The sequence below is a fragment of the Staphylococcus capitis subsp. capitis genome (assembly GCF_040739495.1).
Lineage (GTDB): Bacteria > Bacillota > Bacilli > Staphylococcales > Staphylococcaceae > Staphylococcus > Staphylococcus capitis.
Map to the genome: position 1 here is coordinate 1211099 of NZ_CP145263.1, position 57671 is coordinate 1268769.

Sequence of the window (57671 nt, forward strand, 5' to 3'; positions counted from 1 at the left end):
GCAAAAATATCGGTGCTGATTTACAAACTGAGCAAGCTCTTGCAGATAAGAATATTGCTCAAGCGAAAGCTGAAGAGCGCCGTGCTATGGCAGTAGCTTCTGAACAGGAAATGAAAGCTCGAGTACAAGAAATGAGAGCGAAAGTAGTTGAAGCTGAATCAGAAGTACCATTAGCAATGGCTGAAGCTCTTAGATCAGGTAATATTGGAGTTAAAGATTATTATAATCTTAAAAATATTGAAGCAGATACTGGCATGAGAAATGCTATTAACAAACGTACTGATCAGAATGATGACGAATCACCAGAACAATAAATAATGAGGTGATTAAATGAATATCGGTATTATCATATTTATAATATCTGTTATTGTAACCGGTATTAGCGCGCTACGTGATAAAAGTCATGAAAGCAGACAAAATCAAAAGCCACCTCAAAATACGCAAGGTGATAATCAACCCAAAAAAGGTGGTTTCTTTGAAGAATTAGAAAAAACATTTAAAGAAATTAACGATGAATTAAATGATGAACCCGAGAAAAAGCAACGAAGAGAATTTGAAGAGACGCTTCCACCTTTAAGTAAAAACCTTGAAGATGAAGATGCTAACTCTCAAACAGAAAATAAATCGTCTAAAGAAACGCATAAACAATCGGAAGTCAAAAATCATCCTAAACCTGATCCAACACCATATAACCAGGATAATCCTAGACCTCAACCTGTTACTTCAACTTCACGAGATGAAAGTGCAGAAAAATTAAGAAAAGAACTCGAGTCCAATTTGACTCAGGATTTAAAAAATGTTCGCAACGAAATTGATAGAGAAAAAGAAAAACAACTCGAATTGATTGAGAAAAAAGCAAGAGACATTATTGAGGATAAGTATTTATCAGAGAGAACTAAACGTTATCGCTTAAAACAATTACTTAATTCTCAAAACATTGAACATAATATGTCTCATTCTGCTTTTCAATTTGATAAAGATGAAGTAATAAATGGTCTGATTTGGTCAGAAGTTTTAAGTAAGCCAAAGCAACTTTAAATTTCTTAATTAAAAATTAAAGAATTAGCTATTGTATTAACATTAGAGGGTAAAACTATGTATTCATGCTTAAATATTGAATACTGTTTTACTCTCTTTTTAGTTTGTCTAATTAGTATGAGTTTAGTAAAATTTTAGTAAGAAATAATATATATTCAGTAGTATTTGTTCAATAATTTTGAAGCAAAGCATAATCACATCATTAAGATGAATAAGAATGATATAATGTGTTTGGATATTGTTTTTATTAAAAATAACAAATTAGTCTAAAATTTTTAGCTAATAAAACTTATTATTGTAACTTGTAAAGGAGCGCGTTTATGCCAGGAATAATTCAAATTGACGACATTAATCAATCACAAGCTTTAATGGGAAATAATGATGAGCATTTAAAAACTATTGAAGATAATTTTGATGTCGTGATACATGCTAGAGGTCAAGAAATAGCAGTTAAAGGCGAAAAATTAGAGCATGTTGAAAAAGCAGAATTAGTTCTCACCAATTTACTTAAAGTTATAGAATTAGGTAATACAATTACACTTAAAGACGTAGAGGCTGCTATTAAAATGGCAGACAATAATACAATTCAACATTTACTTGATTTGTATGATGAAGAGATTACTAAAGATGCATTTGGTAAAACGATTCGTGCTAAAACAATGGGACAACGTATGTATATCAATGCTATGAAGAGAAATGACTTAGTATTTGGAATAGGTCCTGCTGGTACAGGTAAAACATTTTTAGCAGTTGTATATGCAGCTAAACAATTACGTAAAGGTTCAGTTAAACGTATCGTATTGACTAGGCCAGCTGTTGAAGCAGGAGAATCTTTAGGTTTCTTACCAGGTGACCTAAAAGAAAAAGTAGATCCATATTTACGTCCTCTATATGATGGATTAAATACAGTATTAGGTAGAGAACAAACTGAGAGATTCATCGAGAGAGGTATTATTGAGATTGCGCCACTTGCTTATATGAGAGGTAGAACATTAGATGATGCGTTTGTTATTTTAGATGAAGCTCAAAACACAACGCACGCACAAATGAAAATGTTCCTAACTCGTTTAGGTTTTGGTTCAAAAATGGTAGTTACAGGTGACCAAACTCAAATCGACCTACCAAAAGGTGTAAAAAGTGGCTTAAAAGAAGCAATTAAGAAATTATATGGGGTCAATGAAATTAGTATTATGAAATTAGATCAAAGTGACGTTGTAAGACATCCACTTGTAAGTAAAATTATAGATCGTTATGAAGGAGTTGAGTAAATGTTTACAATTGACTTTAGTGACCATACCGATTTAGTAAAGAATGAATGGTATGAACAAATAGATTCATTACTTACCTTTGCTAAAAAACAAGAACATATTGATAGTGAGGCTGAACTTTCAGTAACATTTGTAGATAAAGATGAAATTCAAAATATCAATAAAATGTATAGAGATAAAGATAAAGTCACTGACGTCATCTCATTCGCTTTAGAAGAAGACGAGCCAGAAATCGATATGAATGAACTTGATATACCTCGAGTTTTAGGCGATATTATTATATGTACAGATGTAGCACATGAACAAGCTGAAAATTACGGACATTCTTTTGAACGTGAATTAGGTTTCTTAGCTTTACATGGTTTTTTACATTTATTGGGATATGATCATATGACAGATGAAGATGAAAAAGAAATGTTTGGTCGACAAGATGCAATTCTTAATGCATATGGTTTAACAAGAGAATCATAATAATGAGACGTTTTAAATACGCTTATGATGGCTTTACAGCCATTTTGAAAAAAGACCAAAATTTCTTACTTCACATATTAGCAGGAATTATCGCTATTATTATGGGGTTTATTTTTCATATCAATCGATCTGAGTGGATGTTTATATTATTCTCAATAGCTTTAGTATTGAGTCTAGAAGCTATCAATACATCAATTGAATTTGTGGTTGATTTGGTAACAACCGATTATCATGAATATGCTAAACACGCTAAAGATATCGCTGCTTTTAGTGTTGTAATTGTGTCTGTTTTAGCATTATGTATTGGATTAATAGTTTTTGTACCACATATTTTAAGTTTATTTTTGGGAGGAAAATAAATGAGTTATCAATCGCATTACTTTAAGGAAGTTAGAGAGGCACAAAGTAAAGCTTATGCTCCATATAGTCGCTTCAAAGTTGGTGCCTATTTAAGAACTAAGGACGGACGTAGTTTTCATGGAGCAAATGTAGAAAATGCTGCATATTCCATGGCAATTTGTGCTGAACGTTCAAGTCTTGTTGCAGCAATCTCAGAAGGATACAAACCAGGGGATTTTGAATCGATAACCGTTACTGTTGATTCGGATAAACCCTCCTCACCATGCGGGGCTTGTAGACAAGTACTTAAAGAACTTTGCGATGATGATATGCCTGTGTATATGACTAATCATAAAGGAGAAATGATTAAGTCTACTGTAAACGAATTATTACCATTAGGATTTTCAGGAAAGGATTTAAATTAATGACAGAAGAACATAAATCAGGATTTGTATCCATCATTGGTCGACCTAATGTTGGTAAATCTACATTTGTAAATAGAGTAATAGGGCATAAAATTGCGATTATGTCAGATAAAGCTCAGACAACACGTAATAAAATTCAAGGCGTCATGACAAGAGACGATGCACAAATCATCTTCATTGATACGCCAGGTATTCACAAACCTAAACATAAACTTGGTGATTATATGATGAGAGTTGCCAAGAATACACTATCAGAAATAGATGCAATTATGTTTATGGTTAACGTAAACGAAGATATTGGTCGTGGCGATGAATATATCATGGAAATGCTTAAAAATGTTAAAACGCCTATCTTTTTAGTATTAAATAAGATTGACCTTGTGCATCCGGATGCTTTGATGCCTAGAATTGAAAAATATAAAGAATATATGGACTTCACAGAAATTATACCAATTTCAGCACTTGAGGGATTGAATGTAGATCACTTTATAGATGTGTTGAAATCTTATTTACCTGTAGGTCCGAAATACTATCCTGACGACCAAATTTCTGACCACCCAGAACAATTTGTTGTTAGCGAAATTATCCGTGAAAAGATATTACATTTAACAAGTGAAGAGATACCTCATGCAATAGGCGTTAATGTTGATAGAATGATTAAAGAAGATGAAGACAGAGTTAGAGTTGAAGCAACGATTTACGTTGAGCGTGATTCTCAAAAGGGTATAGTCATCGGTAAAGGTGGTAAAAAACTTAAAGAGGTAGGTAAACGTGCACGTCATGATATAGAGATGCTATTAGGATCTAAAGTTTACTTAGAACTCTGGGTAAAGGTACAACGTGATTGGAGAAATAAAGTAAACTTTATACGACAAATTGGTTATGTAGAAGACCAAGATTGATTGATAGAGAGTCGGTGAATGAGTCATGTTAATGAAACAAAAAGGCATCATAATCAAATCAGTAGATTATGGCGAATCTGATAAAATCATCACAATTTTAAATGAATATGGCGCTAAAATACCTTTGATGGCTCGACGTGCGAAAAAAGTTAAATCTGGATTACAAGCTCATACACAAATGTTTGTGTATGGCTTATTTATTTATAATAAATGGCGTGGCATGGGAACACTCAATTCTGTAGATGTGATTAATCAACATTATGAATTACAGCTTGATTTATTTGAAAGTAGTTATGCATCGTTATGCACAGAGACTATTGAAAGATCTATGGAAGAAAATGAAGTTTCGAAGTACAATTATGACTTACTCTATTTTGTACTTACTAAGATAGCAGAGGGCACATCAGCACAACTCATGTCTATCGTAGTATTATTGAAGTGTATGTCTAAATTTGGATTTACAGCTTCATTTAATCAGTGTGTGATTACTGGAAATGAAGATCAATCTAAATTAGTAGGTTATAGTTTCAAATTCGATGGCGCAATCTCTGAAGAAGTATTATATCAGGATCCACACGCTTTCAAATTAACAAATCGCTCGCTTTATCTATTAGATATACTACAAAAACTACCTATCAATAAAATGAATTCATTGAGTATTCATAAAGAAATCTTAGATGAGATGTCAGAACTTATTATCATGCTCTATAGAGAATATGCTGGTATGCTTTTTAAGAGTCAAAAATTAATTAATCAACTTAAAAGATTAGAAAGTGATCCACACTAAACCGTTTTATTTCGATAAACGGAATAGTGTGGATTTTTTATGCAATAAAAATACTCTTACCTAAACATTTATTGTGTCAAAGTAAGAGTATTATTGGGTAATAAGTTATTAAAATTTAACTTTCTCTGCAAAGAATGTTTCTAATTCTGAAATTGGCATACGTACTTGTTCCATTGAATCTCTGTCACGTACAGTTACTTGATTATCTTCTAATGAATCAAAGTCGAATGTAATACAATATGGTGTACCGATTTCGTCTTGTCTACGGTAACGTTTACCAATTGATTGTGATTCGTCGAAATCAATAGAGAAGCTTTGACTTAATTGTTCAAAGATTTTAATCGCTTCGCTTGATAATTTTTTACTTAAAGGTAATACCGCAGCTTTATATGGTGCTAAGGCAGGGTGGAAATGCATTACAGTACGTGCATCTTTACTTCCTTCAACACCTTCTTCTTCATATGCGTCACATAAGAATGCTAACGTTACACGATCAGCACCTAATGAAGGTTCGATACAATACGGAACATATTTTTCATTTGTTTCTGGATCGTGATATTTAAAGTCTTCACCAGAGTGTTCGCTATGCTTTTGTAAATCGAAGTCTGTACGGCTTGCGATACCCCATAATTCGCCCCAACCAAATGGGAATTTGTATTCAATATCAGTTGTAGCGTTAGAGTAGTGAGATAACTCATCTGCATCATGGTCTCTTAAACGCATATTTTCTTCATTAATATTTAAATCTTTTAACCATTGACTTGCAAAAGTTTTCCAGAAGTTTTGCCATTCAATTTCTTCACCAGGTTTGCAGAAGAATTCTAACTCCATTTGTTCAAATTCTCTTGTTCTGAAAATGAAGTTACCAGGTGTAATCTCGTTACGGAAAGATTTACCGATTTGACCAATACCGAACGGTAATTTTTTACGCATTGAACGTTGTACATTTTTATAGTTAACGAAAATACCTTGAGCTGTTTCAGGACGTAAGAACAATTCGTTAGTGGAATCTTCAGTTACACCTTGGAAAGTTTTAAACATTAAATTAAATTGACGAATATCAGTCCAATTTGCAGTGCCACTTACAGGACATACAATACCTTCATCATCAATAATTTGTTTCATTTCATCAAAGCTTAATCCATCAGCGATGAAGTTTTCATCACCTTTTTCTTTTTGCATGTAATCTTCAATTAATTTATCCGCACGATAACGAATTTTACTATCTTTATTATCGATCATAGGGTCATTAAAGTTGCCTAAGTGACCTGAAGCTTCCCAAGTCTTTGGATTCATTAAAATAGCTGCATCAATACCCACATTATATGGAGATTGTGTGATGAACTTTTGCCACCAAGCTTTTTTAATATTATTTTTAAGTTCAACGCCTAACGGGCCGTAATCCCATGTATTTGATAAACCACCGTAAATGTCACTACCGGGGAATACGAACCCTCTATGTTTTGCTAATTGAACAATTGTTTCCATATCTTTTGCCATAAATTAACTCTCCTTAGACATAAAAAACGCCCCAAGACAATATATACATATTAGTAATGTATTATTATCTTGGGACGAGTTTTAAAAAGTATTTTTACTCATATGTATTGTTATAATACAATATGGTTACTTACAATTTTTAACCCGCGGTTCCACCCAAATTAGTGCAGACACTCGCTTTTATTTCATTAATAAGTCATTCGCCAATATAAGTTGTTAAGCTCGCACCATCCTTAACTCGCTTTAACTTTATTCTAATTGAAAGAATTTTTAATAGCAAGTATTTATATGTATTTGTAGCAATTTATAATAAAAGTTATAATAGAAAGTATTCAAGAGGGGTGAAGACCTATAGAACTTAGTAAAAGACAGGAACTAATAATTGAGATTGTCAAATCTAAAGGACCGATCACAGGTGAGCATATCGCTGAAAAATTAAATTTAACAAGAGCTACGTTAAGACCGGACTTAGCTATACTTACTATGTCTGGTTTTATAGAAGCGAGACCTAGAGTAGGTTATTACTATTCAGGTAAATCGAAAAATAAAATTATTAATGAACAATTGAGACAATATGTGGTTAAAGATTATATGTCTCAACCAGTTGTCATTAAGGAAGAAATGTCAGTTTATGATGCAATATGTACTATATTTTTAGAAGATGCAGGGACATTATTTATAACTAATAATGACAATGACTTCGTAGGCGTATGTTCTAGAAAAGATTTATTAAGAGCATCTATGATTGGTGAGGATATACATACAATGCCTATCAGTGTAAATATGACTAGAATGCCACATGTGACATATTTAGAAGAGGAAGAACTTGTAATATACGCTGCCAATCAAATGATAGATAACGAGATTGACTCACTACCAATTGTAAGGAAAAAAGACAATAAAAAATACGAGGTAATTGGTCGAATCTCTAAAACAACTATAACTAAATTATTCGTATCATTATTCAAAGAATAGGTGGTAAATACATGGACATTATAAAGATAATTGTAGCCTCAGATTCAATTGGTGAAACTGCAGAGTTAGTTGCAAGAGCAGGAGTATCTCAATTTAACCCTAAACAATGTAAACATGAATTTCTTCGATATCCATATATTGAATCATTTGAACATGTAGATGAAGTTATTCAAGTAGCTAGAGATACCAATGCAATTATTGTATACACTTTGGTTAAACCAGAAATTAAAAAATATATGCTTGCAAAAGTCGAAGAATTTTCATTAAAATCTGTCGATATTATGGGACCTCTAATGGATTTATTATCGGATTCAATTGATGAAACACCATATTATGAACCAGGAATAGTTCACAGGCTAGACGATGCGTATTTTAAAAAAATTGATGCAATTGAATTTGCTGTGAAATATGATGACGGAAAAGATCCAAAAGGATTACCAAAAGCCGACATCGTTCTGTTAGGTATTTCTAGAACTTCTAAAACTCCATTATCTCAGTATTTAGCACATAAAAGTTATAAAGTGATGAATATACCTATAGTTCCTGAAGTAACTCCACCTGATGCATTATTTGATATTAATACCTCTAAATGTATTGCTTTAAAAATAAGTGAAGAGAAACTAAATCGCATACGTAAGGAAAGATTAAAGCAATTAGGTTTAGGAGATAAGGCTAGGTATGCCACAGAGGCACGTATTCAAGAAGAATTGAATTATTTTGATGAATTAGTTAATAAAGTAGGTTGTCCGGTCATAGATGTTACTGACAAAGCTATTGAAGAAACAGCGAATGATATCATACATTTAATTGAAGAAAGTAAATCGAAATGATTTCATTTTCCGTAGAAAAAAGATATAATTATATGACTAATATTTGATAGGTGATTCCATTTGCGTATAGATCAATCGGTCATTAATGAAATTAAAGATAAAACAGATATATTAGATTTAGTAAGCGAATATGTAAAATTAGAAAAAAGAGGACGCAATTATATCGGCTTGTGTCCTTTTCATGATGAAAAGACACCTTCGTTCACAGTATCTGAAGATAAACAAATTTGTCACTGTTTTGGTTGTAAAAAAGGTGGCAATGTCTTTCAATTTACACAGGAGATTAAAGATGTACCTTTTGTAGAAGCTGTTAAAGAACTTGGCGAACGTGTAAATATTAAAGTTGATGTGGGGCAAACTCAATATAATCAACAATCTCAAATGGCTTCAGACGATTTAAAAATGATAGAAATGCATGAGTTAATTCGAGATTACTATCATTATGCCTTGATGAAAACTGTTGAGGGTGAAGAGGCTTTAAACTACTTGCGTCAGCGTGGTTTTACTGACGAACTCATCAAGCAGAGACAAATTGGATATGCGCCAGATAGCTCTCATTTTTGTCATGATTTTCTTGAGAAGGAGGGATATGACATAGAATTAGCTTACGAAGCGGGTCTATTGTCTCGAAATGAAGAAAATTTTAGTTACTATGATAGATTTAGAAATCGAATCATGTTTCCTTTGAAGAATGCTCAAGGTAGAATAGTTGGATATTCTGGAAGAACATATAATAACCAAGAACCTAAATATTTGAATAGCCCTGAAACACCCATCTTTCAAAAACGTAGACTCTTATATAATTTAGATAAAGCTCGCAAATCAATTCGTCAAAACGACGAAATTGTATTATTAGAAGGATTTATGGATGTTATTAAATCAGATTACGCTGGTTTAAAACAGGTTGTAGCGAGTATGGGTACACAGTTGTCCCAAGAACATATGACGTTTCTAAAAAAATTAACAAATAACATTACATTAATGTTTGATGGAGATTACGCTGGTAGAGAGGCTACTTTAAAAACGGGTCAAGCTTTATTACAACAAGGTCTAAATGTATATGTGATTCAATTACCATCCGGTATGGATCCTGATGAATACATTGGCAAATATGGAAATGAGGCTTTTTTAAACTTTGTTGCTAAGGATAAAAAGGCATTTGTACTGTTTAAAGTGGAGTCACATCAAGATGAAATTAATAATAATGATTTAGCTTATGAAAGACATTTTAGAGAAGCAACTCATGACATCGCTCAAGTTCAATCAACAATTTTACGTAATAAATTAATACAAGATGTTGCTAATATATTCAATATGAGCCCAGAAATGATCTATCATGAAATTGGTTCTAACAATATGCCACAAGTGGCACCAGCAGAATATGGATATTCTCCGCAATCTGGTTCACAATTGTTTAATAATTTAACTAAAAATGAAAAAGCTGAAAGAGCTCTATTGAAGCATTTTATGAAAGATAAGGATACCTTTATAAATTATTATCAAAAAATTAGTGATGACGACTTTACAAATAAATATTTTAAGAGTATATTTAATATTTTGCATGACTATTTTTCAGAACATGATAATTATAGTATCAGTGATGTTATGCAATACATTGATTCCAATGAGCTTAGAGAGGCATTTATTGAACTTGATCAATATACCCTCAATGATGAACCTTACGAGAATGAAATAGAGGACTACATACTAATTATTAATAATAATGATGATGAGTCAATTGAATCATTAAATCACAAACTAAGGGAAGCATATCGCATTGGTGATGTTGAATTACAAAAGTATTACTTACAACTTATTGTCGTTAAAAACAAAAATAGAATGTAATTTTAAGCTAAATCTATTAATTAGAATTTAGTAGTTCAGACTTTTACAATTAATGATTAGATTTGAACTAATGGTTACTAGAGAGGTTGAACGGGTAGAAAATTATTGTCACAACTTTAATAGTAAACTTAGATTAAAATAATAATATAACTACACATTATTGAAAGTGTTTAAATGACTTAATTGAAAGTGATAAATTTAAAATTTACAATATACAAATCATATTTAATTGATATAATATATAGTTATTGAGAGATTATCAGTATTTATCAAAATCGGGAGGCCTTTTCATGTCTGATAACCAAGTGAAAATTAAAAAGCAAACAATTGATCCGACTTTAACATTAGAAGATGTTAAAAAACAATTAATTGACAAGGGTAAAAAAGAAGGTCATTTAAGTCATGAAGAAATTGCTGAGAAGCTTCAGAACTTCGAAATGGATTCTGACCAGATGGATGATTTCTTCGATCAACTAAATGATAATGATATAACGCTTGTTAATGAAAAAGATAGTTCAGATACAGATGAGAAATTAAATCCAAATGATTTAAGTGCCCCTCCTGGTGTCAAAATTAACGACCCAGTTCGTATGTATCTTAAAGAGATTGGTAGAGTTAACTTATTAAGCGCTCAAGAAGAAATAGAGTTAGCTAAAAAAATTGAACAAGGCGATGAAGTAGCAAAATCTCGTCTAGCTGAAGCCAACTTACGTCTTGTTGTTAGTATTGCTAAAAGATATGTAGGAAGAGGTATGTTATTCCTTGATTTAATTCAAGAGGGTAACATGGGCTTGATTAAAGCTGTAGAAAAATTTGACTTTAGTAAAGGGTTTAAATTTTCAACATATGCGACTTGGTGGATTAGACAAGCAATCACTAGAGCTATTGCTGACCAAGCACGTACTATCCGTATTCCTGTGCATATGGTTGAAACAATTAATAAATTAATACGTGTTCAACGCCAACTTTTACAAGACTTAGGCCGAGATCCTGCACCAGAAGAAATTGGTGAAGAAATGGATTTACCACCTGAAAAAGTACGTGAAATCTTGAAAATTGCTCAAGAGCCTGTATCTCTTGAAACGCCAATTGGGGAAGAAGATGACAGTCATTTAGGTGACTTCATTGAAGACCAAGAAGCTCAAAGCCCATCAGACCATGCAGCTTACGAACTGTTAAAAGAACAACTTGAAGATGTTCTTGACACATTAACTGATAGAGAAGAAAATGTATTACGTTTAAGATTTGGTTTAGATGATGGACGTACAAGAACACTTGAAGAAGTAGGTAAAGTATTTGGCGTAACACGTGAACGTATACGCCAAATCGAAGCTAAAGCTTTAAGAAAACTAAGACATCCTAGTCGTAGTAAGAGACTTAAAGATTTCATGGATTAAAATAATAATGTTGGGGATGTAGCTATGAATTAATGCATATTAATTTTACCTCGCCCAATTGGATCATCACACTTGAGAGGGTGGGATAATGAATTCAACTTTTAATATACTGAATTCAATCCCGCTCTTTTTTAATACATATGAGGAGTTTAAAAATGATTAATTTAAACCAAAGATTATTGCGTGTGTGTTCATTTTTAAAAGAAGGAACGATAGCTGATATTGGTTCGGACCACGCATATCTACCTATTTATGCCATCCAAAATAAGATATGTAACAGTGCAATTGCTGGAGAAGTCATCAAAGGACCGTACAAAGCTGCGCTAAATAATGTAGCTGAAAATGACTTAGGTGATTCGATTGAAGTTCGCTTAGGAGACGGTTTAGCAGTTATCAATCATGATGATGAAATTGATAATATAACGATTTGTGGCATGGGAGGACCTCTCATTGCTAAAATTTTAAAAGAAGGTCAAGAAAAATTAACACATCACCCAAGACTTATTTTACAGAGCAACATCCAAACACAAGTTTTAAGAAATGTATTAACTTCACTGAATTATGAAGTTATAAACGAGGTTATCCTTGAAGAAAAAGGACATATTTATGAAATTGTAGTTGCTGAATTCAACCAATCTATAATGCCACTTTCTACAAAAGAAGAAAAATTTGGCCCGTATTTATTAGAGGAAAAAAATGAACATTTCTACAAGAAATGGAATAGAGAACTTGAAGCACTTTATCACATTAAGTCACAATTGAATTCATCAACGCATCATGAGAGACTAAAAGAAATTGACAGTGAAATAAATCTCATACAAGAGGTGTTAGATAATGAAATTGAGTAAACTCATGTCCATTTTAGATTATCATGTCCCATTTTCCACTGCAGAATCATGGGATAATGTCGGATTATTAATCGGTGATGAGAATCAACAAGTAAATGGTATATTAACCGCTTTAGATTGTACTGAAGAGGTTGTCGATCAAGCGATAGATAAAAATATCAATATAATCATTGCACATCATCCACTCATCTTTAAAGGTATAAAAAATATTGTTCAAACTGGTTATGGCAAAATTATACGTAAATTGATTCAAAATGATATTAATCTTATCGCAATGCATACAAATTTAGATGTAAATCCTAGTGGCGTCAATAAAATGTTGGCAGATACACTTGATTTAAATAACGTTAACCAGATTAACCAACGTTACACGACATATTATAAGGTTCAAACTTTTATTCCTAAAGAAAATGTTGAAAACTTTAAAGACCAATTAAACCAACTCGGCTTAGCTAAAGAAGAGAATTACGAATATTGTTTCTTTGAAAGTGCTGGAAAGGGACAGTTCAAACCTGTTGGAGAAGCTAACCCTTACCTTGGTCAACTTGATAGTATAGAATATGTAGATGAGATTAAGCTTGAATTTATAATTTCTGAAAATGAAAAGCAAATTACAGAACAAGCAATTATAAACTATCATCCTTATGAAACACCTGTTTATGATTTTATTAAACTACAAAGACAAAGCGAATTTGGATTAGGTATTATAGGTGAACTTCCTCATACTATGACTTTAGATGAGTTTTCTAGTTACGCTAAAGAGAAATTAAATATTAATAGTTTAAGATATACTGGTAATTCTGACGCGGTGATTAATAAAGTTGCAATGATCGGTGGTTCAGGTATAGGTTTCGAGTATGAAGCTCACAGTAATGGTGCAGATGTATTTGTTACTGGAGATATCAAACATCACGATGCATTAGACGCTAAAATACAAGGAGTCAATCTGCTTGATATCAACCACTATAGCGAATATGTAATGAAGCAAGGGTTAAAATTGTTACTAGAAGATTGGTTATTTGAGTATAAAGATATGTTCCCTATCGAAGCCTCAAATATTGATACTGATCCTTTTACTTATAAATAACAAATTGCTTATTAGACTTTAAAGGAGGCCATAACATGGCGAAACATCCATTTGAGCATTTTAATTTAGACGAAAGTTTAATTAAAGCGGTTCAAGATCTTAATTTTGAAAAACCTACAGAAATACAAAATAAAATTATCCCAAGAATATTAAAAGGCACTAACTTAATAGGTCAATCACAAACTGGTACAGGAAAGACGCATTCTTTCTTATTACCTTTAATACAAATGATTGATGTTGATCTCCAAGAACCCCAAGCCATTGTAGTTGCACCAACACGAGAGCTTGCTCAACAATTATTCCAAGCAGCGAGTCACCTGTGCAAATTTAAACAAGAAGTGAACGTTAAATTGTTTATAGGTGGTACAGATATTGAAAAAGACAAACAACGCTGTAATAGACAACCTCAATTAATTATTGGTACACCTACACGTATTAATGACCTTGCTCAAGGCGGACATCTTCATGCACACCTTGCTAGCAATTTAATTGTTGATGAGGCTGACTTAATGATTGATTTAGGATTAATCGAGGATGTAGATTATATAGCAGCTAGATTAAATGATGAAGCGCACATTGCTGTATTTAGTGCAACGATTCCTAAATCATTGCAACCATTTTTAAATAAATATTTAAGCCAACCTGAATTCGTTGAGGTTGATCATAAGTCTCATAATAAAAAGAACATTGAATTTTATTTAATACCTACAAAAGGGACTGCTAAAGTAGATAAAACGCTAAATCTAATAGATATTTTGAATCCATATCTTAGTATTATTTTCTGTAATAGTAGAGAAAATGCAAACGAACTTGCAGACTCTCTAAATAAAGAAGGTATTAAAGTAGGTATGATTCACGGTGGTTTGACACCTAGAGAACGTAAACAACAAATGAAACGTATTAGAAACTTAGACTTCCAATACGTTATTGCAAGTGATCTCGCTTCACGAGGTATCGATATTGAAGGAGTAAGTCACGTCATAAATTTCGACGTACCTAATGATATTGATTTCTTTACACATCGTGTAGGTCGTACAGGAAGGGGTAATTATAAAGGGGTAGCAATTACTCTTTATAGCCCTGATGAAGAGCACAATATTTCATTAATCGAAGATAAAGGCTATCATTTTGAAAATGTGGACATTAAAAATGGAGAACTTAAACCGATTAAAGCACACGACACAAGACGCACTAGACAACGAAAAGATGATCACTTAACAAATGAAGTTAAGCATAAAGTTCGAAGTAAATCGAAAAGAAAAGTTAAACCAGGATATAAGAAAAAGTTTAAGCAAGAAGTAGAAAAAATGAAGCGCCAAGAAAGAAAGATTTATAGTAAGAGACAAAATAAACAAAAACGTAAAAACAATAAAGGATAGGTGAATGACATGCTATTAGGTTCTCATGTTTCAATGAGTGGTAAGAAGATGTTACAAGGCTCTGCAGAAGAAGCCCATAAATTTGGAGAATCTACGTTTATGATATACACAGGAGCTCCTCAGAATACGAGAAGAAAAAGCATCGAAGATTTAAATATAGAAAAAGGACACGAGGCCATGAAAGAATATGGTTTATCTAATATCATTGTTCATGCACCCTATATTATCAACATCGCAAATACGACTAAACCTGAAGTATTCAACTTAGGTGTCGATTTTTTACAAAACGAAATTGAACGCACGCAAGCAATTGGCGCGAAAGATATTGTTCTTCATCCTGGTTCTCATGTTGGAGCTGGTGCCGACGTAGGTATTAAAAAAATAATTGAAGGACTTAATGAAGTATTAACTCATGACAATGATGTACGAATTGCCCTTGAAACAATGGCTGGTAAAGGTTCAGAAGTAGGCCGTTCGTTCGAGGAAATCGCTCAAATTATTGATGGCGTTACACATAATGATCGTTTATCAATTTGTTTTGACACATGTCATACCCATGACGCTGGTTATAATGTCAAAGAAGACTTCGATGGTGTGTTAAATGAATTTGATAAAGTTATTGGTGTAGACCGTATTAAAGTTGTACATGTGAATGATAGTAAAAATGAAATCGGTGCACATAAAGACCGTCATGAAAATATAGGATTTGGTCATATTGGATTTGATGCACTAAATTATGTTGTCCACCATGACGCATTTAAAGATATACCTAAAATTTTAGAAACACCATATGTAGGTGAGGATAAGAAAAATAAAAAACCACCGTATAAATTCGAAATTGAAATGTTAAAAGCACAAAAATTTGATTCAGATCTTAAGAATAAAATTTTAAATCAATAAATCGTTTTTACCTTTTAGGTAAAAAATAAATAGGGCGAGACAAAATCATCTATTAACTGGAATGATTTTTGTCTCGTTTCTTTTATTTAGTCGTAAACATTACTATTTACATAACTTTCACGAAGTTGTATAGTATTATGCGAGGTGAAAACATGACAACGCCAGTTTTCGAATTACGAAATATAAACTACTATTTTGATAATAAACATGTACTTGAAAATATTAATATTAAAATCAACAAAGGTGAGTTTCTAGCCATCGTTGGTCCTAATGGAGCGGGAAAATCCACCTTATTGAAAGTGATACTTGGACTATTACCTTTACAAAAAGGCGAGATTTTTGTTGAAGGAAAAATGTATAAAGGGAATAAAACTTCATTAAAAATTAGTTATGTTTCTCAAAAAGCAACAGCTTTTAATGCGGGGTTCCCAGCAAGTGTGAAAGAGGTTGTTCTGAGCGGACTAACAAAGACTAAAAGACTGTTCCAAAGATTTAATAAAGAAGATAATAAGAAAGTTGAACAAGTGCTGAAAAAATTAAATATTGCACATTTGATTAACAAAAACATTGCAGAGTTATCAGGCGGCCAACAACAGCGTGTTTTAATTGCTAGAGCATTAATATCTAATCCAAGTGTATTAGTTTTAGACGAACCGACAAATGGCATTGATGCCAAACATGTTAGTGAGTTTTATGCTACATTAGATACGCTAAAAAAAGAGGGTATTACTATTATTTTAGTAACGCATGATATCGGAGTTGTAGCTGATACTGCTACTGAAGTTGCTTGCTTAAACAAACATCTTCATTTCCATGGTACAACTGAAGATTTTAAATCTTTAGATGAAGTTGAAATTTCGAAAATATATGGCCATCCAATACAATTTGTTGATCATCAACACAATCGTGACTGTTGTAATGAAAATGTTGAAACTGGATAAGAATATAATATTTATTGAGGAGTGTAACTTGTGATAGATGCGTTATTAAATTTTGATTTTATGAGATATTCTCTTATTAGTGGTATTTTAATTGGCTTTATCGCACCTTTAATTGGCGCTTTTATTGTTGTTAGAAGACTATCTCTTATTGCTGACGCTTTAAGCCATGTCACTTTAGGCGGTATATCCTTTGGTATGTTTTTACTTACAATATTACCTACACTTTCATTTGTTAATCCCATGTGGTTTGGAATACTTTTTGCTGTTATAGGTGCACTTTTAATCGAAAAGCTAAGAACATCTTTTTCAAATTATCAAGAAATAGCAATACCTATTATTATGAGTGCAGGCATCGCACTGAGTGCAATCTTTATTTCATTAGCAGATGGATTTAATCAAGAAATTGTCGGATTACTTTTTGGATCAATTAGCGCTGTTAATTTAAGTGATTTAAATACCATTATCATAATCGCAATTATAGTTGTATTTTTTATAATATTATTTTATAAAGAATTATTTATCTTATCTTTCGATGAAGAATATAGTAAAGTCATTGGTATTCCAAAATGGATACAATTCTTATTTATTATTATTGTTGCAATGGTTATCTCTGCTTCAATGAGAGTTGTAGGAATTCTGCTAGTTAGTGCATTGATTACTTTGCCTATAGCAATCTCAATGAGAATAACTAAAGGTTTTAAACAGCTCATAGCACTAAGTGTTGCGCTAGGTGAGTTATCCGTAATAATGGGATTAGTACTTGCATTTTATATGAACATTTCACCTGGTGGTGTTATTGTAGTATTATTAGTAATCATGCTTATAATCACGATGGCTTACCAAAAGTTAAAAGTTAAGTTTAAAAAGGGAGCAATTTCAAATGAATACAAATGATGCTATTAAAATTTTAAAAGATAATGGATTAAAATATACAGATAAACGTAAAGATATGTTAGATATATTCGTTGAAGAGGATAAGTATCTTAACGCTAAGCACATTCAACAAAAAATGGATAAAGATTATCCAGGTATATCTTTTGATACTGTATACCGTAATCTTCATCTTTTTAAAGATTTGGGTATTATAGAGAGTACTGAGTTAGAAGGTGAAATGAAGTTTAGAATAGCTTGCACAAACCACCACCATCATCATTTTATTTGTGAAAATTGTGGAGATACTAAAGTCATAGACTTTTGTCCAATTGAACAAATAAAGCAATATTTACCTAATGTGGCGATTCATACCCACAAATTAGAAGTGTATGGTGTATGTGAATCATGTCAAAAAAATGCTTAAATATAGAATAAATTATGATTTAAATATCACAGCAACCTTAGAGGGGTTGCTTTTTTATTTTCAAAAAACTTGATTATTAAAACATAGGCCAATGGTCTGAAAAATTAGTTTCTAAGAATTTTCATGTTTAAATGGCTTTAAACTGAGATATACTAATGATGTAACAAAATAATAAGTAGCTATATAAAATAATTACTATGTAAGCATATTCATTGTTGCTATTAAAGCTACTTGTTATGATAATTGTACAGACAATTTAGGAGGATGATTATTTATGGCTTTTGAATTACCAAAATTACCTTATGCATATGATGCATTAGAACCACACATTGATAAACAAACTATGGAAATTCACCATGACAAACACCATAACACATATGTAACTAAATTAAACTCAGCAGTTGAAGGAACAGATTTAGAAGCTAAATCAATCGAAGAAATTGTTGCTAATTTAGATAGCGTACCTTCAGATATTCAAACTGCAGTACGTAATAATGGTGGCGGTCACTTAAACCACTCATTATTCTGGGAATTATTATCACCAAATTCTGAAGAAAAAGGTGAAGTAGTAGACAAAATTAAAGAACAATGGGGTTCTTTAGATGAATTCAAAAAAGAATTTGCAGATAAAGCTGCTGCACGCTTTGGATCTGGTTGGGCATGGTTAGTAGTAAATAACGGTCAATTAGAAATCGTTACTACTCCAAACCAAGATAACCCATTAACTGAAGGTAAAACTCCAATCTTAGGTTTAGATGTTTGGGAACATGCTTATTACCTTAAATATCAAAATAAACGTCCAGATTACATTAGTGCATTCTGGAACGTTGTTAACTGGGAAAAAGTTGACGAATTATACAAAGCATCAAAATAATTTTGCACATTTGTTAACGGTCTCATTTAGAGACCGTTATTTTTTTGTCAAAATGATAGAAAAATAATCTAATATAATATATCATTTGTATGAGACACGTTGAATAGAGGTAGGTTGTTTTGCTGAAAAGATTAAAAGAAAAATCAAATGATGAGAGAACCAGAAACACCATGAATAAGAGGATTAATTTCGTATTCGGTTTTATCGTGTTAATCTTCGCAATTTTAGTGTTAAGGTTAGGTTATTTGCAAATAGCACAAGGATCACATTATAAGCAATTAATTAAGAATGATGAAAACATAACTGTTAACGAATCAGTGCCGAGGGGCCGTATATTAGATAGAAATGGCAAAGTCCTTGTAGACAATGCTTCAAAAATGGCAATTACATATACTCGAAATCGAAAAACAACTCAACAAGAAATGTTAGATACTGCTAAAAAATTATCTGAACTTATTAAAATGGATACAGATAAAATTACTGAACGAGATAAAAAAGATTTCTGGGTACAAATACATCCTGAGAAAGCAAAACGATTAATGAAGAAAGAACAGTCATTGTTAGAGAGTGGTAATATCACTCAAGAACAATATGATAATCAACAAAGAGACAAAATTGGTAAAAAACAATTAGATGAACTTAGTAAAAAAGATTTACAAGTTTTAGCCATTTATCGTGAAATGAACGCAGGATCTACTTTAGATCCACAAACTATAAAAAATGAAGAAGTTACAGAAAAAGAATATGCTGCTGTATCCCAGCAACTTTCAAAATTACCTGGGGTAAATACTTCAATGGATTGGGATAGAAAATATCCATATGGAGACTCACTAAGAGGAATTTTTGGTGATGTATCTACTTCAACAGAAGGTATCCCTAAAGAACTAACAGAACAGTATTTATCTAAAGGATATTCTAGAAATGATAGAGTAGGTAAATCATATTTAGAATATCAATATGAAGATGTTCTAAAAGGCACTAAAAAACAAATGAAATATACGACAGATAAATCAGGCAAAGTTATAAACTCAGAGGTCATTAATCCAGGTTCAAGAGGTCATGACTTACAATTAACTATTGATATAGATTTACAGAAGAAAGTTGAATCTTTACTTGAAAAAGAAATTTCAACATTAAAAAGCCAAGGCGCTAAAGATATGGATAATGCACTTATAGTGGTTCAAAATCCTAAGAATGGTGACATATTAGCGATGGCTGGTAAACAAATTAATAAACAAGGTAAGTTAAAAGATTTTGATATTGGTAACTTTACAGCTCAGTATGCAGTAGGCTCCTCAGTCAAAGGTGGAACTTTATTAGCTGGCTACCAAAACCATGCAATTAAAGTTGGAGAAACAATGGTTGATGAACCTTTAAAATTCCAAGGAGGTCTTACTAAGCGTTCATACTTTAATAAAAATGGCAGAGTCACAATAAATGATAAAGAAGCCCTAATGCACTCTTCTAACGTATATATGTTTAAAACAGCATTAAAATTAGCTGGAGACCCTTATTTCTCAGGTATGCCACTACCTAAAGATATAGCGATAGCTGGACAAAAATTGCGTAAAGGATTAAATCAAGTGGGCCTAGGTGTTAAAACAGGTGTTGATTTACCTAACGAGACTCCTGGACAAATCGAACCATTGACTAATAATCCAGGTAATTACCTAGACTTGTCTATTGGACAATATGACACATATACGCCATTACAACTATCACAATACGTATCAACGATTGCTAATAATGGGTATAGAATTCAACCACATATCGGTCTTGCAATACATGAATCTACAAATAAAGATGATTTAGGTCCATTAAAACGAATAATTAAAGGAAACGTCTTAAATAAAGTGAACAACTCCGAAAACGAAATTAAAGAAGTACAAGATGGATTTAAAATGGCGTTTAATGAGAAAGACGGTACTGGTTACGCTAGTTTCAAAAATACTGTGGTTCCTTCGGCAGGTAAAACAGGTACAGCAGAGGTATTCCAAAACGGAGAATCTAGAGTTAACTCAACATATATTGGTTATGCACCAATTAAAGATCCTAAATTATCATTCTCTATTGTTTATACTAACCAACCTGTACCACCGCCTTGGTTAAATGGCGGAGACCTAGGCCGAGATGTTATCAACTATTATTTCAGAGACAGAGACAAAAAAGATGATAAAGAGTCATCTCACTCTGACAATAAACAACAAAACGAAAGCACTAATGAAAATAGTAACGCAGATAACAATGATAATTAGATTTGATAATAAATTATTAATAAAATCTTCTTTGCAATTACTTATGTAATTGGTATAATGATAAGGTCGTATTTAGAAAAGGTAAGGAGGAATAATCATGCGCGTAAACGTTACATTAGCTTGTACTGAATGTGGAGATAGAAACTACATCTCAACTAAAAACAAAAGAAACAACCCTGAACGTATTGAAATGAAAAAATACTGTGCACGTGATAATAAACAAACTTTACACCGTGAAACTAAATAATTAGGTTTATCTAAAGTAAACTTAATCTAACTAATCAAGAAACCTCAATTATGAGGTTTCTTTTTTTATAGCTGAGAATACATCTCAACTTAATGACATCATAATTGATTAACGTTATAATATGAGGTGAACAAAGTGGGTGAAAATGTTGAGTAAAAAACATATAAGACGAGCAACAATTGAAAAACTTAAAGGTTTTAATAAAGATAAAAAAAGTATCGCAGATCAATGGTTAGCTAATGAATTATTTAATACACAAGCTTATCAAGATGCTAAATCGATAGGTTTTGTGTTATCAATGCCACATGAGGTCGACACTTATCACTTAATAGAGTCCTCTATAATGAATGATAAGAAAGTCTACGTACCTGAGACAGATTATAAAAATAAGCGTATGTCATTCAAACGCTTATTATCTCTTAATGATATTGAAAAAGATGAAAAAGGAATCTATCATGCTGTTTCAAATACTGAACTTACTAATGACATGGATTTATTAGTAGTCCCAGGTGTTGCCTTTGAAGAGAATGGCTATCGTATCGGTTACGGTGGCGGTTACTACGATAAATTTTTAACTCAATTTAAAACTCGAACTGTTAGCTTGCTATATGATTTTCAACTTACTACATTTGATAAAGAATCATTCGATCAACCCGTTGATCAACTAATTATATATAACAATAATGTAGTGGAGGAATAAATGATTATCGATAAACTTTATTGGAAAACCTTATACTACTGGATTAGATATTTAAATTATGATTTGTTAAGCCGTGAAAAGGAAAATAATGAAATTTGGCTAGTACATAAAAGAAAAAAATCTGTAGTGGTTTTTAGAAGAGATGTTACTACCTCACAAGAAATCAGATTTGATAAGTCTAAAGTTAAAGAGAATTTTAACCAATTAGAACAAACTATAGGTTTTAAACCAAAGTCATTCAATTTTTATTATTTCACTGATAAAGACTTTCTAGAAGAAAAGAATAATGAGAGTCATCCTATAAAAATTCAATTTCACATTATTAGAAATGTTAAAGATATAAAAGCAATTACCCCACATTTTGTACTTTACAAAATGCTTGTAAACAACGAGGATAAAAAGACTTATTCTCACTATAAAAGAAAAGTTTTAACCAATAATCCTCTTGATAGACACATGCAAAGATTCACACCGGCTACATATGTCTTAATTATCACAAATGTAATCATATGGTTATGTATGATTTTATATCTTAATCGATTCTCAGATGTTAAATTACTAGAAGTAGGTGGGCTTGTACATTTTAATGTTGTTCATGGAGAATGGTATAGGCTTATTTCTTCGATGTTTTTACATTTTAATTTTGAACACATATTGATGAATATGCTTTCCTTATTCATTTTTGGGAAGATTGTTGAATCAATAGTGGGTTCTTGGAGAATGTTAGTTATATATTTTGTGTCAGGATTATTTGGTAATTTCGTATCCTTATCATTTAATACCTCCACAATTTCAGTAGGAGCGAGTGGGGCAATATTTGGATTAATAGGTTCAATTTTCGCAATAATGTACTTAAGTAAGACTTTTGATAGAAAAGTTATTGGCCAATTACTTATAGCCTTACTAATTTTAATATGTTTATCACTTTTCATGTCTAATATTAATATTATGGCTCACTTAGGTGGATTTATTGGTGGACTTTTAATTACACTTATAGGATATTACTTTAATGTAAATCGTAATTTGTTTTGGATATTATTAATTGTTTTACTATTGATATTTGTTATATTACAAATCAGAATATTTACTATTAAAGAAGACAATATTTATGACAAACTTATTAAAGATCAAATGCTAGGTGGTCACTACGGCGAAGCAAGAAACGTGGTTAACCAAACATTAAATAAAAATTATGCTGATGATGAAACCTATTATTTGAGCGGTTTAATTACAGCAACTGAAGAATCACAATCTGAGGCTATAGCAGAATGGGAAAGAGGAATAAAAAAATATCCTAATGCTGGTATACTCAATTATGAATTAGCCATCGCAAATCGCTCATTAAGTGATGACAAAAAAGCATTGAAATATGCTAAAAAAGCTGCAAAGAGCGATCCTAGTAATACAAATTATAAAAATTTACAAAAAGAGTTGAGTGAATCAAGTGACTCGAAAGATAAATAACTTTTATGATGTTTTACAGTTACTAAAAAAATATGGTTTCATCATTTACTTTAAAGATCCAGAAGATATGTATGAAGTGATGTTACAAGAGATAAAATCTTTATATAACTTTCAACTATTATCTAAAGATGAATATCTAAAATGTATTTTGATAATTAATCAGAGAAGGAATGAACATAAATGACAAATATTATTTTAGCGGCCGATATTGGCGGAACAACTTGTAAATTGGGAATTTTTGATACTTATCTAGAACAATTACATAAATGGTCAATTCATACAGATACTAGTGATCATACAGGTGAATTATTGCTGAAAAATATTTATGATTCTTTTGTAGAGAAAGTAAAAGAATTTAACTATGATTTTACTAATGTTCAAGGAGTAGGAATTGGGGTGCCCGGACCAGTTAATTTCGAAACTGGAGTAGTGAATGGTGCAGTAAACTTGCATTGGACAGGAAACGTTAATGTTAGAGAAATATTCCAAAAATTTGTAGATTGCCCAGTCTATGTTGATAATGATGCAAATGTTGCAGCGTTAGGCGAAAAGCATAAAGGTGCTGGCGAAGGTTCAGATGATGTTGTTGCTATTACATTAGGCACTGGACTAGGTGGCGGCATCATTTCAAATGGTGAAATAGTACATGGTCACAATGGATCAGGCGCTGAAATTGGCCACATGCGTGCAGATTTTGATCAACGTTTTAATTGTAATTGTGGTAAAGCTGGGTGTATAGAAACTGTTGCATCCGCAACTGGGGTAGTTAATTTAGTAAATTTCTACTATCCTAAACTTACTTTTAAATCTTCAATTCTACAATTAATAAAAGATAATAAAGTAACGGCTAAAGCTGTTTTTGATGCTGCTAAAGCTGGTGATCAATTCTGTATTTTTATCACAGAAAAAGTTGCAAATTATATTGGTTATTTATGTAGCATTATAAGTGTTACTAGTAATCCTAAATATATTGTACTAGGTGGTGGCATGTCTACAGCTGGACCAATTCTAATTGAAAATATTAAAACTGAATATCGCAATTTAACATTTACTCCAGCTCAATTTGAAACAGAAATTGTACAAGCACAACTTGGAAATGATGCTGGAATCACAGGTGCCGCAGGATTAATTAAAACATATGTACTAGATAAAGAGGGTGTTAAGTAATGGCAATTGTAGATGTCGTAGTTATTCCAGTAGGAACAGAAGGTCCTAGCGTAAGCAAATATATAGCAGAAATACAAACTAAACTTAATGAATTTAAAGAAGAAGGTAAAATTGATTACCAACTAACACCAATGAACACACTTATCGAAGGTGATCTAAAGGACCTATTCGAAGTCATTCAAGCAATACATGAATTACCTTTTAACAAAGGGTTAGACAGAGTATGTACAAATATTCGAATTGATGATCGTCGCGATAAATCAAGAAAGATGAATGATAAACTCAAATCTGTTCAAAAACATTTAAATAATAGTGGTGAACAATAATGAGAATTTCAAATTTAACTTTAGGTTTAGTGGATACAAACGCATATTTCATTGAAAATGAAGAAAGTGTTATATTAATAGATCCTTCAAGTGAAAGTGATAAAATCATTAAAAAATTAAATCAAATTAATAAGCCATTTAAAGCGATTCTATTAACTCATGCTCACTACGATCACATAGGTGCTTTAGATGACATTATTTCTAAATATGACGTTCCTGTTTATATGCATCAAGAGGAATTTGATTTTTTACAAGATCCAGTAAAAAATGGTGCATCTAAATTTAAACAATATGGTATGCCTCAAGTTATAAGCTATGCTAAACCTTCAAAATTAGAAGAAGGATCAAAAGAGATTGAGGGCCTCAAATTTGACGTATTACACACTCCAGGACATTCTCCAGGTAGTTTAACTTACGTTTTTGATGAATTTGCTGTAGTGGGTGACACTTTATTTAATAATGGCATTGGTAGAACTGATCTTTATAGAGGGGACTACGAAACATTAGTTGATTCTATTAAAGATAAGATATTTGAACTTGAAGGCGATTTACCGTTATTCCCTGGTCACGGTCCATATACTACTGTTGATGATGAACAATTAAACCCTTTTTTAAATGGTTAATTAAATAAAGTAATTATTTCACCTCCTACGTTGATATATGTAGGAGGTGATTTTTTTATGAAAATGTTATTCCAAGAGATAGTTAATTATGCTATAAAGCACACTGCAAGTGATATACATTTTATTCCTACTGAGCACCATACTTTAATTAAACTAAGAATCAACGATCAACTTATTAATTACGATACACTGGCACATGCTATTTACAAAAAGTTACTTGTTTATATGAAGTTCAAATCAGGCTTAGATGTTTCGACCCAACAGCTAGCCCAAAGCGGAAGATATACTTATAAATTGCAAAATATGTATTACTTAAGAATCTCTACGCTACCTTTATCTTTAGGTAATGAAAGTTGCGTTATAAGAATCGTACCTCAATATTTCCAACAAAGACGTGACTCATATGAATTTAAAGATTTTAAGCACTTAATGAATAAAAAACAAGGATTATTACTTTTTAGTGGTCCAACTGGCTCTGGGAAAAGCACTTTAATGTATCAAATGGTAATGCATGCCTATCAAAATTTAAATTTAAATGTTATTTCAATTGAAGATCCTGTTGAGCAATTATTAGATGGGATAACTCAAATTTCAGTTAATGAAAAGGCCGGGATAAATTATACTAACTCTTTTAAAGCCATACTTAGATGTGACCCTGATGTCATTTTGATTGGAGAAATTCGTGATGCTTATATTGCTAAATGTGTTATACAAGCAAGTCTAAGTGGTCATTTAGTGCTTACAACTTTACATGCTAATGATTGTAAAGGGGCTTTACTTCGTCTACTAGAAATGGGTGTTACAGTGCAAGAATTATGTCAATCTATAAATTTAATATCTAATCAAAGACTTATCACCACACAAACTAATACGCATGAATTAGTTTGTGAAGTAATGAACCAAAATCAAGTAGAATACTTTTTTGAACACAATCATGAACTACCAAATAGCTTCACTAAGCTGGCTACACATCTAACTAATCTTTCTAAGGAAGGAGTAATTTGTGAAGAGGTTGTTAATAAGTATACTTAAACCTAACAGAAAAAAGAATCTTACCGAAGCTCAATCCATTGAACTACTTCAACGACTAAAACATTTATTTGAACATGGATTCACATTGTATGAAAGCTTTCAATTTCTAAATTTACACTTTATTTATAGAGATAAAAACATTAGTAAAATAATAATAGAATCTATTCAAGCAGGTGGAACATGTTATGAAGTATTGAAGATGATTGGTTACCCCGAAATTATACTTACTCAAGTAAAATTTGCAGAACAGTATGGAAATTTAGAAGTTGCAATGGCAGACGCCATTGAATATATGAGAAGAAACTTGAAGGCTAAAAAGGCATTCCTAAAAACTATTCAATATCCAATAGTGCTGATAAGTATATTTCTAATCATGCTAATCGTGTTAAATATGACTGTTATACCTCAATTTCAACAATTATACGCGACTATGAATGTTCAACTATCTACTTTACAAAATATACTTACCGTTTTCATTACAAAGTTGTCTGCTTTTGTATTATTGCTTACTTTTTGTTCAATTGTGATATATATATAATTATTTATAAACTCCTAAACAAAATTCCCATAAATAAAAAAATAAAATATATAGTTAAAATCCCCTTTGTCAATTCTTACTATAAAATATTCAGAACTTATCAAATATCTAATGAACTTTCTCTTTTTTATAAAAACGGTATAAGCCTTCAACATATTGTTCATATATATAGAAATGAGCAAAACAATGAATTTTTTAAATATTTAGGTGACTACTTATTAAAAAGTATTGATAAAGCGATGTCACTACCGTCTATATTAAATAGCTTAAAATGCTTTCAACCTGATCTAATCAAATTTATTGAGCAAGGGGAAAAAAGCGGAAAACTAGATATTGAATTAAAGTTATATAGCCAAATGTTACTACATCATTTTGAAGATAAAGTTCTCAAGCAAACTAAATTTATTCAACCAGTCATTTTCTTTATATTAGGTCTATTTATAGTTTCTTTATATCTTGTAATCATGTTACCTATGTTTGAACTAATGCAAACCATCAAATAGGGAGGACTCTTAATGAAAATATTAAAAAAACTAAAAAAATCTAAAGCTTTCACTTTAATTGAAATGTTACTTGTTTTATTAATAATTAGTTTATTACTTATTTTAATTATACCTAATATTGCCAAACAAACAGCACATATCCAATCTACTGGTTGTGATGCTCAAGTAAAAATGGTAAATAGTCAAATTGAAGCATATACATTAAAGCATAATCGTAACCCTAATAATATTGAAGAATTAATTGCTGAAGGTTTTATAAAAGAAGGACAGAAAAATTGTAAATCCGGACAAACTATTAGTATTTCAAATGGTGAGGCTGTTGCGAACTAAACAATATAGTGCATTCACTCTAATTGAAATGATGTTGGTCTTATTTACCATTAGCGTTTTATTAATGACAACTTTATGGTCAAGAAGTTTTATGAACGTACAAATGATTAATGAAGAACATGAAATTAAACAATTCATTACTAGACTTAATTACTTTAAATCTAAAGCAATTGCATCTCAAAGATCGATAGCCTTAGTTTTTACAAATAATTCTAATGTTATCCAAGTTGTAGAAGAAAAAGGGAGTAAATATAAAATTAAAGTCCCTCACGGTAAAATCACTAATATTGCTAGAATTAATACGTTGAATTTCAATAGAGATGGAAATATTAACCGTTTTGGTTCTCTAACAATTGCAATGAATAAAGCTACTTATAAAATTATTTTACATATTGAAAAAGGACGTATTAGATATGTCAAAATTTAAACTAAGAGCTTCATTATTACTCGATAGTTTATTAGGTTTACTAATCATCGGATTAATCACACTTATTTTGATACCAACACTCTCCACAATGAATAATAACTATAATAATTATTTAAAAACCATAGAAATTAAAAAGTCTATTATTACCAGCTTGAATAAATTTAGTAAGGAACAACTTAAACAAGGAGTTGTAATAGATCAATATGAAATACAACTATATCAAAAGAAAATATGTGGAAAAGATAGAGACTTTAACATTAAAACATGTGTTTCATTTGAAAATTAAAGCCTTTACTTTCGTTGAAATACTCTTCGCATTATCAGTAACCTTATTATGTCTTTCTTTAACACCTAATATTATTAATCTCACTTCTTACTACCTACATTTAGCTAAAAATAATGATGATTTAGACTTTGAATTTTTTTGTAGAGATATTCTTAAAGATATACAAACTTCCAAGTATTCGCCAAGTAAAGATAATGATTCAACAATCAAAATTAGAAAAAAGGATGAGGAAATTAGATATATCTATAATAATAAAAAAATATATAAAAATATCAATCAGAGAGGTAACATCACTCTATTAAACAATGTAGTTTTTTTTTAAATAATAAAGACGAACAATAATATTTTAAAAATAAAAATAAAGCAAGGAGATACGAACTATTATAAAGAGAAGAACCTCTATTTATAGCCAAAAAGCGTTCATTAGTTTATATTTAGTAGTAATTTTTTCATTTTATTTATCAATTATATCTTTTTATATTACTCAATATGGTTTAAAATTAAAGACATTACATAACTTAGATATTTACTATGATGATGTTATTGTTAAAACATTAAAAAAGAGGTAGATTAGATTGATTAAAAGTAAAGCACCTATTATATTTGTTGGCTTCATGGGTACTGGTAAAACGACGATTGGACGATATCTTTCTGATTTACAAAATTTAAGTTATGTAGACTTAGATGAATATATCGAGAGAAATGAAAACAAATCAATTCCCGATATATTTCAGGAACATGGAGAACAAAAATTCCGTGATTTAGAATTTAAGTATTTAAAAGAGTGTTTGAATACATTCGAAATTATATCTACTGGTGGAGGAATAATCGAAAATAAAGATTCTTTGAAACTACTTAAAAATGAAAAGAATGTTATATGGCTTGATTGTGATATCAATGTTATTTATCGACGTATAGTTAGTGATCCTCATAGACCCAATGCTAAAGATAAATCTCTAGAACAATTAAATACCTTGTATTGTTCAAGGGTTTCAAGATATAATGAAACCGCATTCATGAAGGTGAATAGCGCACTCACTGTTTCTGAAATATATGAAAAGATTTTACAAAATTTATTTTGCGATTGATCAGTATTAGAGAGAATAAAGCTAAAACATATCTACATAATAATTAATTTAAGAATATTGTAAATATTTAGCTTTATCGCCGAAGGTGCAAGTTATTTAACGAAACTCTCAGGCAAAAGGATAATACTGTAACGCGTTCCTGGATGAATTATTTTAACAGGGTAGCTCTATGCTATCCTGTTTTTTATTAAAAATAGGGGGTTTTCTAATGACAACTGAACTTAAAAAGACACCTTTATATCAAAACTACGTTGATAATGGTGCGAAAATAGTTGAATTCGGTGGATGGGCTATGCCTGTTCAATTCACTAGTATTAAAGAAGAACATAACGCTGTGAGATATGAAATTGGTCTTTTTGATGTAAGCCACATGGGAGAGATAGAAATTACTGGTAATGAAGCATTTAACTTTGTTCAGTATATTTTATCAAATGATGCTAACAATCTTACAGATACTAAAGCAATGTATACAGCTTTATGTAATGAAGAAGGTGGTATTATAGATGACTTAGTTACATACAAGTTAGCAGAAAACCACTTTTTATTAATAGTAAATGCGGCAAATACTGATAAAGATTTTAATTGGATTTCTAAGCAAAGTAGCAATTTTGATGTTAATGTGAATAATTCTTCAAATATATATGGTCAACTTGCTATTCAAGGACCAAAAGCTAGACATCTTGTGAATGAACATACTGATGTGGATGTTAGTGACATGAGTATGTTTGAATTTAAACAAGATGTGAAGTTTTTTGATAAAAATATAATTCTTTCACAATCAGGATATACAGGGGAAGATGGTTTCGAAATTTATTGCAAATCTGAAGACACAGCAGACATTTGGAATCAATTATTAGAATATGACGTTGTTCCTTGTGGTTTAGGTGCTCGTGATACTTTACGCCTTGAGGCAGGTTTACCTCTACATGGTCAAGATTTAACAGAATCTATTACTCCTTATGAAGGAGGTATTGCTTTTGCTGCTAAACCTCTTATTGAAGAAGAATTTATTGGCAAATCTGTTCTTAAAGATCAAAAAGAAAATGGTTCCACTAAAAGAACTGTTGGATTAGAGATAATAGGTAAAGGTATTGCTAGAACAGGTTACGAAGTATTTGATTTAGAAGGTAACCACATTGGAGAGGTAACATCCGGAACTCAATCTCCCTCTTCAGGTAAATCTATCGCACTAGCTATTATAAATAGAGATGCATTCGAAATGGGTAAAGAAGTGCTTATACAAGTTCGTAAGCGCCAAGTTAAAGCAAAAATTGTTAAGAAAAATCAAATTACTAAATAATACGGAGGGGTGTAAATAGTGAGTCATCGTTATATACCTTTAACAGATCAAGATAAACAAGAAATGCTAGATACTATTGGAGCAAAATCAATTTCAGAATTATTTGGTGATGTCCCAGCCGATATTTTATTAGATCGAAATTTAAATATTGCTAAGGGAGAGGCAGAAACTAGTTTAGTAAGAAGACTTAATCTTCTTGCCAATAGAAATATCACAAAAGAAACTCACGCTTCATTTTTAGGTGCTGGTGTATATGATCATTATGCTCCTGCAGTTGTAGATGCCATGATTTCTAGATCAGAATTTTATACTGCGTACACACCTTATCAACCTGAGATTTCTCAAGGTGAGTTACAAGCAATTTTTGAATTTCAAACTTTAATCTGTGAACTAACTGATATGGATGTTGCAAATTCATCTATGTATGATGGTATGACTAGTTTTGCTGAAGCTTGTATTTTAGCTTTCAGTCAGACTAAAAAGAATAAAATTGTTGTTTCAAAAGGTTTACACTATCAAGCTTTACAAGTTTTACATACTTACGCTAAAACATGTAAAGAGTTTGAAGTAGTTGAAATCGATTTAAATGGAACAATAACTGATTTACAAAAATTAGAACAAGCAATTGATGATGATACTGCCGCAGTTGCAGTACAATATCCAAATTTTTATGGTTCAATTGAAGATCTTGAAAAAATAAATAGTTTAATTGCAGATAAAAAAGCATTATTTATAGTATATGCTAACCCTCTAGCTTTAGGTCTTTTAACACCACCAGGTACTTTTGGAGCGGATATAGTTGTTGGAGATACTCAACCGTTCGGTATATCTACACAATTTGGTGGACCTCATTGCGGGTATTTTGCTACAACTAAAAAGTTAATGCGTAAAGTACCTGGACGTTTAGTAGGTCAAACTCAGGATGATGAAGGCAATCGTGGATTTGTACTAACTTTACAAGCTAGAGAGCAGCATATTAGAAGAGATAAAGCGACTTCAAATATATGTTCTAACCAAGCACTTAATGCACTTGCATCTTCAATTGCTATGTCAGCTCTTGGTAAACAAGGTATGTATGATATTGCTGTTCAAAATTTAAAACATGCTAATTATGCTAAACAACTATTTAAACATAAAGGCTTTGAGGTATTAGATGGTAATTCATTTAATGAATTTGTAGTTAAATTTGATGAACCTATTAAAGAAGTAAATTTAAAATTAGCTGACCAAGGTATTATTGGTGGTTTTGATTTAAGTGAAGTTTCTGATGACTTCAACAATCATATGCTAGTTGCCGTAACTGAATTAAGAACTAAAGAAGAAATTGATAATTTTGTTCAGAAAGCTGGTGAATTAAATGGTTAGTAAATCAAGTCCATTAATCTTTGAAAGATCCAAAAAAGGTAGATATGCGTATTCTTTACCTCAAAGTGATATTGAGGACATTACAATTTCCTCTGTATTAGATGACAAATATATTCGTAAAGATAAAGCCGAGTTTCCTGAGGTAGCTGAACTAGATTTAGTTCGACATTACACAGAACTCTCCAATAAAAATTTTGGTGTAGACACTGGTTTTTATCCATTGGGATCATGCACGATGAAATATAATCCTAAAGTTAATGAAAAAGTTGCTAGAATACCTGGATTTAGTGAATCTCATCCATTGCAAGAGGAAGAACACATTCAAGGTTCACTTGAAATTATTTATAGTTTGCAAGAAGAGCTAAAAGAAATTACAGGTATGGATGAAGTAACACTTCAACCAGCAGCAGGCGCGCACGGTGAATGGACAGCTCTCATGATTTTCAAAGCTTATCATGAGAATAATGGACAAGGACATAGAGATGAGGTTATTGTACCTGATTCTGCTCATGGTACAAACCCTGCTTCAGCCTCATTTGCCGGATTTAAATCAGTCACTGTTAAATCTAATGAGCGCGGAGAAGTAGATATTGATGATTTAAGAAGAGTTGTAAATGAGAATACAGCTGCTATCATGCTAACTAATCCAAATACATTAGGTATATTTGAGAAGAATATTATGGAAATTAGAGAAATCGTTCATGAAGCTGGTGGTCTACTTTATTACGATGGGGCAAATTTAAACGCAATAATGGATAAAGTTAGACCTGGAGACATGGGCTTTGATGCAGTTCATCTAAACTTACACAAAACGTTTACTGGACCTCATGGTGGCGGTGGCCCTGGTTCAGGACCAGTAGGTGTGGTAAAAGAGTTATCTAGCTACTTACCTAAGCCGATGGTCATTAAAGATGGCGAGTTCTATAAGTATGATAATAACATTGAAAACTCAATTGGAAGAGTTAAACCATTCTATGGTAACTTTGGTATTTATTTAAGAGCCTATACGTATATTAGAACTATGGGTGCTGAAGGACTTAAAGAAGTTTCAGAGGCTGCTGTGCTGAATGCTAATTATATTAAAGCACGTCTAAAAGACCATTTTGAAATCCCATATGACCAATATTGTAAACATGAGTTTGTTTTGAGCGGAACGAAACAAAAACAATTTGGCGTCCGTACATTAGATATGGCAAAAAGACTTTTAGATTTTGGAGTTCATCCTCCAACTATTTATTTCCCACTTAATGTTGAAGAGGGAATGATGATCGAACCTACAGAAACTGAATCTAAAGAAACATTAGATCATTTTGTAGATTCACTAATACAAATTTCTAATGAAGCGCAAGATAATCCTGATGTAGTGCTTGAAGCACCGCACACAACCATTATAGATAGATTAGACGAAACAACTGCAGCACGTAAGCCAATTCTTAAATTCGAAGATTTAAAACAAGAAAAAACAATTGAACATTAATATTGAAAATTAATTATACTTAAAATAGTAAAGCTCAATGATGTTTAAGCTATAATACATCATTGAGCTTTTTTCCCTTATTAAGCTAAATAACTTATTTTTCAAAAGATTATCTTTAAAGCCTAAATATTATTTTTTACTGCAATAATAAATACCCTTAAAAAGTTATAATTCAAATTACAACATTTCAAGGGTGAAAATTACTAGGCGAAACGATATGGTCGTAAAATTATTTCTTAGATTTAATTTTACCTGTCCATTTTTTATATCCGCCTTTAAGCATGTATAAATCTTTATAGCCATTTTTTCTTAATATACGAGCAGCACGATAACTCGCTATTCCATTAGCATCACACAAATAAATTGGTTGGTCTTTTCTTAAACCTTGGTAACGTTGTTTAAAAGTTGTGATTGGAATGTTACGCGCACCATTAATATGACCATAATCATAATCCACTTTTTCTCGAACATCTATAACTTGAGCTTTTCTCAAGCCTTTGTGGAATTCATTTTGGTCTAATTCTTTAACAGCTCGTTTATTAAGAATTTGTTGGATGACCATATACGCAATGATAATCACGATGATTCCAATTGCAATGTACAAAGAGATACCCATCTTGCATCCTCCCTAATTAATCGATATTATAATTATAAGACTGTTAGGACAATTTATCAAAATATTTTTTCGGGTTAGTTTATGTTTAAATCATATAAACTAGATATATACAAATATACTTAATAGTTAAGTCTTTAAACATTTTGTTAGGGGTTTTTTTATGACTGAAACTTGGAACTTTATTAATACAGGAAGTCAAGATCCATACTATAATATGGCTATGGATGAAGCATTACTTAATTTTGTTTCTAGAGGAGAGATTGATCCTGTTATAAGATTTTATACTTGGAATCCTGCGACACTTTCCATTGGATATTTTCAAAGATTACAAAAAGAAATAGATATTGAAAAGGTTAATGAAAAAGGATTCGGTTTAGTTCGACGTCAAACAGGGGGGAGAGGCGTCTTACATGATAAAGAATTAACTTATAGCGTGATAGTTCCTGAGTCCCATCCAAATATGCCTTCAACAATTACAGAAGCCTATAGAGTGATTTCTCAAGGTTTATTAGAAGGGTTTAAAAATTTAGGGTTTGAGACATACTTTGCCGTTCCTCGTTCAAAGGAAGAGCGAGAAAAGTTAAAACAACCTAGAAGTTCAGTATGTTTTGATGCTCCGAGTTGGTATGAATTAGTCGTTGAAGGTAGAAAAATAGCAGGAAGTGCTCAAACAAGACAAAAAGGCGTCATTTTACAACATGGTTCAATTTTACAAGATATTGATATTGATGAACTATTTGATATGTTTATTTTCAAAAATGATAGACTTAAAGCTAAAATGAAGGAAGCTTTCGTTGAAAAAGCAGTGGCAATTAATGACATTTCTGACACTCATATTACTTTAAGTGAAATGGAAAAAGCCTTTGAAGAAGGGTTCAAGACTGGATTAAATATTGAGTTCAAACCTTTAGAATTATCAGAACAACAGCTTGCTGAGGTAAAAGAACTTGAAGAAAAATATCGTTCTGACGATTGGATGTTTCGTAAATAATATAAAAATAGCATTGAAGTCAAGTTTAATTCGCATACTTCAATGCTATTTTTGTTTAATGCTTTCTATTTTTTCGTTTGTACTTTCGAGCAGCTCTCTTATACTTCCTTTGATCTTCAGTTAAGAAAAAGAAATAATAAATGAGATAAATGATTAAAGCTACTACTGCAAAACTTATTAAAGTCTTAATTATTGAAAAAAGAAATTCATCTAAATTCATTATTAATCCAAAAGCAGCAATAGCCAATATAATATAAAAGATGATATAACGCATCTAAAAACTCCTATTAACTTCTAATATTTGAACTTACGGTAGTAAGTTTTTGTTGACCTTTTTTAATTTGTTTAGAGTCTTTTGATTGATAGCCGTTTCTAATTTTATTCATCGCACCTGATAAATCTTTATCAAATTTGCTAATCTCTTTTCTTTTCTGTTTATCTTCTTCAGAATTAGAATCATTGTCAACCGAACTTTTATAAGTTGAAAAAGCTTCATTAATTTTATTCGTAATTTTATCTAACTTATCTTGAATATCTTTTTTACCTTTGTTCTTTGTAACATCTGCCTCTATATTTTTATAATCTCCTATAGCCTCAGCTACTTTATCATAATAATTGGACGATGCTTTTAAATTTTTGATTTTCAATTTGTTAGAGGATGTCTTTTTACTATTTTCTTTATCTTGTTTTAATCCAGCAATTTTTGATTTTTGGTTACTTATATCTTGATTAAGTTGCTGTATATCTAACTTAAGTTGGTGATTATCATCTCGTAATTTAGTAGTCTTATCCTCTAATGGAGCCAAGTTTTGACTTCCACAACCTGCTAACAAACAAGATGCTCCTAGCACTAATATAAATTTTTTCATTGTATTCTCCCTAAACCAAAAACTATTATAATCGTTATTAATTATGCTATCATTTTAATGTATAAAATAAAAATGTACAAACGTTATCATAGGAGTGATGCAAATGAATAAATTAAAACAAGTTCATGAAATCTTGGAACATAAACGTTTGGATGCACTTATTGTTCTATCTGATTTTAATCGAAGATATCTTTCAGGATTCACGGGAACAAGTGGCGCTTTGATAATAACCCCTGATAAAAATTATCTTGTAACTGATTTTAGATATATTGAACAAGCTACTAATCAAGCAACTGAATTTGAAATTATTAATCGTCAAAGTGGGTTAATTTCAGAAATAAAACAAATATTAGAAAGTAAAAAGTTAACGAATGTTGGTTTTGAAGGACATTTAATTAGTTATGATACATATGTTGAACTCAATAAAGGTATAATTACTTTGATTAGTATTAGGGATGCTATTGATAAGATAAGAGAAGTTAAAAATAAAGAAGAAATTCAACTTATAAAAAAAGCAGCAGAAATTGTAGATAAAACATATGAATATATTTTATCAATAGCAAAAGTGGGTATGAGTGAAAGAGAAATCAAAGCGCGCCTAGAAAGCAAAATGTTAGAATTAGGTGCCGATGGTCCATCTTTTGATACAATTGTAGCATCAGGTTATAGAGGCGCATTACCTCACGGGGTAGCTAGTGACAAACGCATCGAAAAAGGTGATATGATTACTTTAGATTTTGGAGCGTACTATCGTGGTTATTGTTCCGATATAACGCGTACTTTCGCTATAGGTGAACCTGATCCAAAGATGAAAGAAATATATGAAATCGTGCTACAATCTCAAATTAAGGCAATCGAAGAAATAAAACCTGGTATGACTGTTCAACAAGCTGACGCTTTATCAAGAGATTATATCGAGTCTCATGGTTATGGAAAGGAATTTGGTCATTCTCTTGGACATGGTATAGGTTTAGATATTCATGAAGGACCATTGCTATCTAAGAATAGCGAAGGTGAATTGAAAGTTAATAATTGTGTAACAATTGAACCAGGTATATATGTCGATGGACTTGGTGGCATTAGAATAGAAGACGATATATTAATCACAGAAAATGGCTGTGATGTCTTTACTAAATGCACAAAAGACCTTATTATTTTAGAGTAAGCGCGTATAATTGAGGAGGAGACTGAATGATTTCAGTAAATGATTTTAAAACAGGCTTAACAATTTCTGTAGATAATGGAATTTGGAAAGTTATTGATTTCCAACACGTAAAACCAGGAAAAGGTTCTGCATTTGTTCGTTCTAAATTAAGAAACTTAAGAACAGGTGCTATCCAAGAAAAAACATTCCGAGCAGGAGAGAAAGTTGAACAGGCGATGATTGAAAACCGTCGCATGCAATATTTATATGCTGATGGAGATAATCATATTTTCATGGATAATGAAACTTTCGATCAAATCGAATTACCTGGTGATTATTTAAAAGATGAATTAAACTATTTAAAAGCAAATATGGAAGTTCAAGTTCAATCATATGAAGGAGAAATTATTGGAGTTGAATTACCTAAAACAGTTGAATTAGAAGTAACTGAAACTGAACCAGGTATTAAAGGTGATACAGCAACAGGCGCAACAAAATCTGCTACTGTAGAAACTGGATATACTTTAAACGTGCCTTTATTCGTTAATGAAGGAGATATTTTAGTAATTAATACTGGCGACGGAAGTTACATTTCTAGAGGCTAGACAAATTATACTTATTAACTATCCCCCCTTAAAGTGTACATTGAAATTGGTGTGCATTCTTAAGGGGGGTAATATTTTTTGGACTTTTACTTCAATAAAAGTAACATAAAATCAAAATTTATCCACCACTGAACATTTTAATTCATGTAGTAGTTTAATTTAACTTAGAATTATTAATCTGAACCACTATTTACCCAACCTCAGAATCATTTTGATAAGCAATCAAACGTCTTCGCATCATTATGCTACAAAACTTACTGGGAAATATAATGGCATCTATATTTGAGTATATTTCTTGATTTAATTAATAATCATTACTAAACCCGTTTGTTGCAATTTTTGTTTTTTAAATTATTAGTTACTAAGCCTGTTATCTATGTTTCATCATATGAACATGCTTGAATTGAGTGAATGACTCAAGTAAAATAGACGGGTAGATGAAAACAAACCTAAGGAGTCAGTACGAAATGAACTTTAAAGAAATAAAAGAATTAATTGAAATTCTTGATCAATCTAATTTAACTGAAATTAACATTGAGGATAACAAAGGTAGCGTTGTTAATCTAAAAAAAGAGAAAGAAACTGAAATCATTACACCTCAAGTAGCTCAACAACCTGCACAACAGATTTCTCAACCACAAGCAGCGCCACAACCTCAATCAACTACTCAATCAGGGGAAGAAACTCAAGAATCTGCTAGTGATAATTATGAAACGATTAATGCGCCAATGGTTGGTACATTTTATAAATCACCTTCGCCAGAGGAAGATGCTTATGTTCAAGTAGGGGATAAAGTTTCAAACGACACAACTGTATGTATTCTTGAAGCAATGAAATTATTTAATGAGATTCAAGCTGAAACATCAGGTGAGATCGTGGAAATCTTAGTAGAAGACGGACAAATGGTAGAGTATGGCCAGCCGTTATTTAAGGTGAAATAATGAATAAGATATTAATCGCAAACCGTGGGGAGATAGCTGTTAGAATAATCAGAGCTGCTCACGATTTAGGTATCCAAACAGTAGCTATTTATTCTGAAGGGGACAAAGATGCATTACATACTCAAATTGCTGATGAAGCATATTGCGTCGGTCCAACTTTATCTAAGGACTCTTATTTGAACATACCTAATATATTATCTATTGCGACTTCTACTGGATGTGACGGAGTACATCCTGGTTATGGATTTTTAGCTGAAAATGGCGACTTTGCAGAATTATGTGAAGCATGTCAACTTAAATTCATTGGTCCAAGTTATGAATCTATTCAAAAAATGGGAATTAAAGACGTAGCTAAAGCAGAAATGATTAAAGCTAATGTACCTGTCGTACCTGGTAGTGAAGGACTTATCCAAAGTATCGATGATGCTAAGAAAGTAGCTAAAAAAATTGGTTATCCTGTAATAATTAAAGCTACTGCAGGTGGTGGCGGAAAAGGTATTCGTGTTGCACGTGACGAGAAAGAGCTTGAAACAGGAATTCGTATGACTCAACAAGAAGCAGAAACTGCCTTTGGTAACGGTGGTTTATACCTAGAGAAGTTTATCGAGAACTTTAGACATATTGAGATTCAAATTGTCGGAGATAGTTATGGTAATGTCATACATTTAGGTGAGCGTGATTGTACGATTCAACGTAGAATGCAAAAATTAGTTGAGGAAGCACCTTCTCCCATTTTAAGTGAGGAAAAACGTCAAGAAATGGGAAATGCGGCTGTTAGAGCAGCTAAAGCAGTTAACTATGAGAACGCTGGTACGATAGAATTCATTTACGATCTTGATGATGATAATTTCTATTTCATGGAAATGAACACTCGTATTCAAGTAGAACATCCTGTTACTGAAATGGTCACTGGTGTGGATTTAGTTAAATTACAGCTTAAAGTAGCTATGGGTGAAGCTTTACCATTCAAACAAGAGGATATTTCAATTAATGGCCATGCTATAGAATTCCGTATAAATGCTGAGAATCCATATAAAGACTTTATGCCTTCACCAGGTAAGATTACTCAATATTTAGCACCAGGCGGTTTTGGAGTGAGAATAGAATCAGCATGTTATACTAACTATACAATCCCTCCATATTATGATTCTATGGTAGCTAAACTTATTGTACATGAACCTACTAGGGATGAAGCCATTATGACTGGTATTCGTTCACTAAGTGAGTATCTTGTATTAGGAATAGATACTACTATTCCGTTCCACCTTAGACTACTAAATAATGAAATCTTTAGAAGTGGTGAATTTAATACAAAATTCTTAGAAAAATACAATATCATGGATGACGATCAATAGGAGGTTATCGGATGGTCAATGTAGCAGATTATTCTCAATCGAATTTAGGTAAAATTGAAATTGCGCCAGAAGTTTTATCTGTTATTGCTAGTATTGCCACGTCAGAAATCGATGGAATCACAGGCCATTTTGCTGAATTAAGCAAGACGAATTTAGAGAAAATTAGTCGAAAAAACCTCTATAGAGATGTGAAAATTGAGGCTAAAGATGATGGTATATACATTGATATTTATTGTGCTTTAAAGCACGGAGTAAATATTTCTAAAACAGCCAATAATATTCAATCTGCAATTTTTAATTCAATAACAACTATGACAGCAATTGAACCAAAACAAATTAACATTCATATTACACAAATTGTAGTGGAAAAATAAATAGTACAAAGTAGAGGTATTATAGAGGTAGCATTTATTAAAATTCTAATTCAAAATAAAGCGTCTCTTATAAATGTAGTACACTCTATGATATTCCTACTGGTTAGACTGATTTGAATTGAAAAAAATTAAAAAATTTTTAATTCAGTCATTTTCACCAATATGCTAATTATGGCTGAGACAATGTTTTATGTTTCAGCCTCATTAATTATATAAATACGTTTGAAGGAGTAAAATATGAGTCGTAAAGAATCAAGAATTCAAGCTTTTCAAACTTTATTTCAATTAGAAATGAAAGAATCTGATTTAAGTATCACTGAAGCAATCAACTTTATAAAAGATGATTATCCAGATTTAGACTTTGATTTTATTAACTGGTTAGTTACAGGAGTAAAAGATCATGAAGCTGTATTAGATGAGAAGTTTAAACCATATTTAAAAGATTGGTCAATTGAACGTTTACTAAAATCTGACCGTATTATCTTAAGAATGGCTACATTTGAAATGTTACACAGTGACACTCCTGAAAAAGTTATCATCAATGAAGCTGTTGAACTTACTAAACAATTTAGTGATGATGGTCATTATAAATTTATTAATGGTGTTTTAAGTAATATAAATAATTAAAATGAGTGATATGTATGACTGAATATTTAAGTGTTACTACTTTAACTAAATACATTAAATATAAATTTGATCAAGATCCTCATTTGCAATCTGTTTTAATAAAGGGAGAATTATCAAACTTTAAGAAACATTCAAGCGGACACTTATACTTTAACGTTAAAGATAAAGAGAGTGTGATTAGCGCTATGATGTTTAAAGGTAATGCTTCTAAATTAGGCTTTGAACCTAAAGAAGGTGATGAAGTTCTACTCGAAGCTCGTGTCTCCGTTTATGAAAGAAGGGGCAACTATCAAATTTATGTAAATAAGATGCAACTTGACGGAATTGGAAATTTATATCAAAAGTTAGAAGAACTTAAGAAGAAACTTACAAAAGAAGGTTATTTCGATAGCAGCGTTAAGAAACCTATACCCAAATTCCCCAAAAGAATTGCGGTCCTAACAGCTAGTACTGGTGCTGCAATTAGAGATATTCATTCAACAATTAACAGTCGATATCCTTTAGTTGAACAGATACACATCAGTACATTGGTACAAGGTACGCAAGCAAAACAAGATATTATAGAGAAAATTGAACATGCTGACACACTTGATGTAGACACCATTATAGTTGGGCGTGGTGGTGGTTCTATTGAAGATTTATGGAACTTTAATGAGGAAGAAGTAGTTAAAGCAATATATAGTTGTAATACACCAATTATTTCAGCTGTGGGACACGAAACTGACTTTACTTTAAGTGATTTTGTAGCTGATGTTAGAGCAGCTACTCCTACACAAGCTGCTGTAATCGCAACACCCGACCAATATGAATTAATGCAACAAATTAAACAATATCAATTTTCATTAACTAGGTTTATTAAACAATATGTCGAACAACAGAAGAAACAATTAAGTCATCTAAATTCTTATTATAAATTTAAGCAACCTTCACTGTTGTATGATCAACAAATTCAAAAGCGTGATGACCTTGAAAAACAACTTAAGCAATTGATGTCGACATATCTTGAAAAGCATACTCAAAACCTCAAGCTATTGAAACAACATTTCAATTTAAAAACACTCAATAACAACATTTCTCAAGATAAAATGCATGTGTCCCAATATCGTGAACGTATGACTCAAGCAATAACAAATGAATTATCAAAATTACAAACAGATTTAAAAAATAAAATTGAAAATCTAAATAATTTGAGTCCTACTAATACAATGTTACGTGGCTATGCAATTGTAAATAAGGATGATAAAGTAGTTACAAGTACACATGATATTACTGAGAATGATACAATCACTTTAACAATGAAAGATGGCAACGTTGATGCTACTGTAAAGAAAGTAAGGTGTAATGATGAGTAAAGAAAAGCAAAGCTTTGAAGAAATGATGCAAGAACTAGAAAATATAGTTCAAAAATTAGATAATGAAACAATTTCATTAGAGGAATCACTAGACTTATATCAAAGAGGAATGAAATTATCAACTGCTTGTGATACAACTTTAAAAGATGCAGAGAAGAAAGTAAACAAATTAATGCAAGAAGAAGCTGAGGAACAAGAAAATGAAGAAGCTAACAATGAGTAATTTAATCGAAGAAGTTAATACTAATCTTAAGCAGGCAATTCCCGAATCTCATCTAAATACCGATTTAGAAGAGAGCATGATGTACTCACTTCAGGCCGGCGGAAAAAGAATTCGACCTGTATTATTATTACTTACATTAAATATGCTAAATGAAGATTATCATAAAGGACTTCAAAGTGCTTTAGCTTTAGAAATGATTCATACATACTCACTCATTCATGACGATTTACCTGCAATGGATGATGACGATTACCGTCGCGGTAAACTAACTAATCACAAAGTCTATGGTGAATGGAAAGCAATATTAGCTGGAGATGCACTTTTAACAAAGGCATTTGAATTAGTCTCAAATGACGATTTAATTGAAGATAATGTTAAAGTAAAAGTTTTACAACGATTATCTAAAGCAAGCGGACATATCGGTATGGTTGGCGGACAAACATTAGATATGCAAAGCGAAAATCAAACAGTTGATTTAAAAACTTTAGAGTCTATTCATAAAGCGAAGACAGGTGCTCTTCTTACTTTTGCAGTAATGGCTGCTGTAGATATTGCACAAGTAGATCAGAAGACGTCTCACAATCTAAATGAATTCAGCGAACATTTAGGACTTATGTTTCAGATTAAAGACGATTTATTAGATGTTTATGGCGATGAGAAAAAAATAGGTAAAGCGGTAGGTAGTGATGAATCGAATAATAAAAGTACTTATGTTTCCTTATTTGGTAAAGAGGGTGCTGAAGACAAACTGGAATATCATAAGAATCAAGCTTTGAAATGTCTGAATAATATATCTTCACAATATCAAACTTCAGAATTAATAAAAATTGTTGATTTATTTTACAATAGAGATCATTAAATTTAATAAAGATATTTAGATTTTAATTTATAGCCTATAAATGGATGAGTTCTAGTTCATTTATAGGCTAAATTTTAGATTTGTTTTAGCTATTACATTTTCATTTTGAAATCTTAGATACAAATCCTTATTATTTGATATTTATTTTGTTTTCCATATACAAAAAATATTCATTCGCTAATTTTTATTCAATTAATTAATTTATCATGTTAAAGTTTGGATTTTTATAATAAATGCCTTTATCATGCCAAAGATAAAAAATAATAATGTTAAAGTTAAATAGTGTTTAGTAGTAGTTACGAGTCGCTTGTGTTAAAATCATTGTATAAATATTCGTAACTAGAGGTGTTTATTGTGCCAAAAAAATCAGTTAGACATATAAAAATTAGAGAAATTATTTCGAACGAACAAATAGAGACACAAGATGAATTGGTAAAACGATTAAATGAATATGATTTAAACGTGACACAAGCAACAGTTTCAAGAGATATAAAAGAATTACAATTAATTAAAGTTCCCGCACCTTCAGGTCAATATGTTTATAGTTTACCGAATGATAGAAAATATCATCCTTTAGAAAAATTAGGACGATATTTAATGGATTCTTTTGTAAATATAGAGGGAACTGAAAACTTACTTGTACTTAAAACACTTCCAGGTAACGCACAATCAATTGGAGCGATACTTGATCAAATTGATTGGGATGAAGTACTTGGTACCATTTGTGGCGATGATACATGTCTACTTATTTGTAGAAATGAAGAAGCAAGTGAAGAGATAAAAACTAGAATTTTTAATTTATTATAAGGATGCGATGAATTTATGTTACAAACCTTATCAATAAAACAGTTTGCTATCATTGATAAACTTGAAATACAATTTTCAGATGGATTAACAGTCCTAAGTGGCGAAACAGGCTCAGGTAAATCTATCATCATTGATGCAATTGGACAGCTAATAGGAATGCGCGCTTCTTCTGATTATGTGCGTCATGGCGAGAAAAAAGCTATCATTGAAGGTATATTCGATATAGATGAAAGCAAAGATGCAATATCTATTCTAGAAGATTTATCCATTGATATTGATGAAGACTTTTTATTAGTTAAGAGAGAAATCTTTAGTTCTGGTAAAAGCATTTGTCGTATCAATAATCAAATTGTCACACTTCAAGATTTAAGAAAAGTGATGCAAGAATTATTAGATATTCATGGCCAACATGAAACTCAATCATTACTCAAGCAAAAATATCATCTTCAATTACTCGATGATTATGCAGAAAATCAATATTCAGATTTGCTACAACAATATAAAAATGTTTTCAATCAATATAAAGATAAAAGAAAAGAATTAGAAGATTTGGAATCAGCCGATCAAGCATTGCTACAGCGTCTTGATTTAATGAAATTTCAATTCGAAGAACTTACAGAAGCTTCTTTAAAAGAAGATGAAGTAGAACAACTAGAAGTTGATATTAAACGTATTCAGAATTCTGAAAAATTGAGCCTAGCATTGAATAATGCGCATCAAGTACTAACAGATGAGAATGCTATTCCGGATCGATTATACGAATTAAGTAATCATCTTCAATCTATCAATGATATTGTTCCTGAAAAATACGAAAAATTGAAAGAAGATATTGACCAATTCTACTATGTTCTTGAAGACGCAAAACATGATATATATGATGAAATGGCAAACACCGAATTTGATGAACAAGTATTAAATGAACTTGAATCAAGGATGAATCTTTTAAATAACCTAAAACGCAAATATGGAAAAGATGTTCCTGAACTCATTGCTTATCAAAGTAAGTTAGAGAATGAGATTAATAAAATTGAAAACTATGAACAAAGTTCATCACAATTAAGAGAAGAAATTAACCAACTCTATCAAGAAGTAATTGATATAGGTAAAGCATTATCAAAAGAACGGCGACGCGTCGCTAGGGAATTACGTGACCATATTGTTTCTGAAATTCAAAATTTACAAATGAAAGATGCAAATTTAGAAATATCTTTCAAACCTCTTGATGAACCTAACTACGAAGGAATCGAATTTGTAGAATTTTTAATTAGCCCTAATAAAGGAGAGCCTTTAAAAAGCTTGAATAAAATTGCTTCAGGAGGAGAATTATCTCGAATAATGCTTGCATTGAAAAGCATATTTGTTAAATCACGTGGCCAAACAGCAATTCTATTTGATGAAGTGGATTCAGGTGTTTCTGGACAAGCAGCACAGAAAATGGCTGAAAAAATGAGAGACATAGCTCAATTCATACAAGTCATATGTATTTCTCATTTACCTCAAGTTGCTTCAATGAGTGATCATCATCTTCTAATAAGTAAAGCCTCACAAGATGACAGGACAACTACTCAAGTTAAAGAGTTATTAGATGACGATAGAATTAACGAGGTAGCGCGAATGATTTCCGGAGCTAGTGTTACTGATTTAACAAGAGAAAACGCTAAAGAAATGATTGCTCAAAATCATAGAGATTAATCTTTATCCATTTTAGTAGTAGCACATTTAAAATTTTTCTATAAAAGAGTATAATGAATCGATTCTTAAAAATTTGTCATTAATTTTCAAATTTAATAACTATCCGAATTGATGTAAAATAGGAAAGTATTAATTTATAAGAACATCTTGAATTACATCACCTTTAGTTCAATATGTAATTCAATATTAAAATAAGTAATTTTATTAGAGGACTAAGATGTCTTGATTATATATATGTCAGACATATTTAGTCTTCTAAATATTAAAGGAGTAAGACCATGTCAGAAAAACAATATGATTTAGTCGTCCTTGGCGGAGGAACTGCTGGTTATGTAGCTGCTATCAGAGCTTCGCAATTAGGTAAGAAAGTAGCAATAGTTGAAAAATCTTTATTAGGTGGCACATGTTTACATAAAGGGTGTATACCTACTAAATCTTTATTAAAATCTGCTGAAATACATCATACTATTAAAAATGCTAGTACTTTTGGTATCGATGTAAGTAATTTTAAAGTTAATTTTGAAAATATTTTAAAACGTAAAAATGATATTGTGAACCAAATGCATACAGGTGTAAACCAGTTAATGCAACACCATCACATAGATATATATAATGGCACTGGTAGAATATTAGGAACATCTATATTTTCACCTCAAAGTGGTACGATTTCAGTGGAATACGAAGATGGCGAGTCTGATTTAATACCAAATCAATTTGTATTAATTGCTACTGGCTCTACACCGAAATCATTACCATTTATTGAATTTGATCATGAACGTATTTTATCAAGTGACGATATCCTTTCAATTGAGTCTTTACCAGAACATTTGGCGATTATAGGTGGTGGTGTCATCGGATTAGAATTTGCTTCACTAATGAATGACCTAGGAACTTCAGTTACTGTTATCGAAGCAAATGACCGTATTTTACCAACTGAAAGTACTCAAATCGCTTCATCATTAAAAAAAGAATTATCTCATAGAGGCGTAACTTTTTACGAGAATATCCAATTAGATGAAAATAGTATTAAAAAAGATGATGATAGTGTTACAATTTATTTTGAAAATAATGCAATTAAAGTAGATAAAGTTTTAATATCTGTTGGTAGAACACCTAATACACAAGATATTGGTCTTAATAATACCAAAATCAAAACAAATAAAGCAGGACATATTATCACTAATGAATATCAACAAACTGAAGATAAGCATATTTATGCTGCAGGAGATTGCATAGGTAAACTTCAGCTTGCTCATGTAGGTTCAAAAGAAGGTTTAGTTGCAGTTGAACACATGTTTGATGGGCGTCCTATACCCGTTAATTATGACCTGGTACCAAAATGTGTTTACACATATCCAGAAATCGCTTCAATTGGTAAAAATATTGAAGAAGCCAAAGCTCAAAACATTAAAGCGCGTGTTTATAAAGTATCTTTTAAAGCAATTGGGAAAGCGATGATTGATGATATTGGTGAGCAAAATGGTTTTTGCGAAGTGATTATTAATAAAGAAAATGATGAAATCATTGGTCTTAACATGATTGGACCTCATGTGACTGAACTGATTAATGAAGTTTCATTATTGCAATTTATGAATGGCTCATCTTTAGAACTTGGATTAACTACCCATGCTCATCCATCTTTATCTGAAGTTTTGATGGAATTAGGATTAAAAGTTGAAGGTAGAGCGATTCACGTATAGTAGGAGGTAAAATAATGATTGATTATAAGTCAGCAGGCCTTACTGAAGAAGACCTCAAGATGATGTATAAATGGATGGACTTAGGAAGAAAGGTAGACGAGAGATTATGGCTTCTTAACCGCGCAGGTAAAATTCCTTTCGTTGTAAGTGGTCAAGGACAGGAAGCCACTCAAATTGGTATGGCATACGCTATGGAAGAAGGGGATATTTCTTCTCCATATTATCGTGATTTAGCATTTGTTACATATATGGGAATAACACCCTTAGACACGATGTTATCTGCTTTCGGTAAAAGAGATGATATCAATTCCGGCGGTAAACAGATGCCATCTCACTTTAGTCATAAAGATAAAGGCATCTTATCTCAGAGTTCTCCAGTAGCAACTCAGATTCCGCATTCAGTAGGCGCTGCCCTTGCATTAAAAATGGATAATAAACAAAATATTGCTACCGCAACTGTTGGGGAAGGAAGTTCAAATCAAGGCGACTTCCATGAAGGTCTTAACTTTGCAGGTGTGCACGATTTACCTTTTGTCTGCGTGATTATTAATAATAAATATGCTATATCAGTACCAGATTCATTACAATATGCTGCTGAAAAACTCTCTGATCGTGCTTTAGGTTATGGTATGTATGGTGAACAAGTAGATGGAAATGATCCTATTGCTGTTTATAAAGCTATGAAAGAAGCACGAAATCGTTCTTTAAATGGAGAAGGCGCTACTTTAATAGAAGCTGTTACTTCTCGAATGACACCACATTCTTCAGATGACGATGATAAATATCGTACTCAAGAAGAACGTGATAGTCTTAAAGAAGGAGACTGTAATATTAAATTTAAATCCTTCTTACTTGAAAATGAGATTATAGATGAACAATGGCTTTCTGATTTAGAACAAGAACACAAAGAATTAATTAATAAAGCGACGAAGGCCGCTGAAGAGGCTCCATATCCTTCAATCGAAGAAGCATATACACACGTTTATGATGAAGGGGGCCAACAAAATGACTAAATTATCCTATTTAGAAGCAATTCGCCAAGCTCATGATTTAGCACTTGAAAAAAATAAAAATACTTTCATCTTAGGTGAAGATGTAGGTAAAAAGGGTGGCGTATTTGGCGTTACACAAGGCTTACAAGAAAAATATGGAAAAGAACGTGTAATTGATACCCCACTTGCAGAGTCAAATATTATAGGAACTGCAATAGGCGCAGCAATGATGGGTAAACGTCCTATCGCAGAAATTCAATTCGCGGATTTCATTCTACCAGCGACTAATCAAATAATAAGTGAAGCTGCTAAGATGAGATATCGTTCTAACAATGATTGGGGCTGTCCTATAACTATTAGAGCACCTTTTGGTGGAGGTGTTCATGGTGGTTTGTATCACTCACAAAGTATTGAAAGCATTTTCGCTTCAACCCCAGGATTAAAAATAGTAATTCCTTCTTCACCTTATGATGCAAAAGGATTATTATTATCATCAATTGAATCTAATGATCCAGTTTTATTCTTTGAACACAAAAAAGCGTATCGATTTTTAAAAGAAGAAGTTCCAGAAGATTACTATACAGTACCTTTAGGCAAAGCAGATGTAAAAAGAGAAGGCGATGATATCACTGTTTTCACTTATGGTTTAATGGTTAATTATTGTTTACAAGCAGCTGATATTTTAGCTGAAGACGGTATTAATGTTGAAGTTGTAGACTTAAGAACGGTATATCCATTAGATAAAGAAACTATTATTGATCGTGCTAAACAAACCGGCAAGGTTTTACTCGTTACAGAAGATAATTTAGAAGGTAGCGTTATGTCAGAGGCTTCGGCAATTATAGCAGAACATTGCTTATTTGAACTAGATGCACCGATTATGCGTTTAGCTGCACCCGACGTTCCATCTATGCCATTTTCACCTGTCTTAGAAAATGAAATAATGATGAGTCCTGAAAAGATACAAGAAAAAATGCGCGAATTAGCGGAATTCTAAGGAGGGTATCAATTGGAAATTAAAATGCCTAAATTAGGTGAAAGTGTTCATGAAGGTATAATAGAACAATGGTTAGTTGCTGTAGGCGATGAAGTAGGAGAATATGAACCTTTATGTGAAGTAATTACAGATAAAGTTACCGCTGAAGTACCTTCTACAGTTTCAGGTAAAGTTACCGAACTTATAGTTAATGAAGGAGAAACAGTAAGCGTTGATGCAGTAATTTGTAAAATCGATACAGGGGAAAAAAGAGATGATATAGATAGTGAGACAGAAGCAAATCATTCTTATGAAAAACAATCTTCTAGTTATAAAAATGATTTGTCTCAATCTAAAATAAATGAAAATACTAATGATTCATCTTTACAACCTAAAAATAATGGTCGTTTTTCACCTGTTGTCTTCAAATTAGCTTCTGAAAACAACATCGATTTAACTCAAGTAGTGGGTACAGGTTTCAGTGGACGTGTCACTAAAAAAGATATTGAAAAAGTAATTAATAATCCTGAAATGATTGAAAATACAACTAGCAATTCCACTAGTAATCAGAGTCAAAACAACCAATCATCTCAAAAAACTTTACAATCTCAAAGTCAATCTGAGTCCGATGTAACATACAATCAAGGAAGTACAATTCCTGTTAAAGGGGTTCGTAAAGCAATTGCTCAAAATATGGTGACAAGTGTTACTGAAATTCCTCATGGTTGGATGATGATAGAAGCTGATGCAACGAATTTAGTTAAAACAAGAAATCATCACAAAAACACATTTAAACAAAACGAAGGTTATAATCTGACATTCTTTGCATTCTTTTTAAAAGCTGTAGCTGATGCCTTAAAAGCACATCCTTTACTAAATAGCACATGGCAAGGTGATGAAATAATTATTCATAAAGATATTAATATTTCAATTGCTGTAGCCGATAAAGATAAATTATATGTGCCGGTCATTAAACATGCTGATGAAAAATCTATTAAGGGTATTGCTAGAGAAATCAATGACTTAGCTACAAAAGCTCGCAATGGCCAACTCACTCAAGCAGATATGGAGGGTGGCACATTTACAGTAAATAATACTGGTTCATTTGGCTCAGTGTCTTCAATGGGAATTATTAACCATCCTCAAGCCGCAATATTACAAGTGGAATCTGTGGTTAAAAAGCCTGTTGTTATAGATGATATGATTGCAATTAGAAGTATGGTTAATTTATGTATTTCGATCGATCATCGTATCCTTGATGGACTACAAACAGGTCAATTTATGAATCATATTAAAAAACGTATTGAACAATATTCTATTGAGAATACAAATATCTATTAAGATTTCACTCTCACATATCCATATATTACTGTCGACAACTTCATTGATATTGTCGACAGTTTATTTTATTTGAAAATGAGTGAGAATACTTAATCAAGCTTGTTGAACAATATACTTTTAATTAGTAGAATAAAAGAAGTTAAAATTAACAATGAAATGAAAGGTGACCTAATATGGATTTAAATTTCGATTTATATATGAACGGGGTTGTTGAACAAGCACGTAATGAAATTGAAGAAGCAGGTTATGAACAATTAACAACTGCTGATGAAGTAGATAGTGTTTTAAAACAAGATGGCACTTCTTTAGTTATGGTCAATTCAGTTTGTGGTTGTGCTGGTGGTATTGCACGTCCAGCAGCCTCTCACGCATTACACTATGATAAATTACCAGATCGACTAGTCACAGTTTTTGCAGGACAAGATAAAGAAGCAACTCAACAAGCAAGAGATTATTTTGAAGGATATGCACCTTCAAGTCCTTCTTTTGCATTAATTAAAGACGGTAAAATTACTGAAATGATAGAACGTCATCAAATTGAAGGTCATGATGTTATGGATGTAATCAACCAATTACAAGGCTTATTCGAAAAATATAGTGAAGAAAGATAAGAGGCCTAAAACACATGTTAAAGTTAAATCCTTATAAGATTGGATTTAGAACTCTCAAAACTGCAGTAGGAATGACGCTAGGAGTCATAATTTGTAAGTTACTAGGTTTAGATAATTATGCTTCTAGTGCGATTTTAGTCGTATTATGTATCAAGCATACTAAAATGCATTCTTTACAAGCTATTGTTTCACGCTTAGTCTCATGTTTATTAATTTTGTTTTTAGGCTCAGCTATTTTTAGTTTATTAGGTCAACATGCATTAGTTTTAGGTTTAATTGTCCTTTTATTTATTCCTTTAACAGTTGTTCTCAATGCTCAAGAAGGCGTAATAACGAGTTGCGTCATTTTATTACATGTTTTTAATGCTAAAGAAATCAATGGGCACTTGATGATCAATGAAATACTACTTTTAACAGTAGGTTTAGGTATTGCCTTTATTATGAATCTCATGATGCCAAGTTTAGACAAAAATTTAAAACGTTATAAAAATGATATTGAACATCAAATTACAGATATTTTCACTATTTTTAGTCATGCTTGTACAATGCGCAAAGATCAACTAGATATTAAATTCGACGCACTACTATTAAACATCAAGAAAGCAAAGTCCTTGGCTTTTAGGGATGTTAAAAATCATTTTGTCAGAAATGAAAACTCCTACTATCACTACTTTGATATGAGAAAAGAACAAGTAGAGTTATTAAAAAGAATGACGCATCTTATAGAAAGTATCTCTACTGATGACCCTATCCTTGAAAAAATATCTCAATTAATGTCAGAAATAGGCAGCAACGTTAATAGTAACGATTATACAGCATTGCGACTTCACTCTCTTTATGAGATTCGACTATCCTTAGATCAATTACCGTTACCAACTACACATCAAGCATTAAATTCACGAGCAAATGTTATACAGATATTAAATGAATTAGAAGAATACTTAAATATCAAATCACAATTTGGTTCGTTAAAATTGCATAGTGAAATATAAAAAATAACCGTTACATTAAACTTATTTTGAAAAAAGTTCGATGTAACGGTTTATTTATTAGTTCATAATTGGTGCCAAACTTGTAAGTAGTAATGCAAGTACTACGGCTACAAGCATAACAATAATAATGATACGTAAAACTTTATTATTCAATTCTTAATTCCTCCGTATATTTATATAAATCGTTTAACAACGACTTAAATACGTCTATATATCGTAACCTTATATGATTTAATTCTAAAAAGCAATCAATTTATTTTTGATAAACTTGAAAGTCAGTTAAAATATATTTATATACGAAAGGGGACTTGCACTCATGATTAACAAAGAACGTATATTGAATACTTTTCTAGAATTAGTAAAAATTAATTCAGAAACAGGTTATGAACAAACTATTCAACCTATACTTAAAGAAAAATTTGAAAATCTAGGGCTAATCGTCAAGGAGGATAACGCTTCAGAACAAGAAGGATTAGGCGCTAACAACTTAATATGTACTTTACCTAGTAATTTATCAAACAAACAGATACCAAAGCTTTATTTCACTAGTCATATGGATACAGTAGTACCTGGTGTAAATATACGACCTCAAGTGAAAGACGATGGTTACATTTACTCTGATGGTACAACTATTCTAGGCGCAGATGATAAAGCAGGCTTAGCTGCTATACTCGAAACAATCGAACAGATAAATGAGCATAATTTACCTCATGGACAAATTCAATTTGTCATTACAGTTGGTGAAGAATCAGGTTTATTGGGAGCTAAGGCATTAGATACGCAATTACTAGATGCAGACTTTGGCTATGCCGTTGATGCAAGTAAAGAGGTAGGTACAACTGTTGTCGGTGCCCCTACACAAATGAAGATTTATACTACCATTAAAGGTAAAACGGCTCACGCGAGTACCCCAACTAAAGGTATTAGTGCTATTAATATCGCTGCTAAAGCGATTAGTAGAATGAATTTAGGCCAAATCGATGATTTAACAACTGCAAATATTGGTAAATTCCATGGTGGCTCTGCAACGAATATTGTTGCTGATGAAGTTGTCCTTGAAGCTGAAGCACGATCTCACAATGACCAAAGTATTGAAGTACAAGTTCAACATATGAAAGATACCTTTGAGAGCACTGCCGAAGAATTTGGCGGTGAAGCTCATGTAGAAATAGAAACAAGTTATCCAGGATTTAAGGTGGAAGATCGTGAAGACGTGACAAAATACGCAATAGCAAGTGCAGTTGCTTTAGGACTTAAAGGTGATACTTGTATTGCTGGCGGCGGTTCTGATGGAAATATAATGAATAGATATGGAATTCCTTCAGTTATTTTAGGAGTAGGTTATGAAAACATCCACACAACATCTGAACGTATCGCTACTAAAGATTTATGTATGTTATCAAGTCAAATTTTAAAAATTATAGAACTTGTTAGCGAATAATACAGTCTTTTAGTAATTGTTAATATGCGTTTTATGTTACAATATTATTGAAAATTTTGAACAAGAGAGGTAAGTAATATGACACAACAAATAGGAGTAGTAGGTTTAGCTGTAATGGGTAAAAACCTTGCTTGGAACATTGAATCTCGAGGATATAGTGTTTCAGTATATAACCGCTCAAGACAAAAAACAGATGAAATGATTGAAGAATCACAAGATAAACAAATTCACCCAACTTACTCTTTAGAAGAATTTGTTAATTCACTTGAAAAGCCCCGTAAAATTTTACTAATGGTCAAAGCTGGACCTGCTACTGATGCAACAATTGATGGCTTATTACCTTTACTAGATGATGATGATATATTAATCGACGGAGGCAACACAAACTATCAAGACACAATCCGTCGTAATAAAGCACTTGCTGAAAGTGGCGTTAATTTCATCGGAATGGGAGTGTCTGGTGGAGAAGTAGGTGCATTAACTGGACCTTCATTAATGCCAGGTGGCCAAGAAGACGCATATAATAAAGTAAGTGATATTCTTGATGCTATCGCTGCAAAAGCTAAAGATGGTGCATCATGTGTGACTTATATAGGGCCAAATGGCGCAGGACATTACGTCAAAATGGTTCATAATGGAATTGAATATGCTGACATGCAACTTATCGCAGAGAGCTACGCGATGATGAAAGACTTATTAGGAATGTCTCATGAAGAACTTTCTAATACCTTTAAAGAATGGAATGCTGGTGAATTAGAAAGTTATCTAATCGAAATCACTGGTGATATTTTCACAAAATTAGACGATGATAAGGAAGCACTAGTTGAAAAAATTCTTGATACTGCAGGGCAAAAAGGTACTGGTAAGTGGACTTCAATCAATGCACTTGAATTAGGTATACCGTTGACAATTATTACAGAATCAGTATTTGCGCGTTTTATTTCATCAATTAAACAAGAACGTGTTAATGCTTCTAAAACATTGAATGGTCCTAAAGCTTCTTTTGAAGGTAATAAAGAAGAATTCTTAGAAAAGATTCGCAAAGCATTATATATGAGTAAAATTTGTTCATATGCACAAGGTTTTGCTCAAATGCGTAAAGCAAGTGAAGATCATGAATGGAATTTAAAACTGGGCGAATTAGCTATGATATGGAGAGAGGGTTGTATCATTCGCGCTCAATTCTTACAAAAAATTAAAGACGCTTATGATAATAACTCAGAATTACAAAACTTATTACTAGATCCTTACTTCAAAAATATTGTAACTGAATATCAAGATGCACTACGTGATGTTGTTGCAACAGGTGTTCAAAATGGTGTTCCTACACCTGGTTTCTCAGCAAGTATTAACTACTACGATAGTTATCGTTCAGAAGACTTACCTGCAAATTTAATTCAAGCTCAACGTGACTACTTCGGTGCACATACTTATGAACGTAAAGATCGTGAAGGTGTATTCCACACACAATGGGTTGAAGAATAATTATCAATATTGAATAAATAAAGATACTAGCCTCACTCAAAACTTTAATTTTAAGGAGTGAGGCTCTATTTACAATATCTATGCAATCGCTTACATAAATGCACACAAAGAATTATAAAATTGTTAAACTACAAATGTATATTAAAAGAGAGTATCAATCCAACACACTTTATAGAGAGACAAACGACAATAACGAATGAGGAGTGAACCAAATGCACAGAAAATGGTGGAAAGAAGCAGTAGCTTACCAAGTGTATCCTAGGAGTTTCAATGATAGTAACAATGATGGTATCGGTGATTTGCCTGGTATTATCGAAAAATTAGATTACCTTAAAGATTTAGGTATCGACGTGATCTGGTTAAGCCCGATGTATCAATCTCCTAATGATGATAATGGTTATGATATTAGCGACTATAGAGCTATCATGGACGAATTTGGCACCATGGAAGATTTTGATCGTTTACTTAAAGAAGTCCATCATAAAGGTATGAGACTAATCTTAGATTTAGTTGTAAATCATACATCAGATGAACATCCGTGGTTTATAGAGTCTAAATCAAGTAAGGATAACCCTAAAAGAAAGTGGTACATTTGGAAGAATCCTAAAGAGGATGGTTCTGAGCCTAACAATTGGGAGAGTATCTTCAATGGATCAGCTTGGGAATATGATGAATTAACAAACCAATACTATTTCCACTTATTTAGTAAAAAACAACCCGACTTGAATTGGGGTAATCCAGAAGTACGCAATGCTGTATTTGAAATGATGAACTGGTGGTTTGATAAAGGTATTGATGGCTTTAGAGTTGATGCAATCACTCATATCAAAAAGACATTTGAAGCTGGAGATTTACCTTTGCCAGAGGGAAAATCATATGCGCCAGCCTTTGATGTTGATATGAATCAACCTGGTATCCAACCATGGCTTCAAGAAATGAAGGACAAATCACTAAGTCAATACGATATTATGACAGTAGGGGAAGCTAATGGTGTAAACCCTGATAACGCTAAAGAATGGGTTGGCGAAGAAGAAGGCAAATTTAATATGATTTTTCAATTCGAACACTTAGGTTTATGGAGTACAGGAGATTCAAAATTTGATGTAAAATCTTACAAAACTATTTTAAATCGTTGGCAAAAAAGCTTGGAAGATGTTGGTTGGAATGCATTATTTATCGAAAACCATGACCAACCACGTCGTGTATCAACATGGGGAGATGACAAACAGTATTGGTACGAATCTGCTACAAGTCATGCTGTAACATACTTTTTACAACAAGGCACACCATTTATATATCAAGGGCAAGAGATAGGTATGACTAATTATCCATTTGATAGTATAGAAACCTTCAATGACGTTGCAGTAAAAAACGAATACAACATCGTTAAAGCTCAGGGTGGCGATGTTAATGCGCTTTTAAATAAATATAAAATGGAAAATCGTGA

The 57671-nt window shown here is 31.8% G+C and carries 62 protein-coding genes, 2 pseudogenes and 1 riboswitch (2 of these 65 running past the window's edge); of the genes and pseudogenes, 59 read left to right on the forward strand and 5 right to left on the reverse strand.

Annotated features, from left to right (window positions below):
- The 8 genes from floA to recO all read left to right on the forward strand — a co-directional run.
- Positions 1 to 314 carry the 3' portion of a flotillin-like protein FloA gene (gene floA / locus V6C74_RS06125; RefSeq protein WP_002436747.1) on the forward strand. 676 nt of this gene lie to the left of the window's left edge, so only the last 314 of its 990 coding nucleotides appear in the window; its start codon lies beyond the left edge, outside the window; its stop codon occupies positions 312 to 314.
- A 16-nt stretch (positions 315 to 330) separates the two neighbouring features.
- Positions 331 to 1038, forward strand: a complete 708-nt coding sequence (locus V6C74_RS06130) for a hypothetical protein (RefSeq protein WP_002453355.1) — start codon at positions 331 to 333, stop codon at positions 1036 to 1038.
- A gap of 320 nt (positions 1039 to 1358) precedes the next feature.
- Positions 1359 to 2306 carry a PhoH family protein gene (locus V6C74_RS06135; RefSeq protein ID WP_002453354.1) on the forward strand — a complete coding sequence of 316 codons (948 nt, stop codon included), beginning with the start codon at positions 1359 to 1361 and terminating at the stop codon, positions 2304 to 2306.
- Positions 2307 to 2777, forward strand: coding sequence for an rRNA maturation RNase YbeY (ybeY, locus tag V6C74_RS06140; protein ID WP_002436567.1), 471 nt, complete (start codon positions 2307 to 2309; stop codon positions 2775 to 2777).
- A gap of 2 nt (positions 2778 to 2779) precedes the next feature.
- Positions 2780 to 3136, forward strand: coding sequence for a diacylglycerol kinase family protein (locus tag V6C74_RS06145; protein WP_002453353.1), 357 nt, complete (start codon positions 2780 to 2782; stop codon positions 3134 to 3136).
- Positions 3137 to 3541 (forward strand): cytidine deaminase, encoded by a 405-nt coding sequence (cdd, locus tag V6C74_RS06150; protein WP_002453352.1) that lies wholly within the window; start codon positions 3137 to 3139, stop codon positions 3539 to 3541.
- Positions 3541 to 4443, forward strand: a complete 903-nt coding sequence (gene era, locus V6C74_RS06155) for a GTPase Era (RefSeq protein WP_002436750.1) — start codon at positions 3541 to 3543, stop codon at positions 4441 to 4443. Before cdd ends, era begins: the two co-directional genes overlap by 1 nt.
- Before the next feature lie 31 nt (positions 4444 to 4474).
- Positions 4475 to 5230: a DNA repair protein RecO gene (gene recO, locus V6C74_RS06160; protein WP_016898194.1), complete on the forward strand. Its 756-nt coding sequence runs from the start codon at positions 4475 to 4477 to the stop codon at positions 5228 to 5230.
- 108 nt (positions 5231 to 5338) lie between these two features.
- Here the strand turns inward: recO and V6C74_RS06165 are convergent, their stop codons facing one another.
- Positions 5339 to 6730: a glycine--tRNA ligase gene (locus V6C74_RS06165; protein WP_002453350.1), complete on the reverse strand. Its 1392-nt coding sequence runs from the start codon at positions 6728 to 6730 to the stop codon at positions 5339 to 5341.
- A gap of 351 nt (positions 6731 to 7081) precedes the next feature.
- Between V6C74_RS06165 and V6C74_RS06170 the strand changes: the two genes are divergently transcribed.
- The 30 genes and pseudogenes from V6C74_RS06170 to gcvPB all read left to right on the forward strand — a co-directional run bounded on the left by V6C74_RS06170 (position 7082) and on the right by gcvPB (position 34231).
- Positions 7082 to 7705 carry a helix-turn-helix transcriptional regulator gene (locus tag V6C74_RS06170; protein ID WP_072093086.1) on the forward strand — a complete coding sequence of 208 codons (624 nt, stop codon included), beginning with the start codon at positions 7082 to 7084 and terminating at the stop codon, positions 7703 to 7705.
- Positions 7706 to 7716: 11 nt separating this feature from the next.
- Positions 7717 to 8535, forward strand: coding sequence for a pyruvate, water dikinase regulatory protein (locus tag V6C74_RS06175; RefSeq protein WP_103175538.1), 819 nt, complete (start codon positions 7717 to 7719; stop codon positions 8533 to 8535).
- Positions 8536 to 8595: 60 nt separating this feature from the next.
- Entirely contained in the window at positions 8596 to 10380 is a 1785-nt protein-coding gene (dnaG, locus tag V6C74_RS06180; protein WP_103175539.1) for a DNA primase, read from the forward strand.
- Between the two features lie 290 nt (positions 10381 to 10670).
- Entirely contained in the window at positions 10671 to 11777 is a 1107-nt protein-coding gene (gene rpoD / locus V6C74_RS06185; RefSeq protein ID WP_002436727.1) for an RNA polymerase sigma factor RpoD, read from the forward strand.
- A 155-nt stretch (positions 11778 to 11932) separates the two neighbouring features.
- The gene (locus V6C74_RS06190) at positions 11933 to 12625 is read left to right on the forward strand and encodes a tRNA (adenine(22)-N(1))-methyltransferase TrmK (protein WP_002453346.1); all 693 of its coding nucleotides are present in this window, start codon (positions 11933 to 11935) and stop codon (positions 12623 to 12625) included.
- The gene (locus V6C74_RS06195) at positions 12612 to 13712 is read left to right on the forward strand and encodes a Nif3-like dinuclear metal center hexameric protein (protein ID WP_016898192.1); all 1101 of its coding nucleotides are present in this window, start codon (positions 12612 to 12614) and stop codon (positions 13710 to 13712) included. Before V6C74_RS06190 ends, V6C74_RS06195 begins: the two co-directional genes overlap by 14 nt.
- Before the next feature lie 35 nt (positions 13713 to 13747).
- Positions 13748 to 15091, forward strand: a complete 1344-nt coding sequence (locus V6C74_RS06200) for a DEAD/DEAH box helicase (protein ID WP_002453344.1) — start codon at positions 13748 to 13750, stop codon at positions 15089 to 15091.
- Between the two features lie 9 nt (positions 15092 to 15100).
- Positions 15101 to 15991: a deoxyribonuclease IV gene (locus V6C74_RS06205; RefSeq protein WP_002433664.1), complete on the forward strand. Its 891-nt coding sequence runs from the start codon at positions 15101 to 15103 to the stop codon at positions 15989 to 15991.
- 137 nt (positions 15992 to 16128) lie between these two features.
- A complete protein-coding gene (locus V6C74_RS06210; RefSeq protein WP_095325524.1) occupies positions 16129 to 16932 on the forward strand; it encodes a metal ABC transporter ATP-binding protein in 804 nt (267 codons plus the stop codon).
- Between the two features lie 30 nt (positions 16933 to 16962).
- Positions 16963 to 17826 carry a metal ABC transporter permease gene (locus V6C74_RS06215; protein ID WP_002453342.1) on the forward strand — a complete coding sequence of 288 codons (864 nt, stop codon included), beginning with the start codon at positions 16963 to 16965 and terminating at the stop codon, positions 17824 to 17826.
- On the forward strand, positions 17813 to 18229 hold the full coding sequence (locus tag V6C74_RS06220; RefSeq protein WP_002433544.1) for a Fur family transcriptional regulator: 417 nt from the start codon (positions 17813 to 17815) through the stop codon (positions 18227 to 18229). The genes V6C74_RS06215 and V6C74_RS06220 overlap by 14 nt, the downstream gene beginning before the upstream one ends.
- Before the next feature lie 274 nt (positions 18230 to 18503).
- Positions 18504 to 19103 carry a superoxide dismutase gene (locus V6C74_RS06225; protein ID WP_002453341.1) on the forward strand — a complete coding sequence of 200 codons (600 nt, stop codon included), beginning with the start codon at positions 18504 to 18506 and terminating at the stop codon, positions 19101 to 19103.
- A gap of 119 nt (positions 19104 to 19222) precedes the next feature.
- Positions 19223 to 21358 carry a penicillin-binding protein 2 gene (locus V6C74_RS06230; RefSeq protein WP_002453340.1) on the forward strand — a complete coding sequence of 712 codons (2136 nt, stop codon included), beginning with the start codon at positions 19223 to 19225 and terminating at the stop codon, positions 21356 to 21358.
- A gap of 97 nt (positions 21359 to 21455) precedes the next feature.
- A complete protein-coding gene (rpmG, locus tag V6C74_RS06235) occupies positions 21456 to 21605 on the forward strand; it encodes a 50S ribosomal protein L33 (RefSeq protein ID WP_002433802.1) in 150 nt (49 codons plus the stop codon).
- Between the two features lie 148 nt (positions 21606 to 21753).
- Positions 21754 to 22305, forward strand: coding sequence for a 5-formyltetrahydrofolate cyclo-ligase (locus V6C74_RS06240; RefSeq protein ID WP_029625710.1), 552 nt, complete (start codon positions 21754 to 21756; stop codon positions 22303 to 22305).
- A complete protein-coding gene (locus V6C74_RS06245) occupies positions 22306 to 23769 on the forward strand; it encodes a rhomboid family intramembrane serine protease (RefSeq protein WP_016898190.1) in 1464 nt (487 codons plus the stop codon).
- Positions 23750 to 23953 (forward strand): YqgQ family protein, encoded by a 204-nt coding sequence (locus V6C74_RS06250; RefSeq protein ID WP_103175540.1) that lies wholly within the window; start codon positions 23750 to 23752, stop codon positions 23951 to 23953. The genes V6C74_RS06245 and V6C74_RS06250 overlap by 20 nt, the downstream gene beginning before the upstream one ends.
- On the forward strand, positions 23950 to 24936 hold the full coding sequence (locus tag V6C74_RS06255) for an ROK family glucokinase (RefSeq protein WP_002453336.1): 987 nt from the start codon (positions 23950 to 23952) through the stop codon (positions 24934 to 24936). The genes V6C74_RS06250 and V6C74_RS06255 overlap by 4 nt, the downstream gene beginning before the upstream one ends.
- Positions 24936 to 25262 (forward strand): MTH1187 family thiamine-binding protein, encoded by a 327-nt coding sequence (locus V6C74_RS06260; RefSeq protein ID WP_002433945.1) that lies wholly within the window; start codon positions 24936 to 24938, stop codon positions 25260 to 25262. The genes V6C74_RS06255 and V6C74_RS06260 overlap by 1 nt, the downstream gene beginning before the upstream one ends.
- A complete protein-coding gene (locus tag V6C74_RS06265) occupies positions 25262 to 25885 on the forward strand; it encodes an MBL fold metallo-hydrolase (RefSeq protein ID WP_002453335.1) in 624 nt (207 codons plus the stop codon). The genes V6C74_RS06260 and V6C74_RS06265 overlap by 1 nt, the downstream gene beginning before the upstream one ends.
- A gap of 57 nt (positions 25886 to 25942) precedes the next feature.
- Positions 25943 to 26917: a competence type IV pilus ATPase ComGA gene (comGA, locus tag V6C74_RS06270; protein ID WP_103175541.1), complete on the forward strand. Its 975-nt coding sequence runs from the start codon at positions 25943 to 25945 to the stop codon at positions 26915 to 26917.
- Positions 26889 to 27958 (forward strand): annotated as a pseudogene (gene comGB / locus V6C74_RS06275) (competence type IV pilus assembly protein ComGB). Before comGA ends, comGB begins: the two are co-directional and overlap by 29 nt.
- A gap of 18 nt (positions 27959 to 27976) precedes the next feature.
- A complete protein-coding gene (gene comGC, locus V6C74_RS06280) occupies positions 27977 to 28288 on the forward strand; it encodes a competence type IV pilus major pilin ComGC (RefSeq protein ID WP_029625707.1) in 312 nt (103 codons plus the stop codon).
- Complete coding sequence (gene comGD / locus V6C74_RS06285) at positions 28278 to 28715, forward strand: competence type IV pilus minor pilin ComGD (RefSeq protein ID WP_016898188.1); 438 nt, start codon at positions 28278 to 28280, stop codon at positions 28713 to 28715. Before comGC ends, comGD begins: the two co-directional genes overlap by 11 nt.
- Entirely contained in the window at positions 28702 to 29001 is a 300-nt protein-coding gene (locus tag V6C74_RS06290) for a hypothetical protein (protein WP_002453332.1), read from the forward strand. Before comGD ends, V6C74_RS06290 begins: the two co-directional genes overlap by 14 nt.
- A complete protein-coding gene (locus V6C74_RS06295; RefSeq protein ID WP_229716900.1) occupies positions 28919 to 29323 on the forward strand; it encodes a ComGF family competence protein in 405 nt (134 codons plus the stop codon). The genes V6C74_RS06290 and V6C74_RS06295 overlap by 83 nt, the downstream gene beginning before the upstream one ends.
- A 256-nt stretch (positions 29324 to 29579) precedes the next feature.
- Positions 29580 to 30089, forward strand: coding sequence for a shikimate kinase (locus tag V6C74_RS06300; protein ID WP_029625706.1), 510 nt, complete (start codon positions 29580 to 29582; stop codon positions 30087 to 30089).
- A riboswitch (glycine riboswitch) is annotated at positions 30086 to 30223 on the forward strand. (Overlaps the previous gene by 4 nt.)
- A 74-nt stretch (positions 30224 to 30297) precedes the next feature.
- Complete coding sequence (gene gcvT, locus V6C74_RS06305) at positions 30298 to 31389, forward strand: glycine cleavage system aminomethyltransferase GcvT (protein WP_016898186.1); 1092 nt, start codon at positions 30298 to 30300, stop codon at positions 31387 to 31389.
- A gap of 18 nt (positions 31390 to 31407) precedes the next feature.
- Positions 31408 to 32754, forward strand: a complete 1347-nt coding sequence (gene gcvPA, locus V6C74_RS06310; RefSeq protein WP_016898185.1) for an aminomethyl-transferring glycine dehydrogenase subunit GcvPA — start codon at positions 31408 to 31410, stop codon at positions 32752 to 32754.
- Positions 32747 to 34231 carry an aminomethyl-transferring glycine dehydrogenase subunit GcvPB gene (gcvPB, locus tag V6C74_RS06315; protein WP_002453327.1) on the forward strand — a complete coding sequence of 495 codons (1485 nt, stop codon included), beginning with the start codon at positions 32747 to 32749 and terminating at the stop codon, positions 34229 to 34231. The genes gcvPA and gcvPB overlap by 8 nt, the downstream gene beginning before the upstream one ends.
- Positions 34232 to 34460: 229 nt before the next feature.
- Here gcvPB and V6C74_RS06320 read toward each other — a convergent pair whose 3' ends face one another.
- Positions 34461 to 34847 (reverse strand): rhodanese-like domain-containing protein, encoded by a 387-nt coding sequence (locus V6C74_RS06320; protein ID WP_002433796.1) that lies wholly within the window; start codon positions 34845 to 34847, stop codon positions 34461 to 34463.
- A gap of 160 nt (positions 34848 to 35007) precedes the next feature.
- On the opposite strand from V6C74_RS06320, the gene V6C74_RS06325 reads away from it, so the two are divergent.
- Positions 35008 to 35838 (forward strand): biotin/lipoate A/B protein ligase family protein, encoded by an 831-nt coding sequence (locus V6C74_RS06325; protein WP_002433604.1) that lies wholly within the window; start codon positions 35008 to 35010, stop codon positions 35836 to 35838.
- Between the two features lie 55 nt (positions 35839 to 35893).
- Here V6C74_RS06325 and V6C74_RS06330 read toward each other — a convergent pair whose 3' ends face one another.
- The gene (locus V6C74_RS06330) at positions 35894 to 36112 is read right to left on the reverse strand and encodes an SA1362 family protein (RefSeq protein WP_002433847.1); all 219 of its coding nucleotides are present in this window, start codon (positions 36110 to 36112) and stop codon (positions 35894 to 35896) included.
- 13 nt (positions 36113 to 36125) lie between these two features.
- Positions 36126 to 36707 carry a hypothetical protein gene (locus V6C74_RS06335; RefSeq protein WP_016898183.1) on the reverse strand — a complete coding sequence of 194 codons (582 nt, stop codon included), beginning with the start codon at positions 36705 to 36707 and terminating at the stop codon, positions 36126 to 36128.
- Between the two features lie 103 nt (positions 36708 to 36810).
- Here V6C74_RS06335 and V6C74_RS06340 point away from each other — a divergent pair, with 103 nt between their 5' ends.
- The 17 genes from V6C74_RS06340 to V6C74_RS06420 all read left to right on the forward strand — a co-directional run bounded on the left by V6C74_RS06340 (position 36811) and on the right by V6C74_RS06420 (position 53298).
- Positions 36811 to 37872: a Xaa-Pro peptidase family protein gene (locus V6C74_RS06340; protein WP_002453325.1), complete on the forward strand. Its 1062-nt coding sequence runs from the start codon at positions 36811 to 36813 to the stop codon at positions 37870 to 37872.
- Between the two features lie 26 nt (positions 37873 to 37898).
- Positions 37899 to 38456: an elongation factor P gene (gene efp / locus V6C74_RS06345; RefSeq protein WP_002433618.1), complete on the forward strand. Its 558-nt coding sequence runs from the start codon at positions 37899 to 37901 to the stop codon at positions 38454 to 38456.
- A 467-nt stretch (positions 38457 to 38923) separates the two neighbouring features.
- Positions 38924 to 39397, forward strand: a complete 474-nt coding sequence (gene accB, locus V6C74_RS06350; protein WP_002433598.1) for an acetyl-CoA carboxylase biotin carboxyl carrier protein — start codon at positions 38924 to 38926, stop codon at positions 39395 to 39397.
- Entirely contained in the window at positions 39397 to 40752 is a 1356-nt protein-coding gene (gene accC / locus V6C74_RS06355; protein ID WP_002433804.1) for an acetyl-CoA carboxylase biotin carboxylase subunit, read from the forward strand. Before accB ends, accC begins: the two co-directional genes overlap by 1 nt.
- 11 nt (positions 40753 to 40763) lie before the next feature.
- Positions 40764 to 41126, forward strand: a complete 363-nt coding sequence (locus tag V6C74_RS06360) for an Asp23/Gls24 family envelope stress response protein (RefSeq protein WP_002453324.1) — start codon at positions 40764 to 40766, stop codon at positions 41124 to 41126.
- 237 nt (positions 41127 to 41363) lie between these two features.
- A complete protein-coding gene (gene nusB / locus V6C74_RS06365; RefSeq protein ID WP_002433628.1) occupies positions 41364 to 41753 on the forward strand; it encodes a transcription antitermination factor NusB in 390 nt (129 codons plus the stop codon).
- 14 nt (positions 41754 to 41767) lie between these two features.
- Complete coding sequence (xseA, locus tag V6C74_RS06370) at positions 41768 to 43105, forward strand: exodeoxyribonuclease VII large subunit (RefSeq protein ID WP_016898182.1); 1338 nt, start codon at positions 41768 to 41770, stop codon at positions 43103 to 43105.
- Positions 43098 to 43328 (forward strand): exodeoxyribonuclease VII small subunit, encoded by a 231-nt coding sequence (locus tag V6C74_RS06375; protein ID WP_002453322.1) that lies wholly within the window; start codon positions 43098 to 43100, stop codon positions 43326 to 43328. Before xseA ends, V6C74_RS06375 begins: the two co-directional genes overlap by 8 nt.
- Positions 43306 to 44187, forward strand: a complete 882-nt coding sequence (locus tag V6C74_RS06380) for a polyprenyl synthetase family protein (protein WP_029625705.1) — start codon at positions 43306 to 43308, stop codon at positions 44185 to 44187. The genes V6C74_RS06375 and V6C74_RS06380 overlap by 23 nt, the downstream gene beginning before the upstream one ends.
- Positions 44188 to 44541: 354 nt before the next feature.
- On the forward strand, positions 44542 to 44994 hold the full coding sequence (gene argR, locus V6C74_RS06385; RefSeq protein ID WP_002453320.1) for a transcriptional regulator ArgR: 453 nt from the start codon (positions 44542 to 44544) through the stop codon (positions 44992 to 44994).
- Positions 44995 to 45009: 15 nt separating this feature from the next.
- Positions 45010 to 46686 (forward strand): DNA repair protein RecN, encoded by a 1677-nt coding sequence (recN, locus tag V6C74_RS06390; RefSeq protein WP_002453319.1) that lies wholly within the window; start codon positions 45010 to 45012, stop codon positions 46684 to 46686.
- A gap of 278 nt (positions 46687 to 46964) precedes the next feature.
- Complete coding sequence (gene lpdA / locus V6C74_RS06395) at positions 46965 to 48386, forward strand: dihydrolipoyl dehydrogenase (RefSeq protein ID WP_016898181.1); 1422 nt, start codon at positions 46965 to 46967, stop codon at positions 48384 to 48386.
- A 14-nt stretch (positions 48387 to 48400) separates the two neighbouring features.
- Positions 48401 to 49399 (forward strand): thiamine pyrophosphate-dependent dehydrogenase E1 component subunit alpha, encoded by a 999-nt coding sequence (locus V6C74_RS06400; protein WP_002453317.1) that lies wholly within the window; start codon positions 48401 to 48403, stop codon positions 49397 to 49399.
- Positions 49392 to 50375 (forward strand): alpha-ketoacid dehydrogenase subunit beta, encoded by a 984-nt coding sequence (locus V6C74_RS06405; protein WP_016898180.1) that lies wholly within the window; start codon positions 49392 to 49394, stop codon positions 50373 to 50375. Before V6C74_RS06400 ends, V6C74_RS06405 begins: the two co-directional genes overlap by 8 nt.
- Positions 50376 to 50387: 12 nt before the next feature.
- Entirely contained in the window at positions 50388 to 51695 is a 1308-nt protein-coding gene (locus tag V6C74_RS06410) for a dihydrolipoamide acetyltransferase family protein (RefSeq protein ID WP_016898179.1), read from the forward strand.
- Between the two features lie 173 nt (positions 51696 to 51868).
- Complete coding sequence (gene brxB, locus V6C74_RS06415) at positions 51869 to 52306, forward strand: bacilliredoxin BrxB (protein ID WP_002453314.1); 438 nt, start codon at positions 51869 to 51871, stop codon at positions 52304 to 52306.
- A 14-nt stretch (positions 52307 to 52320) separates the two neighbouring features.
- Positions 52321 to 53298 (forward strand): aromatic acid exporter family protein, encoded by a 978-nt coding sequence (locus V6C74_RS06420; protein ID WP_002453313.1) that lies wholly within the window; start codon positions 52321 to 52323, stop codon positions 53296 to 53298.
- 57 nt (positions 53299 to 53355) lie between these two features.
- On the opposite strand, the pseudogene prli42 reads toward V6C74_RS06420, so the two are convergent.
- Positions 53356 to 53454: pseudogene (gene prli42, locus V6C74_RS06425) on the reverse strand (stressosome-associated protein Prli42); the annotation flags it as partial.
- 160 nt (positions 53455 to 53614) lie between these two features.
- Between prli42 and V6C74_RS06430 the strand changes: the two are divergent.
- The 3 genes from V6C74_RS06430 to V6C74_RS06440 form a co-directional block, all read left to right on the forward strand.
- On the forward strand, positions 53615 to 54739 hold the full coding sequence (locus V6C74_RS06430; protein WP_070664299.1) for a M20/M25/M40 family metallo-hydrolase: 1125 nt from the start codon (positions 53615 to 53617) through the stop codon (positions 54737 to 54739).
- A gap of 78 nt (positions 54740 to 54817) precedes the next feature.
- The gene (gene gndA, locus V6C74_RS06435) at positions 54818 to 56224 is read left to right on the forward strand and encodes an NADP-dependent phosphogluconate dehydrogenase (protein WP_002453311.1); all 1407 of its coding nucleotides are present in this window, start codon (positions 54818 to 54820) and stop codon (positions 56222 to 56224) included.
- Between the two features lie 212 nt (positions 56225 to 56436).
- A protein-coding gene (locus V6C74_RS06440; RefSeq protein WP_103175543.1) for an alpha-glucosidase crosses the window boundary here: on the forward strand, positions 56437 to 57671 show its 5' portion. It continues 418 nt past the right edge of the window; the window shows 1235 of its 1653 coding nt (coding positions 1-1235); its start codon is at positions 56437 to 56439; the stop codon falls past the right edge of the window.

What these genes read in the sequence shown, in the direction of transcription:
- V6C74_RS06130 (WP_002453355.1), top strand. Translation starts at nt 331, where the DNA reads ATGAATATCGGTATTATCATATTTATAATATCTGTTATTGTAACCGGT.
- V6C74_RS06135 (WP_002453354.1), top strand. Translation starts at nt 1,359, where the DNA reads ATGCCAGGAATAATTCAAATTGACGACATTAATCAATCACAAGCTTTA.
- ybeY (WP_002436567.1), top strand. Translation starts at nt 2,307, where the DNA reads ATGTTTACAATTGACTTTAGTGACCATACCGATTTAGTAAAGAATGAA.
- V6C74_RS06145 (WP_002453353.1), top strand. Translation starts at nt 2,780, where the DNA reads ATGAGACGTTTTAAATACGCTTATGATGGCTTTACAGCCATTTTGAAA.
- cdd (WP_002453352.1), top strand. Translation starts at nt 3,137, where the DNA reads ATGAGTTATCAATCGCATTACTTTAAGGAAGTTAGAGAGGCACAAAGT.
- era (WP_002436750.1), top strand. Translation starts at nt 3,541, where the DNA reads ATGACAGAAGAACATAAATCAGGATTTGTATCCATCATTGGTCGACCT.
- recO (WP_016898194.1), top strand. Translation starts at nt 4,475, where the DNA reads ATGAAACAAAAAGGCATCATAATCAAATCAGTAGATTATGGCGAATCT.
- V6C74_RS06165 (WP_002453350.1), bottom strand. Translation starts at nt 6,730, where the DNA reads ATGGCAAAAGATATGGAAACAATTGTTCAATTAGCAAAACATAGAGGG.
- V6C74_RS06175 (WP_103175538.1), top strand. Translation starts at nt 7,717, where the DNA reads ATGGACATTATAAAGATAATTGTAGCCTCAGATTCAATTGGTGAAACT.
- rpoD (WP_002436727.1), top strand. Translation starts at nt 10,671, where the DNA reads ATGTCTGATAACCAAGTGAAAATTAAAAAGCAAACAATTGATCCGACT.
- V6C74_RS06190 (WP_002453346.1), top strand. Translation starts at nt 11,933, where the DNA reads ATGATTAATTTAAACCAAAGATTATTGCGTGTGTGTTCATTTTTAAAA.
- V6C74_RS06195 (WP_016898192.1), top strand. Translation starts at nt 12,612, where the DNA reads ATGAAATTGAGTAAACTCATGTCCATTTTAGATTATCATGTCCCATTT.
- V6C74_RS06200 (WP_002453344.1), top strand. Translation starts at nt 13,748, where the DNA reads ATGGCGAAACATCCATTTGAGCATTTTAATTTAGACGAAAGTTTAATT.
- V6C74_RS06205 (WP_002433664.1), top strand. Translation starts at nt 15,101, where the DNA reads ATGCTATTAGGTTCTCATGTTTCAATGAGTGGTAAGAAGATGTTACAA.
- V6C74_RS06210 (WP_095325524.1), top strand. Translation starts at nt 16,129, where the DNA reads ATGCGAGGTGAAAACATGACAACGCCAGTTTTCGAATTACGAAATATA.
- V6C74_RS06220 (WP_002433544.1), top strand. Translation starts at nt 17,813, where the DNA reads ATGAATACAAATGATGCTATTAAAATTTTAAAAGATAATGGATTAAAA.
- V6C74_RS06225 (WP_002453341.1), top strand. Translation starts at nt 18,504, where the DNA reads ATGGCTTTTGAATTACCAAAATTACCTTATGCATATGATGCATTAGAA.
- rpmG (WP_002433802.1), top strand. Translation starts at nt 21,456, where the DNA reads ATGCGCGTAAACGTTACATTAGCTTGTACTGAATGTGGAGATAGAAAC.
- V6C74_RS06245 (WP_016898190.1), top strand. Translation starts at nt 22,306, where the DNA reads ATGATTATCGATAAACTTTATTGGAAAACCTTATACTACTGGATTAGA.
- V6C74_RS06255 (WP_002453336.1), top strand. Translation starts at nt 23,950, where the DNA reads ATGACAAATATTATTTTAGCGGCCGATATTGGCGGAACAACTTGTAAA.
- V6C74_RS06260 (WP_002433945.1), top strand. Translation starts at nt 24,936, where the DNA reads ATGGCAATTGTAGATGTCGTAGTTATTCCAGTAGGAACAGAAGGTCCT.
- V6C74_RS06265 (WP_002453335.1), top strand. Translation starts at nt 25,262, where the DNA reads ATGAGAATTTCAAATTTAACTTTAGGTTTAGTGGATACAAACGCATAT.
- comGA (WP_103175541.1), top strand. Translation starts at nt 25,943, where the DNA reads ATGAAAATGTTATTCCAAGAGATAGTTAATTATGCTATAAAGCACACT.
- V6C74_RS06290 (WP_002453332.1), top strand. Translation starts at nt 28,702, where the DNA reads ATGTCAAAATTTAAACTAAGAGCTTCATTATTACTCGATAGTTTATTA.
- V6C74_RS06295 (WP_229716900.1), top strand. Translation starts at nt 28,919, where the DNA reads ATGAAATACAACTATATCAAAAGAAAATATGTGGAAAAGATAGAGACT.
- gcvT (WP_016898186.1), top strand. Translation starts at nt 30,298, where the DNA reads ATGACAACTGAACTTAAAAAGACACCTTTATATCAAAACTACGTTGAT.
- gcvPB (WP_002453327.1), top strand. Translation starts at nt 32,747, where the DNA reads ATGGTTAGTAAATCAAGTCCATTAATCTTTGAAAGATCCAAAAAAGGT.
- V6C74_RS06320 (WP_002433796.1), bottom strand. Translation starts at nt 34,847, where the DNA reads ATGGGTATCTCTTTGTACATTGCAATTGGAATCATCGTGATTATCATT.
- V6C74_RS06325 (WP_002433604.1), top strand. Translation starts at nt 35,008, where the DNA reads ATGACTGAAACTTGGAACTTTATTAATACAGGAAGTCAAGATCCATAC.
- V6C74_RS06330 (WP_002433847.1), bottom strand. Translation starts at nt 36,112, where the DNA reads ATGCGTTATATCATCTTTTATATTATATTGGCTATTGCTGCTTTTGGA.
- V6C74_RS06335 (WP_016898183.1), bottom strand. Translation starts at nt 36,707, where the DNA reads ATGAAAAAATTTATATTAGTGCTAGGAGCATCTTGTTTGTTAGCAGGT.
- V6C74_RS06340 (WP_002453325.1), top strand. Translation starts at nt 36,811, where the DNA reads ATGAATAAATTAAAACAAGTTCATGAAATCTTGGAACATAAACGTTTG.
- efp (WP_002433618.1), top strand. Translation starts at nt 37,899, where the DNA reads ATGATTTCAGTAAATGATTTTAAAACAGGCTTAACAATTTCTGTAGAT.
- accB (WP_002433598.1), top strand. Translation starts at nt 38,924, where the DNA reads ATGAACTTTAAAGAAATAAAAGAATTAATTGAAATTCTTGATCAATCT.
- accC (WP_002433804.1), top strand. Translation starts at nt 39,397, where the DNA reads ATGAATAAGATATTAATCGCAAACCGTGGGGAGATAGCTGTTAGAATA.
- V6C74_RS06360 (WP_002453324.1), top strand. Translation starts at nt 40,764, where the DNA reads ATGGTCAATGTAGCAGATTATTCTCAATCGAATTTAGGTAAAATTGAA.
- nusB (WP_002433628.1), top strand. Translation starts at nt 41,364, where the DNA reads ATGAGTCGTAAAGAATCAAGAATTCAAGCTTTTCAAACTTTATTTCAA.
- xseA (WP_016898182.1), top strand. Translation starts at nt 41,768, where the DNA reads ATGACTGAATATTTAAGTGTTACTACTTTAACTAAATACATTAAATAT.
- V6C74_RS06375 (WP_002453322.1), top strand. Translation starts at nt 43,098, where the DNA reads ATGAGTAAAGAAAAGCAAAGCTTTGAAGAAATGATGCAAGAACTAGAA.
- V6C74_RS06380 (WP_029625705.1), top strand. Translation starts at nt 43,306, where the DNA reads ATGAAGAAGCTAACAATGAGTAATTTAATCGAAGAAGTTAATACTAAT.
- recN (WP_002453319.1), top strand. Translation starts at nt 45,010, where the DNA reads ATGTTACAAACCTTATCAATAAAACAGTTTGCTATCATTGATAAACTT.
- lpdA (WP_016898181.1), top strand. Translation starts at nt 46,965, where the DNA reads ATGTCAGAAAAACAATATGATTTAGTCGTCCTTGGCGGAGGAACTGCT.
- V6C74_RS06400 (WP_002453317.1), top strand. Translation starts at nt 48,401, where the DNA reads ATGATTGATTATAAGTCAGCAGGCCTTACTGAAGAAGACCTCAAGATG.
- V6C74_RS06405 (WP_016898180.1), top strand. Translation starts at nt 49,392, where the DNA reads ATGACTAAATTATCCTATTTAGAAGCAATTCGCCAAGCTCATGATTTA.
- brxB (WP_002453314.1), top strand. Translation starts at nt 51,869, where the DNA reads ATGGATTTAAATTTCGATTTATATATGAACGGGGTTGTTGAACAAGCA.
- V6C74_RS06420 (WP_002453313.1), top strand. Translation starts at nt 52,321, where the DNA reads ATGTTAAAGTTAAATCCTTATAAGATTGGATTTAGAACTCTCAAAACT.
- V6C74_RS06430 (WP_070664299.1), top strand. Translation starts at nt 53,615, where the DNA reads ATGATTAACAAAGAACGTATATTGAATACTTTTCTAGAATTAGTAAAA.
- gndA (WP_002453311.1), top strand. Translation starts at nt 54,818, where the DNA reads ATGACACAACAAATAGGAGTAGTAGGTTTAGCTGTAATGGGTAAAAAC.